We start from the raw sequence: 55,305 nt of genomic DNA, 5'->3' as shown, positions 1-55,305 counted from the left end.
GTTCTTCACCGGCCGGGTAGACTTCCATCAGCAGCAGCACGTTGGCATCGGCCAGTACATTGACGAAGTCGTCATACAGGTCGCGGGTACGGCTGTAGCGGTGCGGCTGGTAGACCATCACCAGACGGCGCTCCGGCCAGCCACCGCGTACGGCCTTGATCACGGCAGCCACTTCAGTCGGGTGGTGACCGTAGTCGTCCACCAGCATCACGTCACCACCGTCTACCGGCAACTGGCCGTATACCTGGAAACGGCGGCCCACGCCGGCGAAGCGCGACAGGCCTTCGACGATGGCTTCATCGCTGACGCCCTCGTCGGTGGCGATGCAGATGGTCGCCAGGGAATTGAGTACGTTGTGGTTGCCCGGCATGTTCACCGATACATCCAGCGGCTCGCGGTCGGGACGCAACACGGTAAAGAAGGTTTGCATGCCTTCCTGGCGCACATTGATCGCGCGCACGTCAGCGTCTTCGCTGAAGCCGTAGGTCACGGTCGGACGCTTGACCAGTGGCAGGATTTCACGCACCACCGGATCGTCCAGGCACACCACGGCCAGACCGTAGAACGGCAGGTTGTGCAGGAACTCGACGAAGGTTTTCTTCAACTTGTTGAAGTCCCCGTCGTAGGTCGCCATGTGGTCTTCGTCGATATTGGTGACCACGGCGACCAGCGGTTGCAGGTGCAGGAAGCTCGCGTCACTTTCGTCGGCTTCGGCGATCAGGTAACGGCTGGTGCCCAGTTGTGCATTGGTACCGGCTGCATTCAGACGGCCACCGATGACGAACGTCGGGTCCAGGCCACCGGCCGCGAACACGGAGGCGATCAGGCTGGTGGTGGTGGTTTTGCCGTGGGTACCGGCGACGGCAATGCCGTGGCGATAGCGCATCAGCTCGGCCAGCATCTCGGCGCGTGGCACCACGGGAATGCGACGTTCAAGGGCAGTGGCCACTTCCGGGTTGGAGGTGTTCACGGCGCTGGACACCACCAGCACATCGGCCTCGGCGGCGTTCTCGGCGCGGTGGCCGATGAAGATCTGTGCACCAAAGGTTTTCAGGCGTTCAGTGACCGGCGACTCTTTCAAGTCAGAGCCGGACACCTGGTAGCCCAGGTTCAGCAACACTTCGGCAATGCCACACATGCCCACGCCGCCAATGCCGACGAAGTGGATACGACGGATGCGGCGCATTTCCGGTTGCGGCATGGCTTTCTGATTCTCAACCATGGGCCACCTCCAGGCAGATATCCACCACAGTGCGGGTTGCGTCAGGTTTGGCCAGGCGGCTTACGGTGCTCGCCATGCTATTGAGTCGTTCCGGTTGCATCAAAACCTCGGTCAGGCGTGCGGCCAAATCGGCGGCGCCAGTCGTTCTTTGCGGCAGCAGGAAGGCAGCGCCCTCCCCGGCCAAATATTCGGCGTTGCGGGTCTGGTGATCGTCGATCGCGTGGGGCAAAGGCACCAGCAAGGACGGCAGACCGGCGGCGGCCAGTTCACTGACGGTCAGCGCACCGGAGCGGCAGACCACCAGGTCGGCCCAGCCATAGGCATGGGCCATGTCTTTGATGAAGGGCTGTACGTTCGCCTCGACACCGGCTTCGCGATAACGCGTGGCGGTGACTTCACCGTGGTGCTTGCCGGCCTGATGGAAGACCTCCGGGCGCAATTCCACAGGGAGTTGCGCCAGTGCTTCCGGCAGCAGTTTGTTCAACGGCTCGGAGCCCAGGCTGCCGCCCATGACCAGCAGGTGCACCTTGCGCCCCGCCAGTGCTTCACGGGCGATGCCCATAAACAGTTCAGTGCGCACCGGGTTGCCGGTGGTACGCAGTTTGTCCGAGGCGCCAAAGGTCTTCGGAAACGCCTCGCACACCCGTGCAGCCAGCGGCACCAGCAGGCGGTTGGCGGTACCGGCGACGGCGTTCTGCTCGTGCACGATCACCGGTACACCGGCGAGCTTGGCGGCGACACCACCAGGACCGGTCACATACCCACCAAAACCGAGTACACACACCGGCTTCAGTTCACGAATCACTTTGCGCGCCTGCCACACCGCCTTGAGCAATACGAACGGCGCCTTGAGCAGGGACAACTTGCTCTTGCCACGCAAGCCGGTGACGTTGATCAGGTGCAGCGGCAAGCCGGCATTCGGCACCAGTTCGTTTTCGATGCCACGCGGCGTGCCCAGCCAGTGCACGGAGTAGCCACGGTCCTGGAATTCCCTAGCACAGGCCAACGCAGGGAACACATGGCCCCCGGTGCCACCCGCCATGATCAGCACGTTAGCGCCCATGGGGTGGCTCCTCGGCAAAATCGCTTTCGCTGAATTCCATCTCTTCACTGCCCAGGTGGGTTCGACTCTCCCACTCGATGCGCAGCAACAAGCCCAGGCACGCACAGCAAATCACCAACGAACTGCCGCCGTAACTGAGAAACGGCAAGGTCAGGCCCTTGGTCGGCAGCAGGCCGACGTTCACACCGATGTTGATCAGGAACTGGCCGATCCACAGGAACGACAAGCCGTAGGCCACATAGGCGGCGAAATACTGTTTGGCCTTCTCGGCCCACAAGCCGATGTACATACCGCGTACACACACGAACACGAACAACGCAACGGTGCACAGCGAACCCACCACGCCCAGCTCTTCGGCGAGTACCGAGAACACGAAGTCGGTGTGCGCTTCCGGCAGGTAGAACTGCTTCTGCACGCTGTTGCCCAGGCCCACGCCCAGCCATTCGCCGCGACCGAAGGCGATCAGCGCCTGGGTCAACTGGTAGCCGGAACCGAACTGGTCGGCCCACGGGTCGGTAAAGGTAATCAGACGGGCCATCCGGTAAGGTTGCGCCTGCACCAGCACCGTCACAGCGGCCACGGCCAGCACCACCATCAAGGTGAAACGGAACAGACCGACGCCCCCCAGGAATAGCATCGCTGCGGCCGCGCCCATCATCACCACGGTGGCCCCGAAGTCGGGCTCCATCAGCAACAGGCCGGCCATGGGCAGCAGTACGATGAACGGCTTGAAGAAGCCCATCCAGCTTTCGCGTACTTCTTTCTGGCGACGTACGAGGTAACCGGCGAGGTAGATCACCACAAACACCTTGGCGATTTCCGACGGTTGCACGTTGAACGCACCGAAGCCGATCCAGCGCATCGAACCGTTCACCTCGCGTCCGATGCCGGGCAGGATCACCATGATCAGCAAGCCGAACGCACCGATCAGCATCATCCAACCCAGGCGCTGCCAGGTGGCGATAGGGATCATCATAGTGACGATGCACGCGCCGAGACCGATCACCAGGTACACCAGGTGACGGATCATCATGTACAGGGTGTTGCCCGACTGCACGGCGGCCACTTCGGAAGACGCCGAAGTGATCATCACCAGGCCCAGGCCCAACAGCGCCAGGCAACCGGCGAGCATTGGGAAATCGAGGTCGATACCTCGCCCCGTGATGATCGGCGACGGGTAGGGCTTGATGATGTTCCGAAAGTCGATACTCATGCCAAGGCCTCCACGGCGCGGGCGAACAGCTGGCCGCGCTCTTCGTAGTTCTTGAACATGTCGAAGCTGGCGCACGCCGGCGACAGCAGCACCGCATCACCTGGCTGGGCCAGGGCCTTGCACTGAGCGATGGCGTCGTCCAGGGACGTGGCGCGCACTTGCGGCACCGCGTCGCCGAGGGCGGCGGCGATCAAATCGGAGTCGCGCCCCATCAGCACCACGGCACGGCAATGTTCGGCAACCGGGCCTTTAAGGTCCTTGAAGTCGGCACCCTTGCCGTCGCCACCGGCGATCAGCACCAGCTTGCCTTCGATGTCGGCGCCGAGGCCTTCGATGGCCGCCAGGGCCGCACCGACATTGGTGGCCTTGGAGTCGTTGTAATAGCTGACGCCGTCAAGATCGCGCACCCATTGGCAACGATGTTCCAGGCCACCGAAGGTACGCAGGGCCGACAACATGGCGTCGAACGGCAGCCCAACGGCATGACCCAGTGCCAAGGCCGCCAGGGCGTTGGACTGGTTATGGGCGCCACGGATTTTCAGCTCGCGCACCGGCATCAGGTTCTGGAATTCGAAGGCCAGGTATTTCTCGCCGTTCTCTTCGCGAATACCGAAGGCCTTGAAATCAGGTTTGCCCAGGCCGAAGGTCCAGCACGGCAGGCCCTCGCCCATCAACGGACGGCTCAACGCATCTTGACGGTTGACCACCACCTGCTTGGCGCCACGGAAGATCCGGTGCTTGGCCAAGTGATAGGCCGGCAGGCCGCTGTAGCGGTCCATGTGGTCTTCACTCACGTTCAACACGGTGGCCACTTCGGCGCCGAGGTCGTGGGTGGTTTCCAGCTGGAAGCTCGACAGCTCCATCACGTACAGCTCGACGTCGTCGCTGAGCAGGTCGAGTGCCGGCGTGCCCAAGTTGCCGCCTACGGCCACACGTTTACCGGCCGCAGCCGCCATCTCGCCGACCAGGGTGGTCACGGTGCTTTTCGCGTTGGAACCGCTGATAGCCACGATCGGCGCCTGCGCGTTACGTGCGAACAGATCGATGTCGCCGGACAGTTTCACACCACGGGCGGCGGCGGCTTGCAGGGCCGGGGTCGCGATGGCGAGGCCGGGGCTCACGTAGAGCTCATCGGCACGGCACAGAAACTCGACATCCAGCTCGCCACAACGCACTTCCACGTGCGGGTAGTCACGGCGCAGCGTGACCAGCTCCGGTGGATTTTCCCGCGTGTCGGCCACGGCAAACGGCTTGCCCCGGCTCGCCAGGAAGCGAACCAGGGACATGCCGCTCTTGCCGAGGCCGACAACGATGCGGAAGTGGTCTGAAGCGATCAGGGACACTCGTTTCTACCTCAGTTTCAGGGTGGCAAGGCCGATCAACACCAAGATCACGGTGATGATCCAAAAACGGACAATCACACGTGGCTCAGGCCAGCCCTTGAGTTCAAAGTGGTGGTGAATCGGCGCCATGCGGAACACGCGGCGTCCGGTCAATTTGAAGGAAGCCACCTGGATGACCACCGACAGGGTTTCCATCACGAACACACCGCCCATGATGAACAGCACGATTTCCTGGCGAACGATCACCGCGATGGTGCCCAGGGCCGCGCCCAGCGCCAGTGCGCCGACGTCGCCCATGAAGACTTGTGCGGGATAGGTGTTGAACCACAGGAAGCCGAGGCCGGCACCGATCAGCGCGCCACAGAACACGATCAGCTCGCCTGCGCCCGGTACATAAGGGATCAGCAGGTACTCGGCGAATTTCACGTTACCCGACAGGTAGCAGAAGATGCCGAGCGCGCCGCCCACCATCACCGTCGGCATGATCGCCAGGCCGTCGAGGCCGTCAGTCAGGTTGACCGCGTTGCTGGAGCCGACGATCACGAAGTAGGTCAGCACCACGAAGCCAATGCCCAGTGGAATGCTGGCGTCCTTGAGCATCGGGATGATCAGGGTGGTTTCCACCGCGCTTGGCGCGGTCATGAACAGGAACACCGCTGCGCCCAGGCCGAACACCGATTGCCAGAAATACTTCCAGCGGCTTGGCAGCCCCTTCGAATTCTTCTCGATCACCTTGCGGTAGTCATCTACCCAGCCGATGGCGCCGAACAGCAGCGTGACCAGCAACACGGTCCACACGTAGCGGTTGTGCAAGTCGGCCCACAGCAAGGTGCTGATGCCGATGGACGACAGGATCAACGCACCGCCCATGGTCGGGGTGCCGGATTTGGACAGGTGCGACTGCGGGCCGTCATTACGAACCGATTGACCAATTTGCAGGTTCTGCAGGGTGCGGATCATCCACGGCCCCAGGAACAGCGACAAACACAACGCAGTCAGCACACCCAGGATCCCGCGCAGGGTCAGGTACTGAAAGACCGCGAAGCCTTTGTGGAACTGTTGCAGATACTCAGCCAGCAGCAGCAGCATTAATGTTTCTCCGTACTTGAGCCACACAAGGCCGCGACGACGTTTTCCATCACCGCGCTGCGCGATCCCTTGATCAAAATGGTTGTATGTTTGTCATGTTCAGCCGCGGTCAGCGCCTGAATCAGCTCGGCCTGGGTCACAAAATGTCGGGCACCAGGGCCGAATACTCTGACGGCGTGGGCCATGTTCGGGCCGACGGCATAAAGCGCGTCGACTTTGCCGGCGGCGTAAGCGCCGACCTCGCGATGGGACTGTTCGGCCCAGTCGCCCAGTTCGGCGATGTCGCCCAGCACCAGCACCTTGCGGCCTTCGAAGCTTTTGAGCAGGTCAATGGCAGCGCAGATAGAGGACTGGTTGGCGTTGTAGGTGTCATCGATCACGCGCATGCCGTTGGTGGCCAACTGCGCTACGGTGCGCCCCTTGACCGGCTGCACCGCACCCAGGCCCGTGGCGATCCCGAACAGCGACACGCCGAGGGCGTAGGCGGCTGCAGCGGCGGCCAATGCATTGGCGACGTTGTGGTTGCCCAGCAGGTTCAGTTGCACATGTTCGTTGCCTTGCGGGGTGTGCAAGGTAAAGGACGGGCAGCCACGCGCATCAACGGTGATGTTGGACGCATGGAAATCCGCCGCGGCGTTGAGCACGGCAAACGTCAGGACCTTGCGACCGGCGGCGCGTACACGCCAGGTTTCGAAGGCCTTGTCGTCGAGATTCAGCACAGCGATGCCCGAGGCATCGAGGCCTTCGAGGATTTCACCCTTGGCCTCGACGATTTTTTCCGGGCCGCCGAACTCGCCGACATGGGCGGTACCGGCGTTGTTGATGACCACCACGTGAGGCTTGGTCAGCGCCACGGTGTAGGCAATTTCACCGACGCGCGACGCGCCCAGCTCGATCACCGCCGCCGTGTGTTCCGGGGCCAGTTCAAGCAGGGTCAGCGGGGCACCGAAATCATTGTTCAGGTTGCCACGGGTGGCGTGCACCGGGCCGCGCGTGCGCAACACGCCGGCAAGCAGCTCCTTGACCGTGGTCTTGCCGCTGGAGCCGGTAATGGCCGCAACGGGATTGGTAAATGCGGCACGGTTCAACGCACCCAGCTGGCCGAGGGCCAAACGGGTGTCGGCGACCAACAGTTGCGGCAGTGTGGAGTCCGCCACTGCGCGCTGCACCAAGGCGCCGACGGCACCTTTGGCGGCGACTTCATTCAGGTAGTCGTGACCATCGAAGCGCGGGCCCGTCAGTGCGACAAACAGTTGCCCCGGCTTGATGTTGCGGCTGTCGATACTGACGCCGTCGAAGCTGCAATCGCTCGACAGCACGCGGGCCGACAGGGCCTGGGTCAGTTCGCTGAATTTCATCGCTTTAAGCATGGGCGATCTCCCAGGCGGTCAAGGCGTGATCGGCCTCGACCAGATCGGAGAAGGCGTGGCGCTCGCCGTTGATTTCCTGATAGTCCTCATGACCTTTACCGGCCAGCACCACCACGTCGTCAGCACCGGCGCTGGCGATCAATTGGGCGATGGCTACACCGCGCCCGGCGACAAACGTGGCCTTGGACACGTCTTTGAAGCCGACACGGATGTCGTCGAAAATCTGGCCCGGATCTTCGCTGCGAGGGTTGTCGTCGGTGACAAGCACGCCATCGGCCAGACGCTCGACGATCTCGGCCATCAACGGACGTTTGCCGCGATCGCGATCGCCACCGCAACCGAACAGGCACAGCAGCTTGCCCTTGGCGTGTGGACGCAGCGCCACCAGGACTTTTTCCAGGGCATCGGGCGTGTGGGCGTAATCGACCACGACCAACGGCTGTTTGCCGCCACCCAGGCGCTGCATGCGACCGACCGGGCCTTCCAGCTTCGGCAGTACACGCAGGATTTCGTCGAGGGCGTACTCCAGGCCGAGCAACGCGCCGACGGCCGCCAAAGTGTTACTCAGGTTGAAGCGACCGAGCAGGCTGCTGCGCAAATGATGCTCGCCCTGAGGCGTCACCAGCGTGGCGCGCACACCTTCATCATTGAATTGGGCTTCGCGGCAATACAGGTACGCGCTGGCGTCTTCCAGGCTGTAGCTGATCAAGCGCGATTCACGGTCTTCGGCAGCCAGCTGGCGGCCGAATGCGTCATCCAGGTTTACCACGCGGCACTTGAGGTCGTTCCAGGCAAACAGCTTGGCCTTCTCGGCAGCGTAGGCTTCCATGGTGCCGTGGTAATCGAGGTGATCGCGGGACAGGTTGGTCATCACCGCCACATCAAACGCCAGCGCAGCAACGCGGCCCTGGTGCAAACCGTGCGACGACACTTCCATGGCAACCGCCTTGGCGCCGGCCTTTTTCAGGTCGGCCAGGGTCGCTTGCACAGCGATCGGATTCGGCGTGGTGTGCAGGCCGCTTTGCAGCGCGCCATAGAAACCGGTGCCCAAGGTGCCGACGATGCCGCAATGCTGGCCCAGCAGGTCAAGCGCCTGCGCAATCAATTGGGTCACGCTGGTCTTGCCGTTGGTGCCGGTGACGCCGATCAGGTTGACCTGGCGGCTCGGGTCGCCATAAAAGCGTCCGGCAATGTCAGACAGCTGCGCAGCCAGGCCTTTGACCGGAATCAATGGCACGTCAGTGATCGGCAGCACGGTGGCGCCTTCCACTTCATAAGCCACGGCAGCCGCACCGCGTTGCAAGGCATCCGCGATGTGCGCACGGCCATCGAACTTACCACCCGGCACGGCCAGGAACAGGTCACCGGCACGTACATTACGACTGTCCAGGCTCAGCTCGCGGATCAACAGATCGCGTCCGGCATGGGCAAAAATCTTGTTCAGGCTAAGAGACATCAGCCGCGCCCTCCATTGGCTTTTACAGCAGCGGCCGGTGGACCGGCGTTCGCTTGTTGGGTCGGCGGCAGGTTGTCCGGCGTGATGTTCATCAGGCGCAGGGTGCCGGACATCACTTTGCTGAACACCGGCGCCGATACCAGGCCACCGAAGTAACCGGCTTTGCTCGGCTCATCGATCACCACGACGATGGCGTAGCGTGGATCGCTCATCGGGCCGAAGCCGGCGAACAGCGAACGGTAAGAGTTTTCGGCGTAGCCTTTTGTGCCCACCGACGTTTTACGAGCGGTACCCGACTTGCCCGCCACGTGATACGCCGGCACCTGGGCACGGAATACGCCGCGCGGTGCCTCGATCACTTGTTGCAGCATGCCTTGCATGGTCTTGGCGACGTTTTCCGGAATCACCTGGGTGGCTTTCGGCGCTTCGTCGACATGGATCAGGCTCAGCGGAACCATCCGGCCATTATTCGCCAATACAGAGAAAGCGTGAGCCAGTTGGATCGCGGTCACGGACAGGCCGTAGCCGTAGGAAAGCGTGGCGGTCTCGGCCTTTTTCCAGTCGCGATAGTTGGGCAGGTTGCCCACGCGCTCGCCTGGGAAATCGAGGCCGGTGGGTTGGCCCAAACCGATTTTCTGCGCCAAGTGATAGATGGTCTCGCCGCCGATATCGAAGGCGACCTTACTCATGCCCACGTTACTGGAGTTGATCAGGATACCTGTCAAATCCAACACCGGGCCTTCGGTACGGGACACGTCACGAATGGTGTATTTGCCCAGTTGCAAGGTACCTGGGTACACCTCGACCTTGTCGCTCGGTTTCCAGCGCCCGGTTTCGAGGGCAGCACTCATGGAGATCGCTTTCATGGTCGAGCCCGGCTCGAACACGTCGATCATGGCGCGGTTGCGCATCATCGCCGGCTGCAGGTTGCGACGGTTATTAGGGTTGTAGGTCGGCTGGTTGACCATGGCGAGGATCTCGCCGGTCTTCACGTCCATGATCACCAGGCTGCCGGCCTTGGCGCCATTCTCGATGATCGCGTTACGCAGCTCGCGGTTGGCCAGGTATTGCAGGCGCAGGTCAATCGACAACGCCAAGGGCTTACCGGCCTTGGCGTTCTTGGTGACTTGGACGTCCTTGATCAGTCTGCCGCGCCGATCCTTGATGACTTGGCGTTTGCCAGGAACACCGGCAAGCCATTCATCGTAGGCGAGTTCCACGCCTTCACGGCCGTGGTCATCGATGTCGGTAAAGCCCACCATGTGCGCGGTGGTTTCACCGGCCGGGTAAAAACGACGGAATTCCTCGATGCCGTAGACACCGGGGACTTTAAGGTCGAGCACCTGCTGACCTTGTTCAGGCGTCAAGCCACGAACAAGGTAGATGAATTCTTTATTGGCCTGGGCTTCGAGGCGCTCGGCCAAGGCTTTCGGGTCCTGGCCCAAGGCAGCAGCAAGCGCCGGCCAACGGTCCTTGGCCACCTGCAGTTCCTTGGCGTTGGCCCACAGGGTGGTCACCGGCGTACTGACGGCCAGAGGCTCGCCGTTACGGTCGGTGATCAGGCCGCGGTGTGCAGGAATCGGGATGTGTCGCAGGCTACGGGCGTCGCCCTGGCCGATCAGGAAGTCCCGGTCGACCACTTGCAGGTCAATGATCCGCCAGGCAATCGCACCCACCATCAATGCCAGCAAGCCGAGCATCAGGCGGAAGCGCCATGGGTAGAGTGCGCCCTCGAGTTTCATCATGGCGCCACCATGCGGACTTCAGCCGCGCCAGGAATATGCATTTTCAGCTGTTCGGTGGCCAGCACTTCGATACGGCTATGGGCCGTCCAGGTGCTTTGTTCGAGGATCAACCGGCCCCACTCCGCTTGCGCCTTGTCACGCACACTCAATTCCCCATACAGGGTATTCAGCAACTGACGGTTGTAGTGGGCGCTGTACGACACCGCAATCGCGGAAATCAGCACGCCGACAAACAGCAGCAACATGAAGAAGCTGCCGCCCGGGAGGGGCTTGGCGAAAAGCTTGCTCACCGCAACTTCTCCGCGACGCGCATAACGGCGCTGCGGGAGCGTGGGTTGGCCTTGAGTTCGGCTTCGGAAGCGAACTGCGCTTTGCCATGGATTTTGATTTTCGGCACAAAGGCCTCGAAACGTACCGGCAGGTTGCGCGGCAGGTTGTCGGACTCACCCTTGACCAGGCGACGCATGAACAGTTTGACGATACGGTCTTCCAGGGAGTGGAAGCTGATCACCACCAGGCGACCGCCCACTTCCAACGCCTCGAGCGCAGCCTCGAGGCCGGCCTCCAGGTCGCCCAATTCGTTGTTGACGTGAATACGCAGGCCCTGGAAGGCTCGGGTCGCCGGGTTCTTGCCCTTTTCCCAGGCAGGGTTGGCGACTTTCAGTACTTCGGCCAGGTCGGCTGTGCGTTCGAACGGCTGGATTTCACGGCGCTCAACCACGGCACGGGCCATGCGGCCAGCGAAACGTTCTTCACCGTATTCCTTGAACACACGGGCGATTTCTTCCACTGGCGCGGTCGCGATGAACTGCGCGGCGCTGACGCCACGGGTAGGGTCCATGCGCATGTCGAGCGGGCCATCGTTCATGAAACTGAAGCCGCGTTCGGGGTCGTCGAGCTGTGGCGAGGACACACCCAGGTCGAGCAAAACCCCGGCCACCTTGCCCGCCATGCCGCGCTCCGCCACTTCGGCGCCCAGCTCGGCAAAGCTGCGCTGCACAACGACAAAGCGGCCGTCTTCGGCCGCTAGCGCTTGCCCGGTGGCAATCGCTTGAGGGTCTTTGTCGAACCCGAGGAGTTTGCCGTCAGGCCCGAGCTGGCTGAGTATCAACCGGCTATGCCCGCCTCTGCCGAATGTGCCATCCAGATAGCAGCCATCCGCGCGTACGGCGAGAGCCTCAACGGCTTCGTCAAGCAGTACGGTGATGTGGTTAAAGCCGCTATCAATAGTCACAGGATCAAATCACGCAGTTCATCAGGCATGGCGCCCGGTTGTTGAATAGCAGCCAGGTCAGCTGCAGAAACAGCATCCCAGGCATCTTCGTCCCACAATTGGAACTTGTTCAGTTGGCCGACCAGCATTGCGCGCTTATCCAGCTTGGCGTACTCGCGCAGACGCGGAGGCACCAGGAAACGACCGCTGCCATCCAACTCGAGGTCGACGGCATTACCAATCAGCAAACGCTGCAGGCGGCGGTTTTCTTCACGCAATGAAGGCAGGGCGCGCAATTTGGTTTCAATCAACTCCCACTCATCGAGGGGGTAAACACATAAACAAGGGTCAACGGCATCGATAGTGATGATCAACTGTCCGGAACTTCGCGAAATGAGCTCGTCACGATACCGGCTCGGCATGGCGAGACGGCCTTTTGCATCGAGACTGATAGCGTTAGCTCCGCGAAACACAGATGCGTTTCTCCAAATTTTAGCGTTTTACGTTCAAAAAACCCACTTTGTGCCACTTTCCGCCACTTGCGCACACTATAGGAATGCGCCCACCACACCGTCAAGGCGCGGATTCAAGGAAAAGCCTTACAGAACGGAGATTTAGGAGCGTAAACGGAGGAGAAAACCGAGTTCGACGATGTTTTTGGCCCAACAAGCACAGATAGCTCAAAGAGCTATAGCTCGAAGTTAAAGTAATTTATTAAGAGTAAGATTTTTTTGGTATTACGAAGATGCATCTGCCAATCATTCGGCAGGGAGGGATTCTTGCGTTACTACCGGTTTTCTGCCCGAGATTCGGACAAAAGGAAAAAGGTGGAGAGTCGATCTGTAAGCCGGGTTCTGTCTTGAACAGTCATTCGTCTACGATGGCCATCACTGGACATCTTTAGCAACCTACCCGGTCCCAGCGCGGGCCACGCCTTGGGACCCTATTTGGTCTTGCTCCAAGTGGGGTTTACCTAGCCACGAACTGTTGCCAGACGTGCGGTGCGCTCTTACCGCACCTTTTCACCCTTACCGGCACCGAAGTGCTTAGGCGGTTATTTTCTGTGGCACTTTCCGTAGGCTCACGCCTCCCAGGCATTACCTGGCACTTCGCCCTATGGAGCCCGGACTTTCCTCCCCCCCCTAATTTTCATAGAGGGCAGCGACTGTCCAATCGACTCTCCGCCGCGAAGGTTAACGGCACGGCGGACTTAGGACAAGTAATAAAAGTTCAGAATTGCCATCACGTTCAGACGGAATACAGGTTTGACACCGGAACTATTCGGCCTTCTGCTTATCCAGTGCCGCTTGATACAAGAGGTTCTTGCGCACGCCGGTAATCTCCGCCGCCAGGGCTGCTGCACGCTTGAGTGGCATCTCCTTGAGCAGTAGATCCAGAATACGCATCGCCTCACTGCCCACGGCGTCCTCGTCCTCTGGCGCCGTCCAGCCCGCCACCAGCACCACACACTCGCCGCGCTGCTGATTACTGTCGCCCTCGACGAACGCACGCAGCGCTTCCAAAGGCAGGCCCTTGAGGGTTTCAAAGGTCTTGGTCAGCTCACGCGCCAGCAGCGCCAGGCGTTCGCCGCCAAACACCAGCTCCATATCCTGCAGGCATTCAAGGATTCGGTGGGGGGCTTCATAAAAGATCAACGTGCGCGGTTCTTCCTTCAGTGCTTGAAGGCGCGCACGACGCCCTACAGCTTTGGCTGGCAGAAAACCTTCAAAGATGAAACGGTCCGACGGCAGGCCCGCCGCCGATAACGCAGCGATCAGCGCGCACGCGCCCGGAACAGGCACTACATTGATACCAGCGGCCCGCGCCTGGCGCACCAGATGGTAGCCAGGGTCGGAGATCAGCGGCGTGCCTGCGTCAGAGATCAGCGCCACATCGTCGCCGGCCAGCAGGCGTACGATAAAGCGACTGCCCTCCTCGCGCTCGTTGTGCTCATGGCACGCCGCTAATGGCGTGCTGATACCAAAATGCTGCATCAAGCGCTGGGAGTGACGAGTGTCTTCAGCCGCGATCAATTTAACCTCGCGCAACACTTTCAGTGCCCGAGCACTGATGTCGTCCAGGTTGCCAATGGGCGTCGCCACGACAAAAAGCGAGCCTGCAGTGGAATTCAAAGGACCTGGAGCAGTCAAAACGCACACCTCGATGGTTGGCAAAAGCGACATTGTAGCGCGTAGGCGCCTTGAAAATATGCCATCACGGCCGATGCCTTTTCAGCCGTTTGACGCCCGTTGCAACATTTGCACGACCTAAATCGACGGTTTCACGCCAGTAACATCGCGCCTGGGCCAGTGCTTGGGTACAATTCCACGCTAATTTGATCGGTATCAGGAACACTTACATGATCGCTTGCCTGCGGCTGCTCTCCGCCCTCTGCCTCGCTGCCTTGCTGGCCGCCTGCGCCAGCTCGCCCTCGTCCAGCCTTGGCGACCTTCCACGGACCCCGGACGCCAGTATCGAGCAACTGCTCGAACAGGCCACCACCGCCAAGACGCCAGAAAAGGCCGCATTACTGCGCCTGAGTGCGGCAGACATGGCCTACAAGCAGAACAACCCTGGCCGCTCGTCGCAGATTCTTGCGCAGGTGTCCCTGGATGTCCTCAAGCCAGCCGCGCAAGTTTTTGCCAGCACCCTGGCCGCTGAACTTGCCATGGCGCGCAACCAGCCCAAGGCCGCGTTGACCGCCCTGAACCACCCAAGTCTGCAAAGCCTGAAGGACCTGCCGCCCGAGCAGCAGATCCGCACCGCCAGCGTACACGCCCGTGCTTATGAAGCCGATGGCCAGACCCTGGCCGCCGCCCGTGAACGTGTCGCCATGGCCCCACTGCTCACGGGCGATGCCGCCAAAAGCAACCACGAAGCTATCTGGGTATTGATTGCCGCCCTGCCGGCGGAACAGTTGCAGGCCAGCGGCAACCCGACGCTCGACGGCTGGATTACCCTGGCCCAGGCAGTCAAGGGCGCCGGTACGCTGGAGCAGCAACAGGCTGCCATCGACACCTGGCGTGCGCAGAACCCGGGCCACCCGGCTGCCGTGCAACTGCCAACGCCACTGACCAAGCTCAAGGAACTGGCCAGCCAGCCCCTGACCAAGATCGCCCTGCTGCTGCCACAGGATGGCCCGCTGGCCTCCGTCGGCAAGGCACTGCGTGAAGGCTTCATGGCTGCGCACTACCAGGCTGAACAAGCCGGGCAGAAGCCACCAGTGATCGAGTTCTATGACAGCTCGCGCCTCACCTCCCTCGACGACTTTTACGCCAAGGCCCAGGCTGCAGGCGTACAACTGGTAGTCGGCCCGCTGGAGAAACCGCTGGTCAAACAGCTCAGCGCGCGCCCACAACTGCCGATCACCACCCTGGCACTGAATTACAGCGAGAGCGATCGCAGCCCGGCGCAACTGTTCCAGTTCGGCCTGGCCGCAGAAGACGAAGCTCGCGAAGTATCGCGTCGTGCGCGTGCCGACGGCCTGCACCGCGCTGCAGCAATGGTGCCCCGTGGCGAGTGGGGCGAGCGTGTCTACAAAGCCTTCCGCCAGGACTGGGAAGCCAATGGCGGCCAGGTCATGGGGGTTGAGTACGTCGACCAGCCGGTCGCCCTCGCCCAGCAAATTGCCGATCTGTTCCAACTGCGTAAAAGCGAAGGTCGCGCCAAGAGCCTGCAAAGCACCGTTGGCACCGACGTCGCGGCGCAACCATCGCGTCGCCAGGACATCGAGTTCATCTTCCTGGCCGTGACCCCGCAACTGGCCCAGCAGATCAAGCCGACCCTGAACTTCCAATACGCCGGCGATGTGCCGGTGTACGCCACGTCCCACGTGTTCAGCGCCAGCGGCGACAAGAACCAGTACCTGGACATGACCAATGTGATGTTCTGCGAAACCCCTTGGCTGCTCAACACCACCGACCCGCTGCGCAATCAGGTTGCCGCTCAATGGCCGCAAGCCAATGGCAGCCTGGGTCGCCTGTACGCCATGGGCGTCGATGCCTACCGCCTGGCGCCACGCCTGGGGCAACTCAAGGCATTGCCGGACACCCGAGTTGACGGCTTGTCGGGCAGCCTGGGCATCAGCACCACCCAGCGCGTTGATCGCCAGATGCCATGGGCCAAGTTCGTCGGCGGTGAGATCCAGCGTCTGCCGGACACCCCGCGCTGATGCCCGAGCGGTCCAGCGCACAAAGTGGCAAGGATGCCGAACTACAAGCTCTGAAGCACTTGCAACAACAGGGTCTGCGCCTGCTGGCGCAGAACTGGTTATGTAAACGTGGCGAGCTTGATCTGGTCATGCTTGACGGCGATACAGTAGTATTCGTCGAAGTCCGCTACAGAAAACACGCACAATGGGGTGGCGCACTCGCCAGTATCGACGGGCGCAAGCGTCAAAAGCTGATACTGGCCGCGCAGTTTTTCCTGCAGAAAGAGCATCGCTGGGCCGACGCCCCCTGCCGTTTCGATGTGGTTGCCATAGAAAGCACACCGTCTGGTCAAGCTGATCTGAACTGGCTCAAAGATGCCTTCGACAGCTGATTCGCCGGACATCTTCACCACACACTTTTGCTCTTTGCTTTGCGGGCTGCACATTCCTGTGCCAAACAGCCGCGCTACTTAAGGTCACACAGATGGACATGCAATCCAGAATTCGCCAGCTTTTCCAGGCCAGTATCGACACCAAGCAACAGGCGATGGACGTACTTGCACCGCACATCGAGCAAGCCAGTCAGGTCATGGTCAACGCCTTGCTCAATGAGGGCAAAATGCTTTCGTGCGGCAACGGCGGTTCGGCCGGCGATGCCCAGCATTTCTCGTCCGAGCTGCTCAACCGCTTCGAGCGTGAGCGTCCGAGCCTGCCGGCTATTGCCTTGACCACCGACTCGTCGACGATCACCTCGATCGCTAACGACTACAGCTACAACGAAATCTTCTCCAAGCAGATCCGCGCCCTGGGCCAACCGGGCGACGTGTTGCTGGCGATTTCCACCAGCGGCAACTCGGCGAATATTATTCAAGCGATCCAGGCCGCACATGATCGCGAAATGATTGTCGTAGCATTGACCGGACGCGATGGCGGCGGCATGGCCTCACTGCTGCTGCCTGAAGACGTGGAGATTCGCGTCCCGGCCACAGTCACCGCACGTATTCAGGAAGTCCACCTGCTGACGATCCACTGCCTGTGCGATCTGATCGACAGCCAACTGTTTGGGAGTGAAGAATGACCGTTAACCGCCTCAGCCTTTTAGCCATCACCCTGTGCCTCGCTATCAGCGGCTGCAGCACGGCCATCACTGCAACACGCGACACCCCTATTCAGGATGACAAGGGCACCCGCACTTTCGGCAGCAAGATCGATGACTCGCTGATCGAAACCAAGGTTGAAGTCAACGTTGCCAAGGCCGCACCGGACCTGGGCAATGGTGCTTCGCGCATCGTCGTGACCAGCTTTAACGGCGTCGTGCTGCTCGCTGGCCAGACGCCACGCGCCGACCTCAAGGCCCAGGCCGAGCAAGCCGCCGCCGCCGTACAGCGCGTGAAGAAGGTACACAACGAGCTGCAAGTGATGAACCCGATCACCCTGCTGGCCATCAGCAACGACGCGCTGCTGACCACCAAGATCAAAGCGCAGATGCTCACCGATAACGCGATCCCTGGCTCGCGCATCAAGGTCGTCACCGACAACGGCATCGTCTACCTGATGGGCCTGCTCACCCAGGCCGAAGCCACTCGCGCAGCCAACCTGGTGCAGGGTGTTTCCGGTGTGCAGAAAATCGTCAAGGTCTTCGAGTACATCGATTGATGTAACCGACAGCCACAAAAAAGGGCGCCTTACTCAGGCGCCCTTTTTTATTCACGAATGTTTACTGGTACTGCGAGTACGGATTGCCCTGGAACTGGTTGTTCTGTTGTGGCGCCTGTTGCTGGGCACCCGGCTGTCCGTACTGTTGGCCAGGAATCGGGCCGAGGTTCACTTCCACACGACGGTTCTGGGCACGGCCGTTGACGTCGGCGTTGCTGGCAATCGGGTTATCCGGGCCGGCACCGCGGGCGCTCAGGTTGGCGCCGTTGACGCCTTGGGAAGTCAGGTAGTTGGCTACGCTCTGAGCACGGCGCTGGGACAGGTCCATGTTCAACTGGCGGCTACCGGTGCTGTCGGTGTAACCGACGATCTGGATAGTATTCTGGTTGAACTGCTTGAGCGAGTTGGCCAGGTTGTTCAGCGGCTGGTAGAAGCTGCTGGAAATCGCGTCCGAGTTGGTCGCGAAGGTGATGTTGCCTGGCATGATCAGCTTGATCTGGTCACCCTGGCGCTGAACTTCAACACCGGTGTTGGCCATGCTTTCACGCAGTTTCTTTTCCTGCTGGTCGGCATAGTAGCCGTAACCCGCGGCACCGGCACCCGCAACGACGGCGCCGATCAGCGCGCCCTTGCCACGGTTGTTGTGATCGATGGCCGCACCGGCCAATGCGCCGGCCAGGGCACCCAGGCCACCGTACTTGGCAGTCTTGCTCATACCGCCGGATTCATTACTCGCCTGTCCCTGGCTGCTGCCGTCATAAGGGTTAGGGGATGCGCAGCCGGACAACAAAGCTACGCAGGTAGCGACAACAAGCAGACGACGCGAAGTGAACATGGGGGGAGCTCCTACTTTTGCATTCTATGGTGCAAAGGACATTGGCAATGGACCTGTGCCGAGTTTGGAACGCGACAAACGGCAAAAATTCCGTGACTACAGAAACCGTAGCAGACGCTCACTGAACACGACCTGAGTTTTTGCTACAAGGTTTGCCTGTTATAGAACGCGCTCTGCCCGGCAATGAACCCTTCACGCCCGCACAAATGGGTTCTCACGCATTTCATCGCCCAGCCGGGTATCCGGCCCGTGGCCGGTCACTACCGTCGCGCCCTCGTCCAAGGTATACAGGCGCTGCTTGATCGAGCGCACGATGGTCGCCTGGTCGCCGCCCCACAAATCGGTGCGCCCGATACCGCGACGGAACAGTGTGTCGCCGGCAATCAGCAGCTTGGCGTCGGCAAACCAGAAGCTCATCGACCCTGGCGTATGGCCGGGTGTGTGCAACGCCACGCCACAGCCACAGGCCAACTCTTCATCATGTTCCAGCCAACGATCCGGCGAAGGTACAGGGGTATAGGGCACGCGAAACATCTGGCATTGCATTTCCAGATTGTCCCAGAGGAATTGATCTTCTTTGTGCAGGTGCAAAGTGGCACCGGTCTTCTCCTTCAACTGGCCGGACGCCAGGAAGTGATCCAGATGGGCATGGGTGTGGATGATGCTCACCACTTTCAGTCCCAGGGCATCGAGCCGCGCCAGGATCAGCTCATGGTTGCCGCCTGGGTCGACCACGATGGCCTTTTTGCTGACGGGGTCGCCGATGATGGTGCAGTTGCACTGCAGGGGGCCGACGGGGAAGGTTTCGCGGATGAGGGTCGGCTTGGCGGTTTCCATTCTGGGTCCTGTCGTGCAAATGAAATATCGTTTCCGGGCGAACATCGCCGGAATAAGTGCACTATTAAAACAGACTGGAGTATCCCTAGCCGATCAACCTCAGCTCTTGGGCCCTCGCCACTGCCTGCGTACGACGTTCTACACCCAGCTTGCTGTTGATGTGGCTCGCGTGAGTCTTGACCGTGTGCAGGGAGATAAACAGTCGATTGCTGATTTCCTGATTGGAGCAACCTTGAGCGATCAATTGCAGCACCGCCAGCTCCCGCGCGCTCAAGGTCTCATGGGTAGAAGCCGCTTCTACCACGACTACCGCCGGTAACAGCGCCAGCAGGCTCTGGCTCAGCAGGCCGTGAGGATCTTTGGCCAGCTGCTCACGCATCCAGTCCGGGTGGGTTTCCAGCAATCGCTGGAAGGGTTGCAAAGCCCCGCCTATGCCGGCCTCAAGGGCCTGGGTAAAGACTGGACGCGCCTTTGTCTCCTGCCCCTCCTCCAGCAACAGTTGCACCCGTTGGGTCAGGGCCATCAACGCGATCATCTGACGCCCGCTGTTATGCGCCTGCAGCGCCAGCTCTTCGAGACGCTGCAACGCCGCCGCAGGTTGGTGGCGAGTGGCGTCCAACGCAGCCTGTTGCAGCCCGATATGCTGCGGCAGGTGCGGGTGAAACTCCGGCGCGGCAGCGGCGTGTTCGCCATGGTAAGTTTGCCCCAGGCGCGTCAGCCAGGCGTCGGCCAAGTCGGTGCGGCCCTGGGCCAGCCACAGCTCGCACTTGATCAGGGTGATCATCGCCAGGTAGTAGATCGGCGGCACATCCCAGATATGCATCAGGCGCTCAGCCTCGGCGAGTTCGGCAAAGGCTTTGGGGAAGTCACCACGACGCCCTTCGAAATTGGCGATCACACAATGGCCGATCAACACGCTGATATCGCGACAAGCTCGGGCTTCGGCGAGGCCGGCACGCAAACGGGCGAGGCCGGCGTCGGGCTGGAGCCGCACCAGCAGCAGAAAACCTTCGTAGAGCGACAACCGCGCACGCACTGCATACAAGCGCTGCGGCGCCAAGCCGTGCAGGCGTTGCAAGCCCTGGCGGACTTCATCCAGGGAACGCAGGATCTCACCGCGCGCTTGCAACACTCGCGCGCGGTCGTAGTGGGCCAGGGCTTCGAACAATGGGTTGCCGACGCGCTGCGCCAGCTCCAGGGATTCACGGTTCAAGCCACGTGCACGCCAGAGGTCGGCATCGACAATGGCCAGGTTGGACAGGGTCGACAAGCACATCAACCGCTGGCCGTAACGCCGTTGTGGCAAGCTCTCCAGGGCCTCGCTGCAATAGCGCTGGGTCAGCTCGCGATCGCCCCGGCCGCGGGCGATGATCCCGCTCAGGGCCAGCCACTGGGCCAACATCGATTTCTGCGCGGTAGCCGACGGCGCCGGCAGGAAGCGGCTGAGGTAGCTGGACAGTTCTTCCGCTGCATCCAACTGGCAGGCCAGGCCCAAGGCCCAGCTGTAGAGCACGATCAAGCGCGGCGTGCTGATCAGCAGGCTGTCGGGCAAGTCCATTTTCCAGCGCAGTAGCATGCCGACATTCTGCTCAGCCAGCAGTTGTTCTTCAGACAGGTTCTGTACCAGGTTGGCCGCCACGTCCAGATGGCCGGCGCGCAGCGCCTGCTCCACCGCTTCATCGATCAAGCCTTGGGCATTGAACCAGCGACACGCACGCAGGTGCAGGCTGGCCGCCGGCAGAACGTGACTGCTGGCGCGCCGTGTGCGCAGCAAATCAGAAAAAAGATGGTGATAACGGTACCAATGCCCTTGGTCGTCCAGTGGCACCAGAAACACTTGGTGCGCCTGCAGGTAACGCAGGATTTCGGCACTGTCGTGGGCTTCACGCACCGCGTCGCAGAGTTCGCTGCAAAATCGATCCTGAGGGGCGGTGTCGTACAAAAACGCCTGCACGTCGGCCGGCAGGCAGTCGATGACTTCTTCCAGCAGGTAATCGCGGATGAGCCCTTCGCCGCCGTGCAGGCTCTGCGGCAAGGCGCCGTCGCTACCGGCTTCAGAGGCGGCCAACAGCCAGAAACGCAGGCCGGCGACCCAGCCTTCGCTGCGGCGGATCAGGTTATCGAGGGCTTCACCTTGTAGGGAATTGCTGTGGCGATCCAGCACTGCCAGTGATTCGTCGTGAGTCAGGCGCAAGTCCTGTTCATGCAGCTCCAGCAGATGACGCGACAACCGTAGCCGCGCCAGATGCCAGTCCGGACGCTGGCGGCTGGTAACCAACACCACCAAGCCGTCAGGCAAATGATTGAGGAAAAACTGCAGGCAGCGGTCGAGCACCGGCCCTTGGGCCAGATGGTAATCATCCAGCACCAGCAACAGCGGCGCACGGGTGGACAGGTGGACAGCCAGTTCGTCGAGCAGGCCATCCAGCCACTCTTCAAAGGCAAAGGGTTGGTGACGCTGACGCATTTTCAGCAGGCCCAGGGATTGGGCGCCGAGTTGCGGAAAGAATTGCTGCAAGCCGTCGAGCAGGCGTTCGAGGAAACGCCCGGGGTCGTTGTCCCGTGGGCTCAGGCCCAGCCACAGGCTTTGCCAATGGGCCGGCAGGCTCTGGCAAAACTCCACCGCCAACGAACTCTTGCCAAACCCAGCCGGTGCGCTGACCAGCAGCAAGCGCCCTTCCAGACCAGCGCTCAGGCGTTCGCACAGGCGAGGGCGCAGCACGTAGCCGTCAGGCAGAGGTGGCCTGTAGAAGCGACCTTCCAGGGTCGGAATGACCGTGCTGGCAGGCCCTTGGATTCGGGACAGATCAGTCATCGCCGGGCTCTTGTAGAAGGCTGTTGTCGGCATTGCAGATGTCCGCAGACTAGCGGTAAAAGCGGCGGGTTTGTAGATCTTTGCAACATTTGCCTGAAAAAGAACTGCGACAAAAAATGTGGGAGGGGGCTTGCCCCCGATGGCGGCGGATCAGTCAATGCGCTTTTTGACTGTCCCACCGCTATCGGGGGCAAGCCCCCTCCCACATTTGCAAGCTAACGCAGGTTAGCGAACACCATCCTGGCGTAGGGCCGCCGGGGTGAAGTCGCTGGTGGTGGCGGTGAAGCCAAAGTCATACGCCTGCTTCTCTTCGTTCTTCATGCCCAGCGCCAGGTAGCGGCCGGACTGCAGGTCGTAGAGGGTTTCCAGGGCGTACCACGGCACTTGCTTGTCGTAGTAGTTCTCGGCATGGGCTTCCGCCACGCGCCACAGCTGGCCACGACCGTCGTAGTGGTCGATCACGGCTGCTTGCCAGGTGTCTTCGTCAATGAAGAAGTCACGCTTGGCGTAGATGTGACGCTGGCCTTCCTTCAAGGTCGCGACCACGTGCCAGACGCGGCGTAGCTCGTAGCGGGCCAGGTCCTGGTTGATGTGGCCGGCTTTGATGATGTCGGCGTATTTGAGCTTCGGATCGTCGATCTTGTAGCTGTTGGAGGCGATGTAGATTTCTTTCTTGCCCTCCAGCTTCCAGTCGTAGCGATCCGGTGCGCCGTTATACATGTCGAGGTTGTCGGAGGTACGCAGGCCGTCGGCTGCGGTACCTGGCCCGTCATAGGACACTTGCGGCGCCCGGCGCACACGGCGCTGGCCGGCGTTGTAGACCCAGGCCGAACGCGGTTCCTTCACCTGGTCCAGGGTTTCGTGCACCAGCAGCACACCACCGGCCAGACGTGCCGGCGCGGTCACTTGCTGCTTGAAGTAAAACAGCACGTTGCCTGGGTTTTTCGGGTCGTAGTCCTTCATCTTGTCGCGGAATACAAACTGGTCACGGAAGTACACCAGGCTGTAGGAACCGTTGGTTTGCGGCGTGGCCTGGGTCACCAGACGGGTCACGCTGCCACCGCGATAACGGGTGATGTGGTTCCAGATCACCTCTACGCCGCTTTTCGGAATCGGGAACGGTACGGCGGTTTCGAAGTTTTCCAGGCCGTTACCGCCAGACACCAGGTTGGTCGTGGTGGCGTTCTTCTTGATGGAGGCAAACACATCAGCCGGCACTGTGGCACCGCGATGGGTCGGATAGACCGGCATCTTGAAGGTTTCCGGATAGCGCTTGAACATCGCGTACTGCCCCGGCGCCAGCTTGTCCTTGTATTGCTCCACGTTCGCTGCGGTGATGGTGAATTGCGGTTGTTCATTGGCGTAAGGGTTGGCCAGGAACCCACGGGCGTCGACGGCACCCGCGTTGGTCGGCAGCGGCGACCACTTAGGAATGGTGCCCGCCGCGTTACCGGCCATTTCGGCGCCCATCGGCGTCAGGGTCGTGCCCAGCTTGGCAGCTTCATCCGCCGACACCGCCGCCATGACGTTGCTCGCCAGGATCGACAGCCCAAGCACACCCACGTGCAACAGACTTTTGGTTATTTTCATGTTCTGGTCTTCCTGAAATGCGTGTGCTTAGAAGTTGGCGCCGAAGCTCAAAGCGACGAAGTCGCGGTCATCCACCGTGCTGAACTTGCCACCAAAGAAGTTGGTGTAGGCCAGGCTGGCGGTGTAGGTGTTCTGATACTCGGCATCCAGGCCCAGGCTGACTGCCTTGCGACCTTCTTCGAAGTTACCGCCAGGGCCTGGCGAATAACCTTTGACGTCATGGGACCACGCCACGTTTGGCTTGAGGTTGACGCCGGCGAACACGTCCGGGTATTCCCAGATGGCGCGAGCGCGGTAGCCCCAGGAGGTGGCGGTGGTGTAACCGTCGTTGTTGCAGTTGGTATTCAGGCTGGCGGCATTAGGCAAACCACCGCCTTGTGCTGTGGAGTTGTTGAGCGCGTTGCAGAACCCCCCTGGTAGCGAACCCGGACCAAAGACTGGGTCACGGCCATAACGTGCCTCGGATTTGCTTTCCAGCCCACCGACATGGGTCACGCCGATTTCACCGACAGTGGTCAAGCGGCTGGCGCCCATGACTTGATCGAAGAAGTGCGTGAAGGTGGTTTGGAACTGGGTGACTTCCTTGCGGTTATAACCATGCAGGTCCTGACCCGGCGTCCCTTTCAACACAGACGCATTGTTGAAGGGCGGAAGTGGCGTTACGCCGGCGAAAAGAATGTCTGTGGTGCTCAGTTGTACCGGTGCATTTGGGCGATAGCTCAACTCGCCGCTCCATGCAGTCCCCGTAGGCAGGGTAGTGGAGAAACTCAAGCCATACAGACGAATATCTTCCGGGTATTCAACGAAATAATTGGAGTTACCCGCGACCACCAACGGACGCAGCTGGGCTGGCACACCAGGCGTTGCACCGGTGTATTTCGATTGCGGTGCGCCCTGGGCACTGAAGATCGGCGCACGACTGTGGTAGTTCATGAAGTAAGCGCCGAACTCTGTATCCAGCGGCTCGAAGTTGTAATGGAACGCGACACCGAACTGACCACTGTCGCGCGCATCACGATCTGGACCACGACGCACCAATACGCCTTCGTTATTGACGTCGACGCCATTGGCGGCAAGCCCTGGCAGTACTGCGGCAGGCAGGAAGCGACGACTGTTCAACACGCGCAAATTGTCACTGCAGCCGTCGGAAATAACATCAGGCTGAGAGAAGAAAGTGCCGCAGTTATCGGTAACGGTCTGGTCCCATTCCAACTGATAGAACGCTTCCGCCGACAGGTTATCGGTCAGTGTCTGCGACACATAGAACATATTGACCGGAATCAAGCCTTCCTTGATCTCAGCCCCCGGACGACGGAACGCGGACACGTCGATCGGGTTGATCGAGTTGATGCCGCCGCCAATGAAGGTACTTTCACCCCAGCTCACCACCTGCTTGCCAAAACGTACCGACCCCGGCAAATCGGCAATGTTGTAGTTGTGGTAGATGAACGCATCGAGAATCTGCCCGCCAGAGGACTTGGCGCCCTCTTTACGGTTGTTGTCGCTGATGTCCTTGAACGGACGGCTTTCGTCCTTGAGCTCAAAGTCATACCAGTACTTGCCACGCACAAACACACCGGTATCGCCGTACTTCAGTTCCAGGTCATGAATACCCTTGAAGATCTTCGAGAACGTTTCACCGCGCTTAAAGTTGAGGTGACCGTCGTCGGAAGTTTGGGATAAGCCACGACCACCGTTGTTGACGCCAATCAGATCCTTGTTGGGCTTGGCTGTCGACCAGCTCGCCCCCACGGAAAGCGACGAGTCAAAACTCCCTTCGATTTCACCGATATTGAAACTGACGCCGAATGCGGGCCCGGCGAGCGTAGAAGCGAGACTGACGGCCAGGGGCAGTCTTGCCCGGCGCCAGAACTGGTTTACTGAGGTCATCGACGCTACTCCATGTGCATTATTGTTATGGCAGTGAGTTCTTTCTGTTGATGCGTGTAACAGCCGGAATACAACGATTCCAATGCCGCTCGGCAGCCGAGCCCTCATGGCCCGAAGCGGAACATCCTTGAAAAACTCTGAGTGGGACTATAGCCAGCAGGGGGTACTGCTTGATCCCTCTAAAGTGTGATTTGCATCACCAACCCGTCTGCCACAGTCCTTTCGCCATGTCGGCGAGGGCCGACGCGGCAAGGATGGCTGAAAATCGGCAAATCACAAGTAAAGGTGCCAGATAGAGCATTGCCGTGCCCGAGCGGGCACGGCGAGGAGGGTCAGAGGGTGGACAGGAAGGTGCTGTTGTTCGCCTGCCATTCAATGATGTCGATACGGATACGTTTTTTGTCGAGTTTTCCTACACTCGTCTTGGGAATTTCCGTAACAACGGCGATTTGGCTAGGAATCGCCCATTTGCTCAAATGGCCCAATTCCACGAACGGCTTGAGGTGTTCCTTGAGCTCGCGGGCGCCTATCACATGGCCATCACGCACCACCAGCAAGGCAAACGGGCGCTCGCCCCACTGCGGATCGGCAATGCCCACCACCGCTACTTCGCGTACCGCCGGGTGACGGCTGACCAGGTCTTCGAGGGCCAGGGAGGAGATCCACTCGCCGCCGGTCTTGATCACATCCTTGATGCGGTCGCGAATATCGATCACGCCAAATGCATCGAGGGTGGCCACGTCGCCCGTGTGCATCCAGCCGCCCGCCCACAGCTCGGCGCCCTTCTGCGGCTCGTTGTAATAACCCTCGGTCAGCCACGGCGCGCGCAGGACCAACTCGCCCTGGGACTCGCCGTCGGCGGGCAGGAAGTTACCCTCAGCGTCCATGATCGCCGCTTCCACCAATGGCCCAGGCACACCGGCCTTGATGCGGTAGGTGATGCGCTCGTCCTCGGTGCCGGCCATCAGTTCTTCGTTGAGGTGGGCGCAGGACACCAGCGGGCCGGTCTCGGACATGCCGTACGCGGCGGTCAGTTGAATCCCACGGGCCTTTGCCGCCTCATACAGCGTACGGTTGAGGGCACTGCCACCGATGACGATTTTCCAACCGCCAAAATCCACGCCTTGGGCGGCCTTGGCGTTGAGCACCATCTGCAGGATGGTCGGTACGCAGTGGGAGAAAGTGACCTTTTCCTTACGCCATAGCTCCACCAGGTATTCCGGGTCGTAGCGACCGGGGTAGACCTGCTTCAGGCCGAGCATGGTCGCCACATACGGCAAGCCCCAGGCGTGCACGTGGAACATCGGCGTGATCGGCATGTACACGTCGTTGGTGCCGAGCAATCGCACGCTGTCGACGCTGCCCATGATGGTCGCCACACCTATGGTGTGCAGCACCAACTGGCGGTGGGTGAAATACACACCCTTGGGGTTACCGGTGGTGCCGGTGGTGTAGAAGGTGGTGGCGACGGAGTTTTCGTCGAAATCCTGGAAGTCATACTTCGGGCTGGCGGCGGCGAGCAGGCTTTCGTACTCGCCCACCAGGTTGGGCAGCTCGGCAGTCTTGGAATCGCCGTCGGTGAGCAGCAGGGTCTTGTCGACCGTCGTCAGGTGCCCGGCAATCGCCTGGTAAAGCCCCACGAACTCACTGTTGACCAGCACGAAGCGGTCCTCGGCATGGTTCATGGTGTACAGGATCTGTTCCGGCGACAGGCGCACGTTGATGGTGTGGATCACCGCGCCGATCATCGGGATGGCGAACATGCATTCCAGGTAGCGATGGCTGTCCCAGTCCATCACCGCGACGGTATCACCGGCCTTGACGCCGGCCTCGGTCAGCACATTAGCCAGGCGGGCAACGCGTTCGATCAGGGTCGGGTAGGTGTAGCGCAGCTTGTCGCGGTAGACGATTTCCCGGGTCTTCTCGTAACGGGTGCCGGACATCAACAGGCGTTTGATCAACAGCGGATATTGGTACGCACCTTCGGCGGGCGGGATAACACGGGTCTGCAACATACGAATCCCTTTTATGACTGCACGGTCTTGGCTTCAAGATCTGCACTGTAGAGACCTTATGTTTCAACCAAATCAGCCAAAGGAATGATTTGCAGCCCCCAATGAATGCTAGCTTTGCGCCAGCATTGAAGCCTTACCGAGCTCCAATGTGGGAGCGGGCTTGCTCGCGAATGCGGTGGATCAGTCACGCATGTGTTGACTGTCACAGCGCATTCGCGAGCAAGCCCGCTCCCACATTTGTGCGGTGCTCACTCGAGTTTACTTCATGCTGGTGAAGGCCAGTTTTACGCCAATCGCAATCAGCACAGCGCCCATGGTGCGGTCGAACCAGTGGCCCATCCGCGCAAACCCGGCGCGCACGCGCTGCTGGCTGAACAGCATCGCCACCAGACAGAACCACAGCGCCGTCGCCACTGCCAGGTACACGCCGTAACCAGCCTGGATCGCCAGCGGTGTGTGCGGGTTGATCACCACGGTGAACAACGACAGGAAGAACAGCGTGGCCTTGGGGTTCAAGCCGTTGGTCACGAAACCGGCAGTGAAGGCACCTCGCGGGGTGCGTTCGCCCGCTTCGCGGTGCAACTCGCCCTCGGCGGCAGGCTTGGCCGGCTGCGCGCGCAGGGCCTTGAAGCCGATGTACAGCAGGTAGGCGGCCGCGGCCCATTTCAGGGCGTTGAACAACACGATGGACTGGGACACGATCAAGCCGATACCGAGCAACGAATAACCCACGTGCAGGAAAATCGCCGAACCGACGCCCAGTGCAGTCCAGGTCCCGGCGCGACGGCCGTGGGTCACACTTTCACGCACCACCACCGCGAAATCCGGGCCGGGGCTGGCCACCGCCAGTAAGTGAATCAGGGCTACGGTCAAAAACTCGGCGGCGTACATGCTCACTCCCATTAAGTAACTGATTATTTCATCTGATAGGCTCGGGAGATTACGCTTTCGAACCCTGTCGCAAAAGGTACAGTTGATGACGAACAATCGCCGCGCCGTCTTTCTTGATCACCCTTCCCTGGACCTGGGGGACCTCGACCTCAGCGAGCTGCGAGACAGCTTCAGCGAGTTGCAATTGTTTGCAGACACCACGCCGCAGAACGTGATCGAACGCGTGCAAGGCGCCCACGTCGTGATCAGCAACAAAATCGCCCTCAACACAGCAACCTTGGCGGCCTGCCCGGAGCTCAAGCTGATCCTGGTGTCAGCCACCGGCACCAATAACGTCGACCTCGAAGCCGCCCGCGCCCATGGCATCACCGTGAGCAACTGCCAGGGCTATGGCACGCCTTCGGTGGCGCAGCACACGATCATGCTGTTGCTCAACCTGGCGACGCGCTTGAAGGATTATCAACGGGATGTCAGCGCCGGCAAGTGGCAGGAGGCCAAACAGTTCTGCCTGTTGGACCACCCGATTGTCGAGCTGGAAGGCAAGACCCTCGGCCTGCTCGGCCACGGTGAATTGGGCGGCGCAGTCGCGCGACTGGCTGAAGCCTTCGGCATGCGTGTCCTGCTCGGCGCTATTCCGGGACGCCCGGCCCGCGCTGACCGCGTGCCGCTGGATGAACTGCTGGCGCAGGTGGACGCGCTGACCCTGCACTGCCCACTCAACGAACACACCCGCGACTTTATCGGCGCCCGTGAACTGGCGCTGCTCAAGCCCGGCGCGTTTGTGGTCAACACCGCACGCGGTGGTTTGATCAACGAACAGGCCCTGGCCGATGCATTGCGCAGCGGTCACCTGGGTGGCGCGGCGACCGATGTACTGAGCGTAGAACCGCCGGTGCATGGCAACCCACTGCTGGCCGGCGATATCCCGCGGCTGATCGTCACCCCGCACAACGCCTGGGGCAGCCGCGAAGCGCGCCAACGCATCGTCGGCCAACTGGCGGAAAACGCCCGTGGCTTTTTCAACGGGGCCCCGCTGCGCGTCGTCAGTTGATAAACTGCGCCCCTTTTCAAGGAGCAGACCATGGATCCGCGCAGTGAAGTACTGCTTCGTCAGGCCGAACTTTTTCAAGGCAACCTGCTGTTGGTGGGCTTGCCTGCCGACGACCTGCTCGGCCGACTGCCCAACGCCCACGGCTGGAGCTGGCATGCCGGCGACCAGGCGGCGCTAGATGCACGCTTCGCCGAGCGCAGCCACTTTGGTGTGAACGTGCCGGAGCGCGCATTTGATGCGGCGGTGATCTTCCTGCCCAAGTCCAAGGACCTCACCGACTACCTGCTCAACGCCGTGGCTGCACGCTTGCCCGCCGCCGAATTGTTTCTGGTCGGCGAGAAAAAAGCCGGCATCGAAAGCGCCGCCAAGCAGATGATCCCTTTCGGCAAACCGCGCAAGCTCGACAACGCGCGGCATTGCCAGCTGTGGCAGGTCACCGTGGCCAACGCGCCCCAAGCCGTCGAGCTGGAAAGCCTGGCACAGGTCTTCGAGGTGCCGCTGGCTGAAGGCCCGCTGAAGGTGTTGAGCCTGCCGGGCGTGTTCAGCCACGGTCGACTGGATCGCGGCACCGAGTTGTTGCTGGAGCACCTGGACAAGCTGCCAAGCGGCCATCTGTTGGATTTCGGTTGCGGCGCTGGCGTGCTGGGGGCGGCGGTCAAACGTCGCTACCCGCACAACACAGTGACGATGCTAGATGTGGACGCCTTTGCCGCTGCCAGCAGCCGCCTGACCCTGGCCGCTAACGGCTTGGAAGCCGAGGTGCTGACCGGTGATGGCATCGATGCGGCCCCGATGGGGTTGAACGCGATTTTAAGCAACCCGCCGTTCCATGTCGGGGTGCACACCGACTATTTCGCCACCGAAAATTTGCTGCGAAAAGCGGCGAAACACCTGGCAAAAGGCGGCGAACTGCGCTTGGTCGCTAACAGTTTCCTGAAGTACCAACCGCTGATCGAAGAGCACTTGGGCGTGTGCGCGATCAAGGCCGAGGGCAACGGTTTCCGCATCTACCGTGCAAAGCGCGGCTGACGGGCGTTTGAAAAAGAAGGCTTGCCGAATGGATTTTGCCTAGGCAGAATCCGCTCCGTCCTAGGGGAGTAGTCTCCCACGAGCGCCACGCTCGTCCGGCATACGTCAACATACTTGGTCAGCAGACCATGGCGTATGCGACCCAGGAGTCCGCACAGACGGACCGGGGTTTGACAAGACCTATGACACGCACACCTTACCCGGGGCGGGAAGGCTGTACGTGTCATAGCCGTGTCGACCCGCCCCTGGAAACCTACCTGATGCTGGATTCATTGCTCGTTCCTACCGCAATCGTCGCCTTGGCCGAAATCGGCGACAAGACGCAACTGCTCGCGCTCATCCTTGCCGCACGCTTTCGCAAACCCTGGCCGATCATCGCTGGCATCGTTGCCGCGACCCTGGCCAACCACGCGGCCGCCGGTGCCGTGGGGGCCTGGTTTGGGAGTTTCTTCTCGGATGCGGTGTTGCACTGGATCCTCGCGGCGAGCTTCTGCGCCACGGCGCTGTGGACCCTGGTGCCGGACAAACTCGACGATGACGAAGCAAGCACCACGCGCAAATTCGGCCCGTTCCTGACCACGCTGATCGCGTTCTTCCTTGCGGAAATCGGTGACAAGACGCAGATCGCCACGGTGATGCTGGCGGCGCAGTATCCGGAGTTGTGGCTGGTGATTATCGGCACCACCCTGGGCATGCTGATTGCCAACGTGCCGGTGGTCTTGGCGGGGAATTTTGCGGCGGAAAAACTACCGTTGACCTTGATTCGTCGACTGGCGGCAACAGCGTTCTTCATCCTGGCGATCGTGGCGGTGTACAAGGCCATGCAGAGCAGTGGCTGGATCTAAATCTGTAAACCCAATCGAATGCGGGAGCGGGCTTGCTCGCGAATACGGAGTGTCAGTCACTGATTATTTGACTGATCCAACGCCTTCGCGAGCAAGCCCGCTCCCCCATTTAGACCTTCACCAGATCTTTAGGCTCAGGATTTCTTGGCCTGTTGGTACAGCGGCATCACCTTCGGAATCGCCGCCTGCAACGAGGCGATTCGGCTGTCGGAGGCCGGGTGCGTACTCATGAACTCCGGCGGTGCACCTTCCGAGGCTTTAGCCATCTTGTTCCACAACGTAATGGCGGCGTTCGGGTTATAGCCGGCGCGGGCCGACAGTTCCAGGCCGATCAGGTCTGCCTCGTTTTCGTTGCTGCGGCTGTTGGGCAAGGTCATGCCGTAGTTTGCCACGGTATCGGCCAGTGCCAGACTGTCCTGGCCGAGGCCGAACAATGCACCGGCGCCCTGCTTCGCCATCTCGATCCCGTAGGCCTTGGACATGGCTTCACGGCCGTGTTCACGCAAGGCGTGGGCGATTTCATGGCCCATCACGGCAGCCAGTTCGTCATCGGTGAGCTTGAGGTTGTCGATCAACGCGCTGTACACGAAGATCTTGCCGCCAGGCCCGCAGTTGGCGTTCATCTCGTCGCTCTTGATCAGGTTCACTTCCCACTTCCACTGTGCGGCATCCGCACGAAAGGTCGGCGCCTGGGCAATCAAGCGGTTGGCGATGGCCTGCACGCGCTTGGCGTTGGCGCTGGTCTTGTCCAATTGGCCCTTGCTACTGGCTTCGCCCAACGTCTGTTGGTAGGACTGGGCATACATCTGGTCGACTTCCTGGCTCGACAGCATGCTGAACATGTACTGCTTGCGCTCTACCCCAACGGCGCCGCCGCTGGTGGTGTTGACCGACTGACACCCAGCCAGCAGCATCGCTGCCACCAACCCACTTACCACCAATGATTTCTTCATCAACACTCTCCCTGAAAGACGCCCTTAAAACATGGCGCGTATCGTAGGCGCACATTTGTATCCGCGCCAGATACACCAGACGTGTAACCGAAGAATTTCGGATACACCCTACCTGCCCCAACAACGGCGGCGGGCATTCCATTTGCGACACCCCGAAGATTTTTGCAGGCCCCCCCCTAATGCCCTGCACACCCGTGGCCGATACAAAAAGGCGGACTATCTCCCCTGCGCCCGGAGCCTTCATGAAATTCAAGTCGATCCAATTTTCTGTCGCGGCATTGGCCGGGGCCATTGTCCTGAGCGTGGTCGCGGTGCTGGTGCTGTACGCCTTGTTTGCGGGAGCGCGGACCCAAGAGATGGTGCAGGATCGCACCCAGGTGCAATTCGAACAGATTATCGAACAGCGCCTGACCGCCCTGGCGCAGACCCAGGCCACCTTGATCCAGCGCGAACTGGAAGCACCATTGGTGACCGCCAAGAGCCTGGCCACCGCCAACGCCCTGCTCGGCATGAAAGACACCAAGGGCGAGCCGGCCCTGCAAGTCAGCCGCGAGCAACTGATCAACCTGCTGCATGAAACCGTGGTGCGCAACCCGAAGATCCTCGGCGCCTACATCGGCTGGGAGCCCAACGCGATCGACCACAACGACGCGGCCTACGTGAACAGCCCCATTGTCGGCATGGCCGCCGACGGACGCTTCCTACCTTGGTGGTACCGCAACGCTGATGGCAGCCTGGGCCTGGACAAGCTCGCCGACGTCAACGACCAGAACATCCTCTCCACCGGCGTGCGCGCCAGCGAGTACTACCTGTGCTCGAAGGAAAACAAAAAAGCCTGCGCCATCGATCCCGCCCCTTACAAAGTGGGCAATGCAATGGTGATGCTGGCTTCGTTCATTGAGCCGATCATGATCGACGGCGCGTTCCAGGGCATCGTCGGCGCCGACCTGTCGGTGAACTTCATCCAGGACATGCTCACCAGCGCCGATCAAAAGCTCTACAACGGTGCCGGTGAAATGGCGCTGATCTCCAGCAATGGCCGCCTGGTGGCCTATACCAAGGACGCCAGCAAACTCGGCGAAAAAGCCAGTGACCTGCTCGACAGCAACGAATTGACCAACCTCAACCAGTTGAAAGCCGGTGAAGTACGTTACGACATCGACAAGGAACACGGGCATATCGAACTGTTCCTGCCGTTCACTATTGGCCAGGCCGACGCACGCTGGACGCTGATGCTGCAACTGCCGCTCAGCGCAGTGATGGCCGATTCCCAGAAGCTGCAAAGCGACCTGGAGGCCCAGCGCAAGACCGACATTTTCGGCATGACCATCGCCGGTCTGCTGATCGCCGGTATCGGCTTGCTGGTGATCTGGCTGGTCGGCCACGGCATCGCCCGCCCGCTCAAGCAAATGGTCGCGATGCTCAATGACATCGCCCAAGGCGAAGGCGACCTGACGCGGCGCCTGACCAGTGACCGCGCCGATGAACTGGGCGCGATCGCCAACGGCTTCAACACCTTCTTGATCAAGCTGCAAGGCATGATCACCCAGGTGGTGAGTTCGGTGCAGAAGGTCAGCGACTCATCGGAACACACCGCCGACATTGCGATCCGCACCAACCAGGGCGTGCATAAGCAGATGGTTGAAATCGATCAGGTGGCCACCGCCGTGCATGAGATGACCGCCACTGCGCAAGACGTTGCACGCAACGCCACCCAGGCCGCCCAAGCCGCCAGCCATGCCGACCAAGCCGCGAGCCAAGGCATGCGCATTGTGCGCGACACCTCCACGTCCATCGGCGCACTGGCTGAAGAAATCGGCAAAGCGGTGAGCGTGGTGCAAACCCTGGCCAAGGACAGCGAGAACATCAACGCCATCCTCACCGCGATTCGCGGGATTGCCGAACAGACCAACCTGCTGGCGCTCAACGCCGCCATCGAGGCGGCGCGGGCCGGCGAGCAAGGCCGTGGGTTTGCCGTGGTCGCCGACGAAGTGCGCAACCTGGCGCAGAAGACCCAGAAGGCCACCGAAGAAATCCAGACCATGATCCAGCAGTTGCAGCAAGGCACCCGGGACGTGGTGCGGGTGATGGAGGACAGCCAGAGCCGCACCGATGAAAGCGTGCAACACGCGGCCAAGGCGGCTGAAGCGCTGGAAACGATCACCCAGGCAGTGTCGGTGATCAACGACATGAACACCCAGATCGCCAGTGCCGCCGAGGAACAGAGCGCGGTGGCCGAGGACATCAATCGCAATGTGATCAATATCGGCCAGGTGGCCAATGAAGTGGCAGGCGGCGCGGATGAATCCAGCGCGGCCAGTGCGGATTTGACCAAGCTGGCGGAGCAGCAGCGGAGGTTGATCAATCAGTTCAAGGTTTAGGGATTTGCGGCGGTATTGAGGCCGCCTTCGCGAGCATGCCCGCTCCCACATTTAACTGTATTCACTATTCCAAATGTGGGAGCGGGCTTGCTCGCGAAGAGGCCAGTGAAGACCACAGACAGCCAATAGGCTCAAGCCGGGGTCAGGCACTCCGGCCCATTGAGCTTGGGATCATTGACCATGTTGGCCAGGACCCGCTCGCGCAACGCGGTGGGTTCACTGGCCAATAGACCTTGCAACACATGCAACGGTGTCTCGGGGTTGAGCCAGGCCTCCTGCCCGGCCTCATCCAGAATCAGCGGGCGACGCTGAGCCTGGGCAGCCTGGGTCACCACCGCCGTACTCAGCCACACTTGCTCCTGCACCGGATACGCTTCCCAGATCGCGGCGAAAAACAATGTGGAACCCTCCCCCGGCGTCAGCCAGTACGGGCGTTTGCGCTGCGTACCGCGCCACTCGTAGAACCCATTCGCGGGCAGCAGGCAGCGGCGCTGGCGGAACGCTTCGCGAAACATAGGCTGTTCGGCCAGGGTTTCGGCGCGGGCATGGGCGGGTGTGCGCGAAAGATCGGTCAACCACGGCGGCGTAAGGCCCCAGCGGGCGCGGGCCAGGGTGCGCTGGCCGGCGGTGGCGCGCTGGATCAGCACCGAATCATTCGGGGAGATGTTCCACTGCGCCTGCTGATCGGCCGGGAAGCCCGGTAAGGCAGCAAAGGCGGGATTCCAGCGAAACAGGGCATAACGTCCACACATGGGGCAACACGACTCTTGGATAAACCGACCGACAGCCTAACAGACCAGCACGTCGGGGAAGCTGTCGGGTTCGTCACCCGGCACCGGCTGAGCACCGATATAGGCGGTAATCAGCTCGCGGGCCTCCATGGCCCGGTCATTGTCCACCTCCAGACCCAACAGGCCGAAAATGGGCAATTCGCCAGTGCCGCCGAGCAAATGACGGCCCACCAGATGCGACTCGATACCCTCACTGGCGAGCATCTGTTGCAGCAGCTCGCCTTCCATCAGGTTTTCCGGTTCGTAGATTCGCTGCATGGATGTATCCGTTATTCGTTTTCGCTTCGGGTTTCGAGCATCCACTCTTCCCCATGCACCTGCAGATCGAAAATGATCGGCCGGCAACACACCTGGCAGTCTTCTATATAGGTCTGGTCACCACCGGACAAGTCCACCGTTGTCTCAACCACTTCACCACAATAAGGACAATCGTACGTCGCGTTTTCCAGCATCGCAGCCTCCAAGGTGACTTGTGCGTATAATCGCCGGTCTATTTACAGGGTTATATTTCGGCTGAGCCCATTACTCAGGCCGCACCCTGGTATTTCCTCTACTTACCCTAGCCGTTTCTAACAAGAGAGCATGATGGGCGAATTCGATACCATCCGACCTTACAACGACAGCGAAGTCCCGGCAGTGCTGGCGCGCCTGTTCAGTGACAAGGCCTTTCTGGACATCCTGACCCACTTCCGCTTCCCGCGCTTTGCCGGCGCGCTGGGCTGGCTGCTCAAGCCAATGATCGCCCGCAAACTACGCCGTGAGTTCGCCGGCGTCACCACCGTGGCTACGCTGCAGGACAAAGTCGAGTACTACGTCGACCACACCATCGACCGGGCGACCGACGGCGTGACCTACACCGGCGTCGAGCAGCTCAAGTCCGGCACGGCCTACCTGTTCCTGGCCAACCACCGCGATATCGTGATGGACCCGGCCTTCGTCAATTACGCCGTGTACCACGCCGGCCTGCCGACGCCACGCATCGCCATCGGTGACAACCTGCTGCAAAAGCCGTTCGTCAGCGACCTGATGCGCCTGAACAAGAGCTTCATCGTGCACCGCTCGATCACCGGGCGAAAGGAGAAGATGGCGGCGTATCAGCTGCTGTCGGCGTATATCAACCATTCGATCCGCAACGACGGTGCGTCGATCTGGATTGCCCAGGCCGAAGGGCGCGCCAAGGATGGGGATGATCGCACCGAGTCGGCGATCCTCAAGATGTTCCATGTCAGCCGCAAGGATGAGCCGTTTGCCGAGGTGATCCAGTCGTTGAACCTGACGCCGGTGTCCATCAGCTACGAATACGACCCGTGCGACTCAGCCAAGGCCCGCGAGCTGTACATCCGCGCCACCACCGGCACCTACAGCAAGGCGCCGGGCGAGGATGACGTGAGCATTGCCCTTGGCATTACAGGCTACAAGGGCCGGGTCCACATCAACTTCGCGCCGCCGATCACTGAGCGTTTCGAAGATACCAAGGTGTTGGCCGCAGAAATGGACCGGCAGATTCTCGGTGGTTATCGGTTATTCCCGGTGCATTACCTGGCTTATGCTCAATGGAGCGAGGCGGACCCGCAATTGCAGGTGCCGACAGCGGCCGAGGTGTTCCCGGCCGATGAGCTGGCCAAGGCGAAGACGGAATGGGAGCGGCGCTTGAACGAATGCCCGGCCGAACACCGACCGTTCCTGGTGGTGCAATATGCGACGCCGGTGCGCAACCAGTATCGCGTAAAAGCTGGAATCCCTCTTTAAACGCCGATCAAACATGTGGGATCTGGCTTGTGTGGGGAGCCGGGCTTGCCCGCGATGCAGGCACCTCGGTATATCAATCGCACCGAGGTGATGCTATCGCAGGCAAGCCAGCTCCCACACTAGCCCGCACACATTCGTTTCGCGATGTTTTCAGAGGTGGGTGCTGAGCCAGGAAGTGACCAACGCCAACCCCAGGCAGGCAAACCCAATGCGGTAAGCCAGACGATGCGCCCGTTCGGTGCGTACATCCAGAAACAACATCGGCTGGTCGATCGCGCGATCTTCGCCTTGCGCGGTCAGGTCGGCCATCGCGCGCTGTTCGCGCAGGCGGGTGATGAACAGCAGCGCCGCCCCCGTGCAGGCCACTAGTAAAGCCAAAACATTGATCAGTAGTGCGGGCAGCGCCATCGCAAACCTCAGTAAGACAGTGTCTTGGTATCGATTCAGATACAAACCTGAACGATAGTGGCCTCCCGCGCCGTAAATGCTCCCTCCCCCGTTAACGGCTAATGTATCCAGTAATTTACGCCGTCACCTGAACGTCACCTTAACAAGCCACTCTGTTGCCCTTCGACGCTTAGGAGCTTGTCATGCTGCACGCACAAAACCAGGATCGGCTGTACCTGATCACCCAAAGTGATGAGCAAGAAGCACTGGTTGGCAGCCTGGCCTTCAACGTCCAGGATCGCCACTGGCTGGTGTATTGCGCCCTCGGCGGACACCAGCATGCGGACCTGCCGGAGACCGATCTGCTGACGGGGGTGAGCTTGCTGGATTTCTGTATCGACACCGCCGCGTGAAACTGGAGGCGAAAAAAAGCCGGGCTCATCACTGGGCCCGGCTTTTTGCTGAATCGGTTATTGCGAGCTGAGCAACGAACCGATGCTTGGGTCCTTGAACAGGCGGGTCAAGGCGTCGCTGAGGACGTCGCTGACCAGCTTGGTGTTGGTTTCCTGGTTAGGTGACATGCCGAAGCGCTGGTTCAGGGACGCACCGTAGCGACCGCTGTAGCGACGGGTGCCGGCGTTGACATCGGACTTGAAGGTCGCGCCGATGGACGCTTCGGTCACGTACAGGCCATCTTTAGGCGACTGATACTTCAGTTCGGCCAGGGTGATGGTCAACTGCGGCGCACCCGGTGCGTTGGCGCTTGGGGTGAACCCCAGCAGACGCACGGCGGCTTCAGCCTGGGCCTGCAGCTTGGGCAGTACGTCCTGGGCATTCACCGAGACCAGGGCGGTTTCCGGGTACAGGCCACCGCGAGAGCCGAGGGTCGGCGACGGACGACCATCCACCACACGCACCGACACCGGCTGGCCGTGGCCCACAGGCGCCAGCTGCGTGGTGATTTTCGGTTCCGGGGTCAGTTGTTGCGGGCTGTTGGCGCAGCCAACCAGGGTCAAACTGGTCACAGTGATCAAACCGAACAACAGGCGTTGCAACATGCTCTTCTCTCCAGAAATCAGGTACCGACAGGCGGGCAGTATAGCGGTGCGCCTGTGCCAGGAACTAGCGCCAGTTACAACCTGAGACCTGCGCGGCCTGTCGCGGTTCGGTGTCACTGATATGTCATGGCCGATACACAAGCTCGTCATGCCCGACCGACATGCTAGGCCCCAATCTCAGGAGGTCAGACACCATGCATTTTCTCTGGTCATTGTTTACGCGCAAGCCCGCCCTTCGTCAGTTCGCCCTGCTCGATGCGCAAGGTCGTTGCCAGGCCTTCAAAGAATGCAGCCAGCCGCCGGTAGGGGACGGATGGGTGGAAATCGATGAAATCCGCCTGAGCTGGATGCACCACCCGCTACCGGCCCGCGCACGCGTCAGCCCGCGTCCTGCGCGGTCGCCCCGGCACCAGCCGTTGGCCGCCTGACCGAACGCCTAATAAAAGTCATAAAACACGCCCATTTCCCTGGCGTTCTTCGCTACAATCTCCCCCCGATTATAAGGACGTCTCCTGATCGGGCCTCGCAGCATCGTTATTGCCACGGCACTAACCCCCAAATCGCCCACAGAGAGCCGCCCACACAGATCGAGTGAAGCTGGCGTGCTTGCTGTTTTCCCTGCAAACCCTCCGTCTTTACCGAATCTGCCAGAGCTGCCATTGCGCTCGGCCACTTGAGTTGTTTGCCCGTTTTGCCGCGTGTCGGCTAGGGGCCAGGTGCCAGGCTGGGGCAGCCCTTTTTTGAGGTTCACGTCTTCAAAAGAGCGTGAAAAAACGGGTTTTCACAACTTCACAAGAGTGTGGCGAGCAAATGAATAGTTTGGCGTTTGTACAAGCACCATCAGCGTCTGGAACAGCCCAACCACACAGGACCGAGCACGTTTTAAAAACCGGAGCTTGAGCCTGTCCGCTACGGATTGGTTGCATGAATCGCACGCTTTGACCATAAGTCGAATTGCCACAGGCGCCCATGAATGCGTTCATAGGCAGATTAGCCAGGCAGGAAGCGCGCGCTGAACATGCAAAGAATTGCGAATCGGACATGGCGATCCTGGCCATGGGTAATCTGGGGCAACACGTGAATCGCCCCGTCACTCCTGGCAGCCATGCCGTCAATTTGGTGCTGCAGATTTTGGAGACGCGTTAAATGGCGCATAACGAAGCAGTCGACGTAGTACTGGTAGGGGCCGGCATCATGAGTGCCACCCTGGCCGTACTGCTCAAAGAGCTCGACCCCGGCCTCAAGCTGGAAGTCGTTGAGCTGATGGATTCGGGTGCCGCGGAAAGTTCCAACCCGTGGAACAACGCCGGGACCGGCCACGCCGGGCTGTGTGAGCTGAACTACACGCCCCAGGCCGCCGATGGCTCCATCGACATCAAGAAAGCCGTGCACATCAACACCCAGTTCGAGGTGTCGAAGCAGTTCTGGGCGTACCTGACCAAAAAGGGCACCTTTGGCTCGTCCAAGTCCTTCATCAGCCCGGTGCCGCACCTGAGCTTCGTGCAGGGCGAAAAAGGCGTGGACTTCCTCAAGAAGCGCTTTGAAACCCTCAGCCAGCACCACGCGTTTTCGGACATGCACTACACCGAAGACCGTAGCGAAATGGCCGAGTGGATGCCGCTGATGATGCCGGGCCGCTCGCTCGACGAAAAAATCGCAGCCACCCGCGTCATGAACGGTACCGACGTCAACTTCGGCGCACTGACCAACCAACTGCTCAGCCACCTGACCAGTTCGCCAGACGCCCAGGTCAAGTACAGCAAGCGTGTGACCGGCCTCAAGCGCAACGGCGCAGGCTGGACCGTGAGCATCAAGGATGTGAACAGCGGCAACAGCCGTGACGTGGACGCCAAGTTCGTGTTCCTCGGCGCCGGTGGCGCGGCCCTGCCGCTGCTGCAAGCCTCGGGCATCGAAGAAAGCAAAGGCTTTGGCGGCTTCCCGGTCAGCGGCCAATGGCTGCGTTGCGACAACCCGGAAGTGGTCAAGCACCACCAGGCCAAGGTCTACAGCCAGGCTGCCGTGGGTTCGCCGCCGATGTCCGTGCCGCACCTGGACACCCGTGTGGTGGATGGCAAGAAATCCCTGCTGTTCGGGCCATACGCCGGTTTCACCACCAAGTTCCTCAAGCACGGCTCGTTCCTCGACCTGCCGATGTCGATTCGCGCCGGCAACATCGGCCCGATGCTGGCTGTGGCCCGCGACAACATGGACCTGACCAAGTACCTGGTCAGCGAAGTGCGCCAATCCATGGAGCAGCGCCTGGAGTCTCTGCGTCGCTTCTATCCGGAGGCGAAAGCCGAGGACTGGCGCCTGGAAGTGGCCGGTCAACGGGTGCAGATCATCAAGAAAGACCCGAAGAAAGGCGGCGTGCTGCAATTCGGTACCGAACTGGTCGCGGCCAAAGACGGCTCGCTGGCCGCCCTGCTGGGCGCGTCTCCGGGTGCTTCGGTGACCGTTTCGATCATGCTGGAGCTGATCGAGAAGTGCTTCCCAAGCAAAGCCGCAGGTGAATGGGCCGCCAAGTTGCAGGAAATTTTCCCGGCACGGGAAAAGGTTCTGGAAACGGACGCCGAGCTGTATCGCAAGATCAACACGCAGAACAACATCAGCCTGGAACTGGTTGCACCTGCCGCCGAGACTGAAAGCTACGCTTGAAGTCGTGACGCCATAAAAAACGCCCCGCTCTCGTGATGAGAACGGGGCGTTTTTGTGTGCCTCGAATAATCAGCCGCGGGCGTTATCGATCAGCTCGATATACTCGGCGGCATTACGCTGGTCCTTGATCAGGTCCACGAAGGTCTGCCCATGCTCATCCTTGCCGTCGAGGTCCAGGCCAGCTTCCTTGAAAAAGCCCAGGAACCGTTCGAAGTCGTCGATACGCAGGCCACGGTAGGCCTTGATCAGTTTGTGCAGGGACGGTGAAGTCGCATCGACCGGTTCGAAGTCCAGGAACAACTTGATCTGATCGTCGCCGATCTCGTCGCCAATCACCTGTTTCTTATCTTTACGCATTACCGACTCCAGCCTGCAGACATTACACGGGAAAAGCAGTTTACCTGCGGCACGCCAGCTTCGGAAGCGACGCAGAACCAATGTGGGAGCGGGCTTGCCCGCGAATGCGGTGGGTCAGTCAACTTACCTTTAACTGATACTCCGCTTTCACGAGCAAGCCCGCTCCCACATGTGGTAATGCTGGGTTCTCACTACCGTGCGCGAACAGCACCGGTGTGTAAGTCGGCCCAGATATGCCCATTGGCATAACTGAGGAACTGTACATACACCGTGTCATTGCGCAGCAAGTCGACGATCACTCTGTACTGAGCCACCGGATAGGACAAGGTGAGGGTCTTGCTCTTATCGTCGTACACCGGCTTTTTCAGGCTTTTGCTTTCGGCATCGAAGTTGAGCACCACCTGGCTGATGGTCGCGCCTTTGTTCAGGGATTTGCCCTTGAGGCGGATCATCAGCGGCGAGGTCACCGGAATCGGTTGCTGGCTGGATTGGCGTTGATTACCCACCACCACAGCGTACTCATTAACTTGCAGCAGTTGCTGCTGGTCCGGGGTTTCCGCGCGCAGGGTCAGGTCGTCCGAGGGCAGGAACTGGCTGTGCATCAGTGCAGGCGCCGCGGCCAGCGGCAGGCTGAGGGTCAGCGCCAGGACGGCGCAGGTGCGTATCAACAGGCTCATGGGCCGCTCCGGCAAGATGGGCCCAGCACTGTAGCTCAATCGAACTGGGCAAGCATCCAGCGTTGATACTCGGCCACGCCGGCATCGCCTTCGCGGGGCGCCCAATCGGCCAGCTCGCCTTCGCCCACCGGACGATACGGGCCGGCCTTGCACTCAAACATCACCGTGTTGGGCTCCAGTACCACCAAACCGTGGAACACGCCGGGAGGAAGATCGACGCCAGCGCATTCGCCACCCGCCTGCATCACGCGTCTGGCGAGCACTTCGCCGGTTTCGCTGAACACCAGCACACCCAGGCGGCCCTGCAGCACGAGCAAGGTTTCCGCCTTGTCCGCGCTCAGGTGCCGATGAGGCGGCACATAAGTGTCAGGCTGCAAGCCCACAGCGAGACGGTGACACGGCTCTTCCATTTGATGGAAATTATGATGGTGCCGGCCACGAGGGCTGGCGCCCGCTTTCTCGGCCAGTTCGGCAAACAGCGTCTGATCAAGAAAACGGGCCATGGCTTACATCCCTTTGACGGCGTAAATGCCATTGGCATTGCGCCAGTAGCCTTTGTAATCCATACCGTAACCGAAGATGTAGCGGTCGATGCACGGCAGGCCGACGTAATCGGCCTTCAGATCTGGGCGGGCCTTGCGATCATGGTCTTTGTCGATCAGCACAGCGGTGTGCACTTTGCGCGCGCCGGCGTGTTTGCAGAAGTCGATGATCGCGCCCAGGGTGTGACCTTCATCAAGGATGTCGTCGATGATCAGCACGTCGCGATCGATGAACGAGACTTCCGGCTTGGCTTTCCAGAACAGATCGCCGCCGCTGGTTTCGTTGCGATAGCGGGTGGCGTGCAGGTAGGACGCTTCCAGCGGGAATTGCAGATGAGTCAGCAATTTTCCGGCGAAGATCAGGCCACCGTTCATCACGCAGAAGACCACCGGGTTGGTGTCGGCCATTTCGCGGGTGATGTGCGCGCCAACCTTGGCGATCGCCTCTTCGACTTGCGCTTCGGTGTACAGGCAGTCAGCCTCGCGCATGATTTGACGGATATGCTCGAGATCAGCGGACATGGCGCTCTCCAAGGGGGTGCTGTGGCAAGAAAAGCGGGCGAAGGTACGCTTCTCGTGCGCTCCGAGCAAGCCTTAATGGACTAACGTACTAGATGTCTATAGGACAACACCCTCGGATAGATTAATCTAGGCCGGTTTTTTTGCCCGCCGCCGGAGCCTTTCCCATGCCCACTCGCGAGATCCGCCACCCGCTGATCCGACACAAGCTCGGCCTTATGCGCCGCGCCGACATTAGCACGAAGAACTTCCGTGAGCTTGCTCAGGAAGTCGGAGCGTTGCTCACTTACGAAGCCACCAAGGATTTGCCCCTGGAAACCTACGAGATCCCCGGTTGGGCCGGTCCCGTCCAGGTGGAGAAAATCGCTGGTAAGAAAATCACTGTGGTCCCGATCCTGCGCGCCGGTATCGGCATGCTCGAAGGCGTACTCAGCCTGATCCCGGGCGCCAAGGTCAGCGCTGTGGGCGTAGCCCGCAACGAAGAGACGCTGGAAGCCCACACCTACCTGGAAAAACTCGTTCCGGAAATCAACGAACGCCTGGCGATGATCATCGACCCGATGCTGGCCACCGGCAGCTCCATGGTTGCCACCATCGACCTGCTGAAAAAGGCCGGTTGCCGGGACATCCGCGCCATGGTCCTCGTCGCTGCCCCCGAAGGCATCGCGGCCGTCGAGAAGGCCCATCCGGACGTGCAGATCTACACCGCGTCCATCGATGAGCGCCTGAACGAACACGGCTACATCATCCCAGGCCTGGGCGATGCCGGTGACAAGATCTTCGGCACCAAGCAGAAGGACGCTTGAGCATGCAGGATGAATTCAACGACCCGCTTTGGCGCCAGATCCTGTCTGGCGCACAGATGCTCTTCGTAGCATTTGGCGCGTTGGTGTTGATGCCGCTGATCACAGGTCTTGATCCAAACGTTGCCCTGTTCACCGCGGGCCTGGGCACGCTGTTGTTCCAGCTGGTGACAGGGCGGCAGGTGCCGGTTTTCCTGGCGTCGAGCTTTGCCTTTATCACCCCGATCATTCTCGCCAAGGGCCAGTTCGGCCTCGCGGCGACCATGGGCGGGGTGATGGCGGCCGGGTTCGTGTATACCTTCCTCGGTCTGGCGGTGAAGATCAAAGGCACCGGGTTCATCGATCGGCTGTTACCGCCGGTGGTTATCGGGCCGGTGATTATTTCCATTGGCCTGGCCATGGCGCCGATCGCCGCCAATATGGCGATGGGCAAGTCAGGCGATGGCGCCGAGCTGATCCATTACCAGACGGCGATGATGATCTCGATGCCGGCGCTGCTGACCACGCTGATCGTGGCGGTGTTCGGCAAAGGCATTTTCCGCCTGGTGCCGATCATCTCCGGCGTGCTGGTGGGGTTTGCCATGTCGTTCTACTTTGGCGTGGTCGACACAGCGAAGATCGCCGCCGCGCCATGGTTCGCCCTGCCCCACTTCACCGCGCCGGAATTCAACTGGCAGGCGATTCTGTTCATCGTGCCGGTGGCCCTGGCCCCGGCGATCGAGCATATCGGCGGAGTGATTGCGGTGGGTAGCGTGACCGGTCGCGACTACTTGAAGAAGCCCGGCCTGCACCGCACCCTGCTGGGCGACGGCATTGCCACCACGGCAGCCGGCCTGTTTGGCGGCCCGCCCAACACCACCTACGCCGAGGTGACTGGCGCGGTGATGCTGACCAAGAACTACAACCCGAAAATCATGACCTGGGCGGCGGTGTTCGCCATCAGCCTGGCGTTTATCGGTAAGTTCGGCGCGCTGCTGCAAAGTATCCCGGTGCCAGTGATGGGCGGGATTCTGTGTCTGCTGTTCGGCTCTATCGCCGCCGTGGGCATGAACACGCTGATCCGCCACAGGATCGACCTGGGCGAAGCGCGCAACCTGGTGATCGTCTCGGTGACGTTGGTGTTCGGGATTGGCGGTGTGCTGGTGGGTACCGGCACCGGCCCGGATGATTTCGGCCTCAAGGGCATCGCCCTGTGTGCGGTGGTAGCGATTGGTTTGAACCTGCTGCTGCCGGGCAATGATGGCTGGAAGAACAAGAAGCCGGATGAGCCGCTGCTTTAATTAACACCGCAAAACCGAATGTGGGAGCGGGCTTGCTCGCGAAGGCAGTGTATCAGTCGCATACCTTTCGACTGATACTCCGCTTTCGCGAGCAAGCCCGCTCCCACCTGTGTTTCAGCGGCTGCTAGAGCTCGCCAAGGCCATCAATCAGCGCCTGGTTCTGCTCAGGCGTACCGATGCTGATCCGCAGGAACTGGGCAATCCGCTCCTGCTTGAAGTGCCGCACGATCACCCCTTGCTCACGCAACTTGGCCGCCAGGCCAGCAGCGTCATACTCAGGATGGCGAGCAAAGATGAAGTTGGCCGCCGACGGCAACACCTCAAAACCCTTCTCCTCCAATTGAGCGACGAGCGTGTTACGGCTATCGATGACCCATTGGCAGGTCTGCTCGAAGTACTCACGGTCCTCGAACGCCGCCGCCGCGCCGACAATCGCCAGGCGATCCAGCGGATAGGAGTTGAAGCTGTTCTTGACCCGCTCCAGCGCCTCGATCAGGTCCGGATGGCCCACGGCCAGGCCTACACGCAAACCGGCCAGTGAGCGCGATTTGGACAGGGTCTGGGTCACCAGCAGGTTCGGGTAACGGTCCACCAGGCTGATAGCGGTTTCACCACCGAAGTCGATATAGGCTTCGTCGACCACCACCACCGAATCCGGGCTGGCCTTGAGGATCTGCTCCACCGCGTCCAGCGCCAGTACTGTGCCAGTCGGCGCGTTCGGGTTGGGGAAGATGATCCCACCGTTGGGCTTGGCGTAATCCGCCACACGAATCTGGAACTGTTCATCCAGCGGCACCGGATCCGACTGGATGCCATAAAGGCCGCAGTACACCGGGTAGAAGCTGTAGCTGATATCCGGGAACAGCAGCGGCAGGTCGTGCTGGAACAGCCCGTGAAAGATGTGCGCCAGGACTTCGTCGGAACCGTTGCCGAGGAACACTTTGCCGGCGTCGATCCCGTAATACTTGGCGACCGCCTGCTTGAGCAGGTCGCTGTTCGGATCCGGGTACAGGCGCAGGTTATCGTTTAACTCCGCCTGCATCGCTGCCAACGCCTTGGGCGATGGGCCGTAGGGGTTTTCATTGGTGTTGAGCTTGACCAGCTTGGTCAGCTTGGGTTGTTCGCCGGGCACGTAAGGCACCAGGTCCTTGACGAAAGGGCTCCAGAATTTACTCATGTCTCAGTTCCCCTTCTCATCAAGGATGCGGTATTCGGCGCTACGGGCGTGGGCGCTCAGGGATTCACCACGGGCCAGCACCGAGGCAGTCTTGCCCAGCTCGGAGGCGCCCTGCGGCGAACAGAAGATGATCGATGAACGCTTCTGGAAGTCATACACCCCCAGCGGCGACGAGAAACGCGCGGTGCCGGACGTCGGCAGCACGTGGTTCGGGCCTGCGCAGTAGTCGCCCAGGGCTTCACTGGTGTGGCGGCCCATGAAGATCGCGCCGGCGTGGCGAATCGACGGCAGCCAGGCTTGTGGATCGGCAACGGACAGTTCCAAGTGCTCTGGCGCGATGCGGTTGGCCACTTCGATGGCCTGCTCCATGTCGCGCACCAGGATCAACGCGCCCCGACCATTGATCGACTTCTCGATGATTTCGGCGCGGTCCATGGTCGGCAGCAACTTATTGATGCTGGCCGCAACCTTGTCGAGGAACTCGGCGTCCGGGCTGACCAGAATCGCCTGGGCGTCTTCGTCGTGTTCGGCCTGGGAAAACAGGTCCATGGCGATCCAGTCCGGATCGGTCTGACCATCGCACACCACGAGAATTTCCGAAGGGCCGGCGATCATGTCGATACCGACCTGCCCAAACACATGACGCTTGGCGGTGGCGACGTAGATGTTGCCGGGCCCCACCACCTTGTCGACCTTCGGCACGCTTTCGGTGCCATACGCCAGGGCCGCGACGGCTTGGGCGCCGCCGATGGTGAACACACGGTCGACGCCGGCGATGCAGGCGGCCGCCAGCACCAGCTCGTTGATTTCACCGCGCGGGGTCGGCACCACCATGACCACTTCGGTCACGCCTGCCACTTTGGCCGGGATCGCGTTCATCAGCACCGACGACGGGTAAGACGCCTTGCCACCCGGCACGTACAGGCCGGCACGGTCCAGCGGCGTGACCTTCTGGCCCAGCAAGGTGCCGTCGGCCTCGGTGTAGCTCCAGGAATCCTGCTTCTGCTTTTCGTGGTAGCTGCGCACCCGCGCCGCCGCGACTTCCAGAGCTTCGCGCTGAGGTGCAGTGATGCGCGTCAGGGCCAGCTCCAGGCGTTCGCGCGGCAGGATCAGGTCGGACATCGACGCGACGTCCAGGCCATCGAACTGGCGGGTAAAGTCCACCAACGCGGCATCACCGCGCTCGCGCACGGCCTTGATGATGTCGAGTACTCGCCCGTTGACCGAATCGTCGGACACGCTTTCCCAGCTCAGCAGATGATCCAGATGATGGGCGAAATCCGGGTCGGCAGCGTTGAGTCGGGCAATTGCAGTGGACGTGGTCATAGCGAGGGCCTCAATAGAATTGGCAAAAACTCAGGCGCCCTAAATTAGCAGTCGTTTCCGCTTGGGCACCTGAGAATTCTGGCTATGAGGCGGATAGACGGGCGCAGCCTTCCGGCTACGCGGGTAAGTCAACCGCGGTGTCGCGACTCCACTGCCTTGCGCAGGGTGTCGATCAACGCCTGGATACGGGCGTGCTGCATCTTCATTGATGCTTTGTTGACGATCAGGCGGGAGCTGATGTCGGCAATGAACTCTTGCGGCTCAAGACCGTTGGCACGCAGGGTGTTGCCGGTGTCGACCACGTCGATGATCTTGTCGGCCAGGCCGATCAACGGTGCCAGCTCCATCGAACCGTAGAGCTTGATGATATCGACCTGACGGCCTTGTTCGGCGTAGTAGCGCTTGGCAACGTTGACGAATTTGGTCGCCACGCGCAAACGGCCCTTAGGCTCGACGTCGCCGACGCGGCCGGCGGTCATCAGCTTGCACAGGGCGATACGCAGGTCCAATGGCTCGTACAGGCCCTGGCCGCCGTATTCCATCAGCACGTCCTTACCGGCGACACCGAGGTCAGCCGCGCCATGCTCAACGTAGGTCGGCACGTCGGTGGCCCGCACGATCAACAGGCGAACGTCGTCCTGGGTCGTGGGGATGATCAGCTTGCGGCTCTTGTCCGGATTCTCGGTCGGCACGATGCCCGCTTCAGCCAGAAGCGGCAACGTGTCGTCAAGGATGCGGCCCTTTGACAGTGCGATGGTCAACATGGGAAACGTCAGTCCTTCATCAGGCTATTGCTGTCCGATCGCAAACGGCGCCGGACACAGATCGAGGCCATTACAGCCTCGATTTGAAACAAATCAGTGTTTGTAGCAGCGAGCTTGCTCGCGAAGAACTCATGGACACCGCGTTGATTCTGGATAAACACGTTATCGTTGAGGTCTTTCGCGAGCAAGCTTGCTCCTACAGTGCAGCAGGGACTAGCCCGGTACGCGGCGGATTTTCGCGCCGAGCATCTGCAGTTTCTCTTCGATGCACTCGTAGCCACGATCTATGTGGTAGATGCGGTCGATCAACGTGTCGCCTTCGGCGATCAGTGCCGAGATCACCAGGCTGGCCGAAGCCCGCAGGTCGGTAGCCATCACTGGCGCACCCTTGAGTTTCTCGGTGCCAGTCACGATGGCGGTATTGCCTTCGACCTGGATCTTCGCGCCCATGCGGTGCAGTTCATACACGTGCATGAAGCGGTTTTCGAAGATGGTCTCGATCACGGCGCCGGTGCCTTCGGCAATGGCGTTCAAGGAGATGAACTGCGCCTGCATGTCGGTCGGAAACGCCGGGTACGGCGCGGTACGCACGTTGACGGCTTTAGGACGCTTGCCGTGCATGTTCAGCTCGATCCAGTCTTCACCGGTGGTGATTTCGGCACCGGCTTCGCGCAGTTTTTCCAGGACCGCTTCCAGGATGGTCGGATCGGTGTCCTTGACCTTGACGCGGCCACCGGTCACGGCAGCAGCAACCAGGTAGGTGCCGGTCTCGATACGGTCGGGCATGACCTTGTAGGTTGCAGTGTGCAGGCGCTCTACACCATCGATGGTGATGGTGTCGGTGCCGGCACCGGAAACCTTGGCACCCATTGCGTTCAGGAAGTTGGCCAGATCGACCACTTCCGGCTCGCGCGCGGCGTTCTGCAGCACGCTGCGGCCTTTGGCCAGGGCAGCAGCCATCATGATGTTCTCGGTACCGGTCACGCTGACGGTATCAAAGAAGAAGTTCGCGCCACGCAGGCCGCCTTCCGGCGCCTTGGCCTTGATGTAGCCGCCTTCGACGTCGATGACTGCACCCATGGCTTCGAGGCCACGGATGTGCAGGTCCACCGGACGCGAACCGATGGCGCAACCGCCAGGCAGGGCGACTTCGGCCTCACCAAAACGGGCAACCATCGGGCCCAGCACCAGGATCGACGCACGCATGGTTTTCACCAATTCGTACGGGGCGATCAAGGTCTTGATGGTGCGCGGATCGATTTCGACGGCCAGTTTCTCGTCGATCACCGGCTCGATCCCCATACGACCGAACAACTCGATCATGGTGGTGATGTCGTGCAGGTGCGGCAGGTTGGCCACGGTAACCGGGCCATCGCACAGCAGGGTCGCTGCCAGGATCGGCAAGGCGGAGTTTTTTGCACCGGAGATGCGAATTTCGCCATCAAGGCGGGCACCGCCGGTAATAATCAATTTATCCATAAGAATCTCGACGCCTTGGGGGCTCAGGTGCGCTCGGCCCAGGCCGCGCGGCTGAAAAATTTCATAGTGACCGCATGGATGCTGCCATCGGTGATCCACGGGTTCAAATGGGCATAGATCTGCTGCTGACGCTTGACCGGGCTGAGTGCCGCCAGTTCATCGCTAATCACGTTCAGCTGGAAGTTGCAGCCTTCGCCTTCAACTTCTACGGTCGTTTCCGGCAGCTTTCCTTCAAGAAAGCTCTTAACTTCTAGGGCCTGCATGCTCAACCTCTATCGGCGCCCAGTGCGCGCGGGTCGCACATCATACAAAAAAGCCCCGCGCCTGCGAACCCCGCATAGCAGGACTCTGACGGGGGGCCTCTTTAATAATGTGTATTAAGGATGGGCCAGCAGTTCGGTCAGACCGGAAACTTCGGCAATTTCACGCATGTCTTCGGGCATTGCGCGGATGCTGACGGGCTTTTTCGCCGCTTCGGCATCACGCATGAAGCACAGCAACAACGATAAACCGACGCTGCTGGACTTGGTCACCGCCGAACAATCCAGCACCAACGCGGGCGCGGAACTGGTCTTGATCAGTGCCTGGCCCTGCTTGCGCAGGTCAGGCCCGGTGAGGTAATCCAGCACGCCGCTGATGAACAGCTCGCCGGCATCGCCTAGACGAACAGCCGCTTCAGTCATTGCGCAGGCTTCCCGGAAGCTTGTTTGTCGGTTTCTTCCTTGGCCTTGGCGACTTCGCCGGCCCAACCATTGATGGTCTTGTCCAGGTCATTGCCATTGCGTTGCATGGCGTCGGCGAACTGGTCACGGAACAGCTTGCCGATGTTGATCCCGTTGATGATCACATTACGCAGCTTCCACTCGCCGTTGATCTTTTCCAGGGTGTACTGCACCGGGTAGACGGCGCCGTTATTGCCCTTGACGCTCATGTTGACGCTGGTGCGATCACCGGACTCGTCACCGGCTGGAGCGACGGTAATCCCCTGGTTGTTGTACTCAAGCAAAGCGTTGCCGTAGAACTGGAACAGGCCTTTCTTGAAGTTTTCCTGGAAAGTCTGCATCTGCGCGGGAGTTGCCTTGCGCGAATACTTGACCGTCATGATGCTGCGGGAAATGCCTTCGGCATCGACCACCGGGCCGACAATGGTGTTGAGCGCGTCGTAGAACTTACTCGGGTCTTGCTTGTACTGCTCTTTATTGGCAGTCAGGTCAGCCAGCATCTTGCTGGTCGTGTCCTGCACCAGCTCGTGCGCAGAACCTGCAGCGTTAGCCATCAGCGGCAGCGCTGCCAACAACACCAGCAGGCCACGTCGCAAGGTAGAGATCATGAACAGATTCCTCATTTGGCGTCTTTATTGACCGTATTAAGCAGGAATTTACCGATCAGGTCTTCAAGCACCAGCGACGACTGTGTGTCGTGGATTGTCGAGCCATCCTTGAGCAGGGCTGTTTCCCCACCCACGCTGATACCGATGTATTTTTCGCCCAGCAGACCCGCAGTGAGGATAGATGCAGTGGAGTCGGTCGGCAGATTATCTACCTTCTTGTCCAGTTGCAGGGTCACTCGCCCGGTGAAGCTGTCGCGGTCCAGATCGATTGCCGTGACCTTGCCGATGGTCACACCGGCCATGGTCACTTTAGCTCTGACAGTCAAACCGGCGAGATTATCGAAGTACGCGTAAAGTTTATATGTATCGGCGGTGGGGCTGGCCGACAGGCCACTGACTCGCAGGGCCAACAAGAGTAAAGCCAGGATGCCAGCCAGCAAGAAAAGGCCGACACCGATTTCCACAGTGCGGTTTTGCATCAGAAATCTCCAAACATCAAGGCGGTCAAAATGAAGTCAAGGCCCAGTACCGCCAGCGAGGCGTACACAACGGTCTTGGTGGTGGCGCGACTGATCCCTTCTGAAGTGGGCTCACAGTCGTAGCCTTGGAATACGGCGATCCAGGTGACGACAAAGGCGAAGACAATGCTCTTTATGATGCCGTTGAGCACGTCACCGCTGAAGGTCACGCTGTTTTGCATGTTGGCCCAGTAGGAGCCGTCGTAGACGCCCAGCCAGTCCACCGCCACCCACGAACCGCCCCAGATACCGACCACGCTGAAGATCATCGCCAGCAGTGGCAGGGAAATGAAGCCGGCCCACAGGCGCGGGGCAACAATGTACTTGAGCGGATCCACGCCGATCATTTCCAGGCTGGACAGCTGTTCGGTGGACTTCATGTTGCCGATTTCGGCGGTCAGCGCGGAACCCGCACGCCCGGCGAACAACAAGGCAGTCACCACCGGCCCCAGTTCACGCAACAGCGTCAGGGCGACCATCTGCCCCACCGCCTGCTCCGAACCGTAGCTGGAAAGAATATTGAAGCCCTGCAACGCCAGCACCATGCCGATGAATACCCCAGAGACCACGATGATCACCAGGGACATCACGCCTACCGAATGCAGCTGCTTGATCAGCAGGCCGAAGCCGCCGCCAATGCCGCCGCGACCGAGCAGGGCGTGGAACAGGAAAATCGTCGAACGACCGAGCACTTCGACAATGTCGATACCCGAACGACCGAAAAGGCGAACCTTCTCGATGAGAGATGTCTTGCGCATCAGCGCTTCCCCAGAAGATCTGAGCGGTAATCCGCTGCCGGAAAGTGAAAAGGCACCGGGCCATCAGGATCGCCGGTCATGAATTGGCGAATGCGCGGGTTGTCGGCGTTCATCAGTTCTTCGGGCGTGCCCTGCCCCAGCACCTGGCCATCGCCGACGACATAGAGGTAATCGGCAATGCTCGCGGTTTCTGCCAGATCGTGGGAGACCACAATGCTGGTGATGCCCAACGCATCGTTGAGCAAGCGGATCAAACGCACCAGCACGCCCATGGCGATGGGGTCCTGACCGACAAAAGGCTCGTCATACATGAGGATCTGCGGGTCGAGGGCAATGGCACGCGCCAGGGCCACACGGCGCTTCATGCCGCCGGACAGCTCGTCAGGCATCAGGTCGATGGCACCGCGAAGGCCTACGGCCTGCAGTTTCAGCAACACAATGTCACGAATCATTTCATCGGACAGCTGGGTATGCACCCGCAGCGGAAAGGCCACGTTCTCGAAAACATCGAGGTCGGTGAACAGCGCACCGCTCTGGAACAGCACACCCATATGCTTGCGCGCATCGAACAGATCACTGCGCGACAGCGTCGGCAGGTTCTGGCCATTTACCCACACTTCGCCGGCACTGGGCCGCAATTGCATGCCCATCAGGCGCAACAGGGTGGTCTTGCCGCAACCGGAAGGCCCCATGATGCCCGTGACCTTGCCGCGCGGAATGCGGATATCGACGTTATTGAAGATGCTGCGCGTCCCGCGCTTGAAGGTCAGTCCCTTCAGCTCGACCGCGTAGGCGTTATCGGCACTCATCTAAACTCCTTGGGATGCAGCCTCTCACTCAGACACCACGCTTGCGACAAACGTTTGCAACCGTTGTGCAATAGTTGGCCACGTGGGCTGGGCGGACCGAACTGGCGGCGAACTATATCACTGCTGGTACAGGGCGCCCAAGGCCGGAACAGCGCTTGTTCAGATTGGGGACAGGGAAAAATCTTTGCTTGGGATGAATCTCAAGCGCATTGCGAACAAACCCTGACGAACTAGCGTGAGGGAATTGATCATTACCGCTATAATCGCCGACTTTTCGTCAGGCTATACGATTTCAGACATGAGCCAATCCAGCGACCTTATTCAATCCGCACAACGCACCATTCGCCTCGAGCTTGAAGCCGTAGAAGGCTTGCTGGCGCATATCGACGCAGATTTCGTACGCGCGTGCGAGATGATTCTGGCCAGCAAGGGCCGGGTTGTCGTGGTCGGCATGGGCAAGTCGGGTCACGTCGGCAACAAGATCGCCGCCACCCTGGCCAGCACCGGGACCACTGCGTTTTTCGTGCACCCGGCCGAGGCCAGCCACGGCGATATGGGCATGATCACCAAGGATGACATCATCCTGGCGCTGTCCAACTCCGGCACCACCAACGAAATCGTGACCCTGCTGCCACTGATCAAGCGCCTGGGCATACAGATGATCAGCCTCACCGGCAACCCGGAATCGACCCTGGCCAAGGCCGCCGACGTAAACCTGAATGTTCACGTGGCCCACGAGGCCTGCCCGCTGAACCTCGCGCCCACCTCCTCCACCACCGCGGCGCTGGTCATGGGTGACGCCCTGGCTGTGGCGCTGCTGGAAGCCCGTGGGTTTACCGCTGAAGACTTCGCTTTTTCCCATCCCGGTGGCGCCCTGGGCCGCCGCCTGCTGTTGAAAGTGGAAAACGTCATGCATTCCGGTGATGAACTGCCCCACGTCCAGCGCGGCACCTTGTTGAAGGACGCGCTGATGGAAATGACCCGCAAAGGCCTGGGCATGACCGTGATCCTGGAAGACAACGGCCGCCTGGCCGGGGTCTTCACCGACGGCGACCTGCGCCGCACCCTGGACCGCACCATTGATATCCACACCGCCACCATCGATGCGGTGATGACCCCCCATGGCAAGACCGCCCGCCCTGAAATGCTGGCCGCCGAAGCCTTGAAGATCATGGAAGACCACAAGATCGGTGCGCTGGTGGTGGTCGATGCCAATGACCACCCGATCGGCGCCCTGAACATGCACGACTTGCTGCGTGCGGGAGTGATGTAAATGACCAGCGACCTGTTGCAACGCGGTAAAAACATCAAGTTGGCGATTTTCGACGTTGATGGCGTGCTGACCGATGGCCGCCTGTACTTCCTCGAAGACGGCAGTGAATTCAAGACGTTCAACACCCTCGACGGCCAGGGCATCAAGATGCTGATGGCGTCAGGCGTGCAAACGGCAATCATCAGTGGCCGGAAGACTCCGGTTGTGGAACGTCGCGCACAAAATCTGGGTATTCCTCACCTGTATCAGGGCCGCGAGGATAAACTGGTGGTTCTGGACGAGCTTCTTGGCCAACTCAACCTAAGCTATGAGCAGGTCGCCTACTTGGGCGATGACCTGCCAGACCTGCCGGTGATCCGCCGGGTGGGCTTGGGCATGGCGGTCGCCAATGCGGCGGCATT

At 60.5% G+C, this 55,305-nt stretch carries 55 protein-coding genes, 1 other RNA gene, 1 pseudogene and 1 riboswitch (2 of these 58 running past the window's edge); of the genes and pseudogenes, 17 read left to right on the top strand and 40 right to left on the bottom strand.

The window, feature by feature from the left end:
- The 13 genes from murC to rsmI form a co-directional block, all read right to left on the bottom strand.
- Positions 1-1,222 carry the 5' portion of a UDP-N-acetylmuramate--L-alanine ligase gene (gene murC / locus PF1751_RS04635; RefSeq protein WP_010213034.1) on the bottom strand. 224 nt of this gene lie to the left of the window's left edge, so only the first 1,222 of its 1,446 coding nucleotides appear in the window; the start codon lies at positions 1,220-1,222; the stop codon falls past the left edge of the window.
- Positions 1,215-2,285, bottom strand: a complete 1,071-nt coding sequence (gene murG, locus PF1751_RS04630; protein WP_044286653.1) for an undecaprenyldiphospho-muramoylpentapeptide beta-N-acetylglucosaminyltransferase — start codon at positions 2,283-2,285, stop codon at positions 1,215-1,217. Before murG ends, murC begins: the two co-directional genes overlap by 8 nt.
- Positions 2,275-3,498: a putative lipid II flippase FtsW gene (ftsW, locus tag PF1751_RS04625; RefSeq protein ID WP_010213037.1), complete on the bottom strand. Its 1,224-nt coding sequence runs from the start codon at positions 3,496-3,498 to the stop codon at positions 2,275-2,277. The genes murG and ftsW overlap by 11 nt, the downstream gene beginning before the upstream one ends.
- Entirely contained in the window at positions 3,495-4,841 is a 1,347-nt protein-coding gene (murD, locus tag PF1751_RS04620; protein ID WP_010213038.1) for a UDP-N-acetylmuramoyl-L-alanine--D-glutamate ligase, read from the bottom strand. The genes ftsW and murD overlap by 4 nt, the downstream gene beginning before the upstream one ends.
- A gap of 6 nt (positions 4,842-4,847) precedes the next feature.
- Positions 4,848-5,930, bottom strand: coding sequence for a phospho-N-acetylmuramoyl-pentapeptide-transferase (gene mraY, locus PF1751_RS04615; RefSeq protein ID WP_010213039.1), 1,083 nt, complete (start codon positions 5,928-5,930; stop codon positions 4,848-4,850).
- Entirely contained in the window at positions 5,930-7,300 is a 1,371-nt protein-coding gene (locus tag PF1751_RS04610) for a UDP-N-acetylmuramoyl-tripeptide--D-alanyl-D-alanine ligase (RefSeq protein WP_044286652.1), read from the bottom strand. The genes mraY and PF1751_RS04610 overlap by 1 nt, the downstream gene beginning before the upstream one ends.
- A complete protein-coding gene (locus tag PF1751_RS04605; protein WP_021491870.1) occupies positions 7,293-8,756 on the bottom strand; it encodes a UDP-N-acetylmuramoyl-L-alanyl-D-glutamate--2,6-diaminopimelate ligase in 1,464 nt (487 codons plus the stop codon). The genes PF1751_RS04610 and PF1751_RS04605 overlap by 8 nt, the downstream gene beginning before the upstream one ends.
- The gene (locus PF1751_RS04600) at positions 8,756-10,498 is read right to left on the bottom strand and encodes a peptidoglycan D,D-transpeptidase FtsI family protein (RefSeq protein ID WP_165447909.1); all 1,743 of its coding nucleotides are present in this window, start codon (positions 10,496-10,498) and stop codon (positions 8,756-8,758) included. The genes PF1751_RS04605 and PF1751_RS04600 overlap by 1 nt, the downstream gene beginning before the upstream one ends.
- Complete coding sequence (gene ftsL, locus PF1751_RS04595) at positions 10,498-10,791, bottom strand: cell division protein FtsL (RefSeq protein ID WP_010213047.1); 294 nt, start codon at positions 10,789-10,791, stop codon at positions 10,498-10,500. Before ftsL ends, PF1751_RS04600 begins: the two co-directional genes overlap by 1 nt.
- Positions 10,788-11,735, bottom strand: coding sequence for a 16S rRNA (cytosine(1402)-N(4))-methyltransferase RsmH (gene rsmH, locus PF1751_RS04590; RefSeq protein WP_010213048.1), 948 nt, complete (start codon positions 11,733-11,735; stop codon positions 10,788-10,790). Before rsmH ends, ftsL begins: the two co-directional genes overlap by 4 nt.
- A complete protein-coding gene (gene mraZ, locus PF1751_RS04585) occupies positions 11,732-12,187 on the bottom strand; it encodes a division/cell wall cluster transcriptional repressor MraZ (protein ID WP_003171868.1) in 456 nt (151 codons plus the stop codon). Before mraZ ends, rsmH begins: the two co-directional genes overlap by 4 nt.
- A gap of 354 nt (positions 12,188-12,541) precedes the next feature.
- Positions 12,542-12,895, bottom strand: an RNA gene (rnpB, locus tag PF1751_RS28080) — RNase P RNA component class A.
- 96 nt (positions 12,896-12,991) lie between these two features.
- Positions 12,992-13,897, bottom strand: coding sequence for a 16S rRNA (cytidine(1402)-2'-O)-methyltransferase (gene rsmI / locus PF1751_RS04580; RefSeq protein ID WP_021491871.1), 906 nt, complete (start codon positions 13,895-13,897; stop codon positions 12,992-12,994).
- 176 nt (positions 13,898-14,073) lie between these two features.
- Here rsmI and PF1751_RS04575 point away from each other — a divergent pair, with 176 nt between their 5' ends.
- From PF1751_RS04575 to PF1751_RS04560, 4 genes are all read left to right on the top strand, one after another.
- Positions 14,074-15,885 (top strand): penicillin-binding protein activator, encoded by a 1,812-nt coding sequence (locus PF1751_RS04575; protein ID WP_010213053.1) that lies wholly within the window; start codon positions 14,074-14,076, stop codon positions 15,883-15,885.
- The gene (locus PF1751_RS04570) at positions 15,885-16,256 is read left to right on the top strand and encodes a YraN family protein (protein ID WP_010213054.1); all 372 of its coding nucleotides are present in this window, start codon (positions 15,885-15,887) and stop codon (positions 16,254-16,256) included. The genes PF1751_RS04575 and PF1751_RS04570 overlap by 1 nt, the downstream gene beginning before the upstream one ends.
- Positions 16,257-16,348: 92 nt before the next feature.
- A complete protein-coding gene (locus tag PF1751_RS04565) occupies positions 16,349-16,942 on the top strand; it encodes a phosphoheptose isomerase (RefSeq protein ID WP_021491872.1) in 594 nt (197 codons plus the stop codon).
- Positions 16,939-17,520: a BON domain-containing protein gene (locus tag PF1751_RS04560; protein ID WP_010213057.1), complete on the top strand. Its 582-nt coding sequence runs from the start codon at positions 16,939-16,941 to the stop codon at positions 17,518-17,520. Before PF1751_RS04565 ends, PF1751_RS04560 begins: the two co-directional genes overlap by 4 nt.
- Before the next feature lie 61 nt (positions 17,521-17,581).
- On the opposite strand, the gene PF1751_RS04555 is transcribed toward PF1751_RS04560, so the two are convergent.
- The 7 genes from PF1751_RS04555 to PF1751_RS04525 all read right to left on the bottom strand — a co-directional run bounded on the left by PF1751_RS04555 (position 17,582) and on the right by PF1751_RS04525 (position 28,393).
- Positions 17,582-18,355: a YiaD family glycine zipper/OmpA-like lipoprotein gene (locus PF1751_RS04555; RefSeq protein WP_021491873.1), complete on the bottom strand. Its 774-nt coding sequence runs from the start codon at positions 18,353-18,355 to the stop codon at positions 17,582-17,584.
- A 192-nt stretch (positions 18,356-18,547) separates the two neighbouring features.
- Positions 18,548-19,192, bottom strand: coding sequence for an MBL fold metallo-hydrolase (locus PF1751_RS04550; protein WP_010213059.1), 645 nt, complete (start codon positions 19,190-19,192; stop codon positions 18,548-18,550).
- A gap of 85 nt (positions 19,193-19,277) precedes the next feature.
- The gene (locus PF1751_RS04545; RefSeq protein WP_044286651.1) at positions 19,278-22,007 is read right to left on the bottom strand and encodes a winged helix-turn-helix domain-containing protein; all 2,730 of its coding nucleotides are present in this window, start codon (positions 22,005-22,007) and stop codon (positions 19,278-19,280) included.
- Positions 22,008-22,232: 225 nt separating this feature from the next.
- Positions 22,233-23,597, bottom strand: a complete 1,365-nt coding sequence (locus PF1751_RS04540) for a DUF1329 domain-containing protein (RefSeq protein WP_010213061.1) — start codon at positions 23,595-23,597, stop codon at positions 22,233-22,235.
- Between the two features lie 27 nt (positions 23,598-23,624).
- On the bottom strand, positions 23,625-25,487 hold the full coding sequence (locus PF1751_RS04535) for a DUF1302 domain-containing protein (protein ID WP_010213063.1): 1,863 nt from the start codon (positions 25,485-25,487) through the stop codon (positions 23,625-23,627).
- Between the two features lie 332 nt (positions 25,488-25,819).
- Entirely contained in the window at positions 25,820-27,502 is a 1,683-nt protein-coding gene (locus PF1751_RS04530) for a fatty acid--CoA ligase (protein ID WP_044286650.1), read from the bottom strand.
- Positions 27,503-27,760: 258 nt separating this feature from the next.
- Complete coding sequence (locus PF1751_RS04525; protein ID WP_010213066.1) at positions 27,761-28,393, bottom strand: LysE family translocator; 633 nt, start codon at positions 28,391-28,393, stop codon at positions 27,761-27,763.
- A gap of 85 nt (positions 28,394-28,478) precedes the next feature.
- Here PF1751_RS04525 and PF1751_RS04520 point away from each other — a divergent pair, with 85 nt between their 5' ends.
- The 3 genes from PF1751_RS04520 to PF1751_RS04510 all read left to right on the top strand — a co-directional run bounded on the left by PF1751_RS04520 (position 28,479) and on the right by PF1751_RS04510 (position 31,318).
- Positions 28,479-29,444 carry a 2-hydroxyacid dehydrogenase gene (locus tag PF1751_RS04520; RefSeq protein ID WP_010213068.1) on the top strand — a complete coding sequence of 322 codons (966 nt, stop codon included), beginning with the start codon at positions 28,479-28,481 and terminating at the stop codon, positions 29,442-29,444.
- 30 nt (positions 29,445-29,474) lie between these two features.
- Positions 29,475-30,473: a class I SAM-dependent methyltransferase gene (locus PF1751_RS04515; RefSeq protein ID WP_010213070.1), complete on the top strand. Its 999-nt coding sequence runs from the start codon at positions 29,475-29,477 to the stop codon at positions 30,471-30,473.
- A gap of 50 nt (positions 30,474-30,523) precedes the next feature.
- Positions 30,524-30,645: riboswitch (yybP-ykoY riboswitch) on the top strand.
- A gap of 88 nt (positions 30,646-30,733) precedes the next feature.
- Positions 30,734-31,318, top strand: coding sequence for a TMEM165/GDT1 family protein (locus PF1751_RS04510; protein WP_004372026.1), 585 nt, complete (start codon positions 30,734-30,736; stop codon positions 31,316-31,318).
- Between the two features lie 134 nt (positions 31,319-31,452).
- Here PF1751_RS04510 and PF1751_RS04505 read toward each other — a convergent pair whose 3' ends face one another.
- Positions 31,453-32,271, bottom strand: a complete 819-nt coding sequence (locus tag PF1751_RS04505; RefSeq protein WP_010213075.1) for a M48 family metallopeptidase — start codon at positions 32,269-32,271, stop codon at positions 31,453-31,455.
- 179 nt (positions 32,272-32,450) lie between these two features.
- Here PF1751_RS04505 and PF1751_RS29785 point away from each other — a divergent pair.
- A pseudogene (locus PF1751_RS29785) lies at positions 32,451-33,794 on the top strand (methyl-accepting chemotaxis protein); the annotation flags it as partial.
- Positions 33,795-33,809: 15 nt separating this feature from the next.
- Positions 33,810-34,652: a methyl-accepting chemotaxis protein gene (locus PF1751_RS29780; protein WP_392397717.1), complete on the top strand. Its 843-nt coding sequence runs from the start codon at positions 33,810-33,812 to the stop codon at positions 34,650-34,652.
- A gap of 131 nt (positions 34,653-34,783) precedes the next feature.
- Here the strand turns inward: PF1751_RS29780 and PF1751_RS04495 are convergent, their stop codons facing one another.
- Genes PF1751_RS04495 through PF1751_RS04485 form a run of 3 tightly spaced genes read right to left on the bottom strand, consistent with a single transcriptional unit; the run spans position 34,784 to position 35,895 of the window.
- On the bottom strand, positions 34,784-35,404 hold the full coding sequence (locus PF1751_RS04495) for an SOS response-associated peptidase (RefSeq protein WP_010213077.1): 621 nt from the start codon (positions 35,402-35,404) through the stop codon (positions 34,784-34,786).
- A gap of 36 nt (positions 35,405-35,440) precedes the next feature.
- Positions 35,441-35,701 carry a putative signal transducing protein gene (locus tag PF1751_RS04490; protein WP_010213078.1) on the bottom strand — a complete coding sequence of 87 codons (261 nt, stop codon included), beginning with the start codon at positions 35,699-35,701 and terminating at the stop codon, positions 35,441-35,443.
- A gap of 11 nt (positions 35,702-35,712) precedes the next feature.
- A complete protein-coding gene (locus PF1751_RS04485; protein ID WP_010213079.1) occupies positions 35,713-35,895 on the bottom strand; it encodes a CPXCG motif-containing cysteine-rich protein in 183 nt (60 codons plus the stop codon).
- Between the two features lie 133 nt (positions 35,896-36,028).
- Here PF1751_RS04485 and PF1751_RS04480 point away from each other — a divergent pair, with 133 nt between their 5' ends.
- A complete protein-coding gene (locus PF1751_RS04480; protein WP_029529243.1) occupies positions 36,029-37,192 on the top strand; it encodes a 1-acyl-sn-glycerol-3-phosphate acyltransferase in 1,164 nt (387 codons plus the stop codon).
- A gap of 150 nt (positions 37,193-37,342) precedes the next feature.
- On the opposite strand, the gene PF1751_RS04475 is transcribed toward PF1751_RS04480, so the two are convergent.
- The gene (locus PF1751_RS04475; protein WP_010213081.1) at positions 37,343-37,600 is read right to left on the bottom strand and encodes a hypothetical protein; all 258 of its coding nucleotides are present in this window, start codon (positions 37,598-37,600) and stop codon (positions 37,343-37,345) included.
- Positions 37,601-37,782: 182 nt separating this feature from the next.
- Here PF1751_RS04475 and PF1751_RS04470 point away from each other — a divergent pair, with 182 nt between their 5' ends.
- Complete coding sequence (locus tag PF1751_RS04470; protein WP_021491876.1) at positions 37,783-37,992, top strand: hypothetical protein; 210 nt, start codon at positions 37,783-37,785, stop codon at positions 37,990-37,992.
- Between the two features lie 57 nt (positions 37,993-38,049).
- Here PF1751_RS04470 and PF1751_RS04465 read toward each other — a convergent pair whose 3' ends face one another.
- Positions 38,050-38,637, bottom strand: coding sequence for a YajG family lipoprotein (locus tag PF1751_RS04465; protein WP_010213084.1), 588 nt, complete (start codon positions 38,635-38,637; stop codon positions 38,050-38,052).
- 194 nt (positions 38,638-38,831) lie between these two features.
- Between PF1751_RS04465 and PF1751_RS04460 the strand changes: the two genes are divergently transcribed.
- Positions 38,832-39,065 carry a hypothetical protein gene (locus PF1751_RS04460; RefSeq protein WP_010213085.1) on the top strand — a complete coding sequence of 78 codons (234 nt, stop codon included), beginning with the start codon at positions 38,832-38,834 and terminating at the stop codon, positions 39,063-39,065.
- A gap of 718 nt (positions 39,066-39,783) precedes the next feature.
- A complete protein-coding gene (gene mqo / locus PF1751_RS04455) occupies positions 39,784-41,292 on the top strand; it encodes a malate dehydrogenase (quinone) (protein WP_010213089.1) in 1,509 nt (502 codons plus the stop codon).
- Positions 41,293-41,361: 69 nt separating this feature from the next.
- Here mqo and PF1751_RS04450 read toward each other — a convergent pair whose 3' ends face one another.
- From PF1751_RS04450 to PF1751_RS04435, 4 genes are all read right to left on the bottom strand, one after another.
- Positions 41,362-41,649 (bottom strand): PA4642 family protein, encoded by a 288-nt coding sequence (locus PF1751_RS04450; protein WP_003188614.1) that lies wholly within the window; start codon positions 41,647-41,649, stop codon positions 41,362-41,364.
- A 191-nt stretch (positions 41,650-41,840) separates the two neighbouring features.
- Positions 41,841-42,326, bottom strand: coding sequence for a hypothetical protein (locus PF1751_RS04445; RefSeq protein ID WP_044286648.1), 486 nt, complete (start codon positions 42,324-42,326; stop codon positions 41,841-41,843).
- A gap of 35 nt (positions 42,327-42,361) precedes the next feature.
- Entirely contained in the window at positions 42,362-42,829 is a 468-nt protein-coding gene (locus tag PF1751_RS04440; protein ID WP_021491878.1) for a WbuC family cupin fold metalloprotein, read from the bottom strand.
- Between the two features lie 3 nt (positions 42,830-42,832).
- Positions 42,833-43,390, bottom strand: a complete 558-nt coding sequence (locus PF1751_RS04435) for a hypoxanthine-guanine phosphoribosyltransferase (protein ID WP_010213093.1) — start codon at positions 43,388-43,390, stop codon at positions 42,833-42,835.
- Positions 43,391-43,554: 164 nt separating this feature from the next.
- Here PF1751_RS04435 and upp point away from each other — a divergent pair, with 164 nt between their 5' ends.
- Positions 43,555-44,193 (top strand): uracil phosphoribosyltransferase, encoded by a 639-nt coding sequence (gene upp, locus PF1751_RS04430; protein WP_010213094.1) that lies wholly within the window; start codon positions 43,555-43,557, stop codon positions 44,191-44,193.
- Positions 44,194-44,195: 2 nt separating this feature from the next.
- A complete protein-coding gene (locus PF1751_RS04425) occupies positions 44,196-45,470 on the top strand; it encodes a uracil-xanthine permease family protein (protein ID WP_010213095.1) in 1,275 nt (424 codons plus the stop codon).
- Positions 45,471-45,594: 124 nt separating this feature from the next.
- On the opposite strand, the gene hisC is transcribed toward PF1751_RS04425, so the two are convergent.
- From hisC to PF1751_RS04370, 10 genes are all read right to left on the bottom strand, one after another.
- Entirely contained in the window at positions 45,595-46,647 is a 1,053-nt protein-coding gene (gene hisC / locus PF1751_RS04420) for a histidinol-phosphate transaminase (protein WP_044286647.1), read from the bottom strand.
- A 3-nt stretch (positions 46,648-46,650) separates the two neighbouring features.
- Positions 46,651-47,973 (bottom strand): histidinol dehydrogenase, encoded by a 1,323-nt coding sequence (gene hisD, locus PF1751_RS04415; RefSeq protein WP_044286646.1) that lies wholly within the window; start codon positions 47,971-47,973, stop codon positions 46,651-46,653.
- 128 nt (positions 47,974-48,101) lie between these two features.
- The gene (gene hisG / locus PF1751_RS04410; RefSeq protein WP_010213102.1) at positions 48,102-48,737 is read right to left on the bottom strand and encodes an ATP phosphoribosyltransferase; all 636 of its coding nucleotides are present in this window, start codon (positions 48,735-48,737) and stop codon (positions 48,102-48,104) included.
- 213 nt (positions 48,738-48,950) lie between these two features.
- Positions 48,951-50,216, bottom strand: a complete 1,266-nt coding sequence (gene murA / locus PF1751_RS04400) for a UDP-N-acetylglucosamine 1-carboxyvinyltransferase (protein WP_010213103.1) — start codon at positions 50,214-50,216, stop codon at positions 48,951-48,953.
- 23 nt (positions 50,217-50,239) lie between these two features.
- Entirely contained in the window at positions 50,240-50,479 is a 240-nt protein-coding gene (locus tag PF1751_RS04395) for a BolA family protein (RefSeq protein WP_003188597.1), read from the bottom strand.
- A 114-nt stretch (positions 50,480-50,593) separates the two neighbouring features.
- Positions 50,594-50,899, bottom strand: coding sequence for an STAS domain-containing protein (locus PF1751_RS04390; protein WP_044286645.1), 306 nt, complete (start codon positions 50,897-50,899; stop codon positions 50,594-50,596).
- Positions 50,896-51,546 carry an MlaC/ttg2D family ABC transporter substrate-binding protein gene (locus PF1751_RS04385; RefSeq protein ID WP_010213105.1) on the bottom strand — a complete coding sequence of 217 codons (651 nt, stop codon included), beginning with the start codon at positions 51,544-51,546 and terminating at the stop codon, positions 50,896-50,898. The genes PF1751_RS04390 and PF1751_RS04385 overlap by 4 nt, the downstream gene beginning before the upstream one ends.
- Before the next feature lie 11 nt (positions 51,547-51,557).
- Complete coding sequence (mlaD, locus tag PF1751_RS04380; protein ID WP_010213106.1) at positions 51,558-52,025, bottom strand: outer membrane lipid asymmetry maintenance protein MlaD; 468 nt, start codon at positions 52,023-52,025, stop codon at positions 51,558-51,560.
- Positions 52,025-52,822, bottom strand: coding sequence for a lipid asymmetry maintenance ABC transporter permease subunit MlaE (mlaE, locus tag PF1751_RS04375; protein WP_010213107.1), 798 nt, complete (start codon positions 52,820-52,822; stop codon positions 52,025-52,027). Before mlaE ends, mlaD begins: the two co-directional genes overlap by 1 nt.
- Entirely contained in the window at positions 52,822-53,631 is an 810-nt protein-coding gene (locus PF1751_RS04370; protein WP_003171811.1) for an ATP-binding cassette domain-containing protein, read from the bottom strand. The genes mlaE and PF1751_RS04370 overlap by 1 nt, the downstream gene beginning before the upstream one ends.
- 298 nt (positions 53,632-53,929) lie before the next feature.
- Here PF1751_RS04370 and PF1751_RS04365 point away from each other — a divergent pair, with 298 nt between their 5' ends.
- Together PF1751_RS04365 and PF1751_RS04360 are read left to right on the top strand one after the other, a co-directional pair.
- Entirely contained in the window at positions 53,930-54,904 is a 975-nt protein-coding gene (locus PF1751_RS04365) for a KpsF/GutQ family sugar-phosphate isomerase (protein ID WP_010213108.1), read from the top strand.
- Positions 54,905-55,305, top strand: partial view of a KdsC family phosphatase gene (locus PF1751_RS04360; protein ID WP_010213109.1) — the 5' portion only. It continues 124 nt past the right edge of the window; 401 of the gene's 525 nt are visible here — the first part of the coding sequence; its start codon is at positions 54,905-54,907; the stop codon falls past the right edge of the window. It begins immediately after the preceding gene.

This window comes from Pseudomonas simiae (assembly GCF_000934565.1).
In the GTDB taxonomy this organism is placed as follows: domain Bacteria; phylum Pseudomonadota; class Gammaproteobacteria; order Pseudomonadales; family Pseudomonadaceae; genus Aquipseudomonas; species Aquipseudomonas simiae.
The sequence above is the reverse complement of the archived record's forward strand: the minus strand, read 5'-3'. Positions and strand labels throughout refer to the sequence as shown.

What these genes read in the sequence shown, in the direction of transcription:
- PF1751_RS04470 (WP_021491876.1), top strand. Translation starts at nt 37,783, where the DNA reads ATGCTGCACGCACAAAACCAGGATCGGCTGTACCTGATCACCCAAAGT.
- PF1751_RS04535 (WP_010213063.1), bottom strand. Translation starts at nt 25,487, where the DNA reads ATGACCTCAGTAAACCAGTTCTGGCGCCGGGCAAGACTGCCCCTGGCC.
- PF1751_RS04495 (WP_010213077.1), bottom strand. Translation starts at nt 35,404, where the DNA reads ATGTGTGGACGTTATGCCCTGTTTCGCTGGAATCCCGCCTTTGCTGCC.
- PF1751_RS04600 (WP_165447909.1), bottom strand. Translation starts at nt 10,498, where the DNA reads ATGAAACTCGAGGGCGCACTCTACCCATGGCGCTTCCGCCTGATGCTC.
- PF1751_RS04480 (WP_029529243.1), top strand. Translation starts at nt 36,029, where the DNA reads ATGGGCGAATTCGATACCATCCGACCTTACAACGACAGCGAAGTCCCG.
- PF1751_RS04370 (WP_003171811.1), bottom strand. Translation starts at nt 53,631, where the DNA reads ATGAGTGCCGATAACGCCTACGCGGTCGAGCTGAAGGGACTGACCTTC.
- PF1751_RS04490 (WP_010213078.1), bottom strand. Translation starts at nt 35,701, where the DNA reads ATGCAGCGAATCTACGAACCGGAAAACCTGATGGAAGGCGAGCTGCTG.
- hisC (WP_044286647.1), bottom strand. Translation starts at nt 46,647, where the DNA reads ATGAGTAAATTCTGGAGCCCTTTCGTCAAGGACCTGGTGCCTTACGTG.
- hisD (WP_044286646.1), bottom strand. Translation starts at nt 47,973, where the DNA reads ATGACCACGTCCACTGCAATTGCCCGACTCAACGCTGCCGACCCGGAT.
- PF1751_RS04435 (WP_010213093.1), bottom strand. Translation starts at nt 43,390, where the DNA reads ATGTCCGCTGATCTCGAGCATATCCGTCAAATCATGCGCGAGGCTGAC.
- hisG (WP_010213102.1), bottom strand. Translation starts at nt 48,737, where the DNA reads ATGTTGACCATCGCACTGTCAAAGGGCCGCATCCTTGACGACACGTTG.
- PF1751_RS04475 (WP_010213081.1), bottom strand. Translation starts at nt 37,600, where the DNA reads ATGGCGCTGCCCGCACTACTGATCAATGTTTTGGCTTTACTAGTGGCC.
- PF1751_RS04510 (WP_004372026.1), top strand. Translation starts at nt 30,734, where the DNA reads ATGCTGGATTCATTGCTCGTTCCTACCGCAATCGTCGCCTTGGCCGAA.
- PF1751_RS04560 (WP_010213057.1), top strand. Translation starts at nt 16,939, where the DNA reads ATGACCGTTAACCGCCTCAGCCTTTTAGCCATCACCCTGTGCCTCGCT.
- PF1751_RS04385 (WP_010213105.1), bottom strand. Translation starts at nt 51,546, where the DNA reads ATGATCTCTACCTTGCGACGTGGCCTGCTGGTGTTGTTGGCAGCGCTG.
- murG (WP_044286653.1), bottom strand. Translation starts at nt 2,285, where the DNA reads ATGGGCGCTAACGTGCTGATCATGGCGGGTGGCACCGGGGGCCATGTG.
- PF1751_RS04570 (WP_010213054.1), top strand. Translation starts at nt 15,885, where the DNA reads ATGCCCGAGCGGTCCAGCGCACAAAGTGGCAAGGATGCCGAACTACAA.
- PF1751_RS04605 (WP_021491870.1), bottom strand. Translation starts at nt 8,756, where the DNA reads ATGTCTCTTAGCCTGAACAAGATTTTTGCCCATGCCGGACGCGATCTG.
- PF1751_RS04545 (WP_044286651.1), bottom strand. Translation starts at nt 22,007, where the DNA reads ATGACTGATCTGTCCCGAATCCAAGGGCCTGCCAGCACGGTCATTCCG.
- PF1751_RS04450 (WP_003188614.1), bottom strand. Translation starts at nt 41,649, where the DNA reads ATGCGTAAAGATAAGAAACAGGTGATTGGCGACGAGATCGGCGACGAT.
- PF1751_RS04440 (WP_021491878.1), bottom strand. Translation starts at nt 42,829, where the DNA reads ATGGCCCGTTTTCTTGATCAGACGCTGTTTGCCGAACTGGCCGAGAAA.
- PF1751_RS04530 (WP_044286650.1), bottom strand. Translation starts at nt 27,502, where the DNA reads ATGTTGCAGACCCGTGTTATCCCGCCCGCCGAAGGTGCGTACCAATAT.
- PF1751_RS04555 (WP_021491873.1), bottom strand. Translation starts at nt 18,355, where the DNA reads ATGTTCACTTCGCGTCGTCTGCTTGTTGTCGCTACCTGCGTAGCTTTG.
- PF1751_RS04505 (WP_010213075.1), bottom strand. Translation starts at nt 32,271, where the DNA reads ATGAAGAAATCATTGGTGGTAAGTGGGTTGGTGGCAGCGATGCTGCTG.
- mlaE (WP_010213107.1), bottom strand. Translation starts at nt 52,822, where the DNA reads ATGCGCAAGACATCTCTCATCGAGAAGGTTCGCCTTTTCGGTCGTTCG.
- PF1751_RS04550 (WP_010213059.1), bottom strand. Translation starts at nt 19,192, where the DNA reads ATGGAAACCGCCAAGCCGACCCTCATCCGCGAAACCTTCCCCGTCGGC.
- PF1751_RS29780 (WP_392397717.1), top strand. Translation starts at nt 33,810, where the DNA reads ATGATCACCCAGGTGGTGAGTTCGGTGCAGAAGGTCAGCGACTCATCG.
- PF1751_RS04565 (WP_021491872.1), top strand. Translation starts at nt 16,349, where the DNA reads ATGGACATGCAATCCAGAATTCGCCAGCTTTTCCAGGCCAGTATCGAC.
- PF1751_RS04520 (WP_010213068.1), top strand. Translation starts at nt 28,479, where the DNA reads ATGACGAACAATCGCCGCGCCGTCTTTCTTGATCACCCTTCCCTGGAC.
- PF1751_RS04540 (WP_010213061.1), bottom strand. Translation starts at nt 23,597, where the DNA reads ATGAAAATAACCAAAAGTCTGTTGCACGTGGGTGTGCTTGGGCTGTCG.
- mqo (WP_010213089.1), top strand. Translation starts at nt 39,784, where the DNA reads ATGGCGCATAACGAAGCAGTCGACGTAGTACTGGTAGGGGCCGGCATC.
- PF1751_RS04425 (WP_010213095.1), top strand. Translation starts at nt 44,196, where the DNA reads ATGCAGGATGAATTCAACGACCCGCTTTGGCGCCAGATCCTGTCTGGC.
- PF1751_RS04525 (WP_010213066.1), bottom strand. Translation starts at nt 28,393, where the DNA reads ATGTACGCCGCCGAGTTTTTGACCGTAGCCCTGATTCACTTACTGGCG.
- PF1751_RS04515 (WP_010213070.1), top strand. Translation starts at nt 29,475, where the DNA reads ATGGATCCGCGCAGTGAAGTACTGCTTCGTCAGGCCGAACTTTTTCAA.
- ftsW (WP_010213037.1), bottom strand. Translation starts at nt 3,498, where the DNA reads ATGAGTATCGACTTTCGGAACATCATCAAGCCCTACCCGTCGCCGATC.
- PF1751_RS04390 (WP_044286645.1), bottom strand. Translation starts at nt 50,899, where the DNA reads ATGACTGAAGCGGCTGTTCGTCTAGGCGATGCCGGCGAGCTGTTCATC.
- PF1751_RS04445 (WP_044286648.1), bottom strand. Translation starts at nt 42,326, where the DNA reads ATGAGCCTGTTGATACGCACCTGCGCCGTCCTGGCGCTGACCCTCAGC.
- upp (WP_010213094.1), top strand. Translation starts at nt 43,555, where the DNA reads ATGCCCACTCGCGAGATCCGCCACCCGCTGATCCGACACAAGCTCGGC.
- mraY (WP_010213039.1), bottom strand. Translation starts at nt 5,930, where the DNA reads ATGCTGCTGCTGCTGGCTGAGTATCTGCAACAGTTCCACAAAGGCTTC.
- PF1751_RS04460 (WP_010213085.1), top strand. Translation starts at nt 38,832, where the DNA reads ATGCATTTTCTCTGGTCATTGTTTACGCGCAAGCCCGCCCTTCGTCAG.
- mlaD (WP_010213106.1), bottom strand. Translation starts at nt 52,025, where the DNA reads ATGCAAAACCGCACTGTGGAAATCGGTGTCGGCCTTTTCTTGCTGGCT.
- murA (WP_010213103.1), bottom strand. Translation starts at nt 50,216, where the DNA reads ATGGATAAATTGATTATTACCGGCGGTGCCCGCCTTGATGGCGAAATT.
- PF1751_RS04575 (WP_010213053.1), top strand. Translation starts at nt 14,074, where the DNA reads ATGATCGCTTGCCTGCGGCTGCTCTCCGCCCTCTGCCTCGCTGCCTTG.
- PF1751_RS04485 (WP_010213079.1), bottom strand. Translation starts at nt 35,895, where the DNA reads ATGCTGGAAAACGCGACGTACGATTGTCCTTATTGTGGTGAAGTGGTT.
- PF1751_RS04395 (WP_003188597.1), bottom strand. Translation starts at nt 50,479, where the DNA reads ATGCAGGCCCTAGAAGTTAAGAGCTTTCTTGAAGGAAAGCTGCCGGAA.
- PF1751_RS04610 (WP_044286652.1), bottom strand. Translation starts at nt 7,300, where the DNA reads ATGCTTAAAGCGATGAAATTCAGCGAACTGACCCAGGCCCTGTCGGCC.
- PF1751_RS04465 (WP_010213084.1), bottom strand. Translation starts at nt 38,637, where the DNA reads ATGTTGCAACGCCTGTTGTTCGGTTTGATCACTGTGACCAGTTTGACC.
- PF1751_RS04365 (WP_010213108.1), top strand. Translation starts at nt 53,930, where the DNA reads ATGAGCCAATCCAGCGACCTTATTCAATCCGCACAACGCACCATTCGC.
- rsmI (WP_021491871.1), bottom strand. Translation starts at nt 13,897, where the DNA reads ATGTCGCTTTTGCCAACCATCGAGGTGTGCGTTTTGACTGCTCCAGGT.